The organism is Mucilaginibacter aquariorum, from assembly GCF_024498135.1.
Taxonomy (GTDB): Bacteria; Bacteroidota; Bacteroidia; order Sphingobacteriales; family Sphingobacteriaceae; genus Mucilaginibacter; species Mucilaginibacter aquariorum.
The window spans coordinates 57,502-113,904 of sequence record NZ_JANHOH010000013.1; the positions used below are offsets into that span (position 1 = coordinate 57,502).

General features: G+C 42.5%; 65 protein-coding genes (2 of these 65 cut by a window edge). 33 read left to right on the plus strand and 32 right to left on the minus strand.

Going from position 1 to position 56,403, the window contains the following annotated elements; all coding sequences use genetic code 11:
- The 5 genes from hpt to NPE20_RS25260 all read left to right on the plus strand — a co-directional run.
- A protein-coding gene (hpt, locus tag NPE20_RS25240) for a hypoxanthine phosphoribosyltransferase (RefSeq protein WP_256541489.1) crosses the window boundary here: on the plus strand, positions 1-245 show its 3' end. 295 nt of this gene lie to the left of the window's left edge; the window shows 245 of its 540 coding nt (coding positions 296-540); its start codon lies beyond the left edge, outside the window; the stop codon is at positions 243-245.
- A gap of 49 nt (positions 246-294) precedes the next feature.
- Positions 295-831 carry a hypothetical protein gene (locus tag NPE20_RS25245; protein ID WP_256541490.1) on the plus strand — a complete coding sequence of 179 codons (537 nt, stop codon included), beginning with the start codon at positions 295-297 and terminating at the stop codon, positions 829-831.
- A gap of 254 nt (positions 832-1,085) precedes the next feature.
- Entirely contained in the window at positions 1,086-2,828 is a 1,743-nt protein-coding gene (locus NPE20_RS25250) for a flavin monoamine oxidase family protein (protein ID WP_256541491.1), read from the plus strand.
- Between the two features lies 1 nt (position 2,829).
- Positions 2,830-4,593 (plus strand): alpha-keto acid decarboxylase family protein, encoded by a 1,764-nt coding sequence (locus NPE20_RS25255; protein ID WP_256541492.1) that lies wholly within the window; start codon positions 2,830-2,832, stop codon positions 4,591-4,593.
- Positions 4,594-4,964: 371 nt separating this feature from the next.
- On the plus strand, positions 4,965-5,861 hold the full coding sequence (locus tag NPE20_RS25260) for a toxin-antitoxin system YwqK family antitoxin (protein ID WP_256541493.1): 897 nt from the start codon (positions 4,965-4,967) through the stop codon (positions 5,859-5,861).
- 16 nt (positions 5,862-5,877) lie between these two features.
- Here NPE20_RS25260 and mfd read toward each other — a convergent pair whose 3' ends face one another.
- Entirely contained in the window at positions 5,878-9,228 is a 3,351-nt protein-coding gene (gene mfd / locus NPE20_RS25265) for a transcription-repair coupling factor (protein ID WP_256541494.1), read from the minus strand.
- A 137-nt stretch (positions 9,229-9,365) separates the two neighbouring features.
- Between mfd and NPE20_RS25270 the strand changes: the two genes are divergently transcribed.
- The 9 genes from NPE20_RS25270 to NPE20_RS25310 all read left to right on the plus strand — a co-directional run bounded on the left by NPE20_RS25270 (position 9,366) and on the right by NPE20_RS25310 (position 15,040).
- A complete protein-coding gene (locus NPE20_RS25270) occupies positions 9,366-9,782 on the plus strand; it encodes a DUF4199 domain-containing protein (RefSeq protein ID WP_256541495.1) in 417 nt (138 codons plus the stop codon).
- Between the two features lie 40 nt (positions 9,783-9,822).
- Entirely contained in the window at positions 9,823-10,077 is a 255-nt protein-coding gene (locus NPE20_RS25275; RefSeq protein WP_256541496.1) for a DUF2752 domain-containing protein, read from the plus strand.
- Positions 10,078-10,207: 130 nt separating this feature from the next.
- On the plus strand, positions 10,208-10,582 hold the full coding sequence (locus NPE20_RS25280; protein WP_256541497.1) for a TM2 domain-containing protein: 375 nt from the start codon (positions 10,208-10,210) through the stop codon (positions 10,580-10,582).
- Positions 10,583-10,945: 363 nt separating this feature from the next.
- Positions 10,946-11,305: a TM2 domain-containing protein gene (locus tag NPE20_RS25285; protein ID WP_256541498.1), complete on the plus strand. Its 360-nt coding sequence runs from the start codon at positions 10,946-10,948 to the stop codon at positions 11,303-11,305.
- 29 nt (positions 11,306-11,334) lie between these two features.
- Positions 11,335-11,460: a hypothetical protein gene (locus NPE20_RS25290; protein WP_256541499.1), complete on the plus strand. Its 126-nt coding sequence runs from the start codon at positions 11,335-11,337 to the stop codon at positions 11,458-11,460.
- Between the two features lie 296 nt (positions 11,461-11,756).
- Complete coding sequence (locus tag NPE20_RS25295) at positions 11,757-12,713, plus strand: nitrilase family protein (RefSeq protein ID WP_256541500.1); 957 nt, start codon at positions 11,757-11,759, stop codon at positions 12,711-12,713.
- 123 nt (positions 12,714-12,836) lie between these two features.
- Positions 12,837-13,934: a Nif3-like dinuclear metal center hexameric protein gene (locus NPE20_RS25300; protein ID WP_256541501.1), complete on the plus strand. Its 1,098-nt coding sequence runs from the start codon at positions 12,837-12,839 to the stop codon at positions 13,932-13,934.
- The gene (locus NPE20_RS25305; RefSeq protein WP_256541502.1) at positions 13,934-14,680 is read left to right on the plus strand and encodes a zinc ribbon domain-containing protein; all 747 of its coding nucleotides are present in this window, start codon (positions 13,934-13,936) and stop codon (positions 14,678-14,680) included. Before NPE20_RS25300 ends, NPE20_RS25305 begins: the two co-directional genes overlap by 1 nt.
- Positions 14,681-14,809: 129 nt before the next feature.
- Entirely contained in the window at positions 14,810-15,040 is a 231-nt protein-coding gene (locus NPE20_RS25310) for a hypothetical protein (protein WP_256541503.1), read from the plus strand.
- Positions 15,041-15,076: 36 nt separating this feature from the next.
- Here NPE20_RS25310 and NPE20_RS25315 read toward each other — a convergent pair whose 3' ends face one another.
- Positions 15,077-15,421, minus strand: a complete 345-nt coding sequence (locus NPE20_RS25315) for a carboxymuconolactone decarboxylase family protein (RefSeq protein WP_256541504.1) — start codon at positions 15,419-15,421, stop codon at positions 15,077-15,079.
- 117 nt (positions 15,422-15,538) lie between these two features.
- Here NPE20_RS25315 and NPE20_RS25320 point away from each other — a divergent pair, with 117 nt between their 5' ends.
- Positions 15,539-15,916, plus strand: a complete 378-nt coding sequence (locus NPE20_RS25320; protein WP_256541505.1) for a VOC family protein — start codon at positions 15,539-15,541, stop codon at positions 15,914-15,916.
- Between the two features lie 2 nt (positions 15,917-15,918).
- Positions 15,919-16,281 (plus strand): VOC family protein, encoded by a 363-nt coding sequence (locus NPE20_RS25325; RefSeq protein ID WP_256541506.1) that lies wholly within the window; start codon positions 15,919-15,921, stop codon positions 16,279-16,281.
- On the opposite strand, the gene NPE20_RS25330 is transcribed toward NPE20_RS25325, so the two are convergent.
- The 13 genes from NPE20_RS25330 to NPE20_RS25390 form a co-directional block, all read right to left on the minus strand.
- Positions 16,278-17,807 carry a TlpA family protein disulfide reductase gene (locus NPE20_RS25330; protein WP_256541507.1) on the minus strand — a complete coding sequence of 510 codons (1,530 nt, stop codon included), beginning with the start codon at positions 17,805-17,807 and terminating at the stop codon, positions 16,278-16,280. The two genes, NPE20_RS25325 and NPE20_RS25330, sit on opposite strands and share 4 nt — an antisense overlap.
- 86 nt (positions 17,808-17,893) lie before the next feature.
- Positions 17,894-18,226: an MGMT family protein gene (locus tag NPE20_RS25335; RefSeq protein WP_256541508.1), complete on the minus strand. Its 333-nt coding sequence runs from the start codon at positions 18,224-18,226 to the stop codon at positions 17,894-17,896.
- Positions 18,227-18,232: 6 nt separating this feature from the next.
- Positions 18,233-18,880: a tRNA (guanosine(46)-N7)-methyltransferase TrmB gene (trmB, locus tag NPE20_RS25340; protein ID WP_256541509.1), complete on the minus strand. Its 648-nt coding sequence runs from the start codon at positions 18,878-18,880 to the stop codon at positions 18,233-18,235.
- A 225-nt stretch (positions 18,881-19,105) separates the two neighbouring features.
- Positions 19,106-19,546, minus strand: coding sequence for a hypothetical protein (locus NPE20_RS25345; RefSeq protein ID WP_256541510.1), 441 nt, complete (start codon positions 19,544-19,546; stop codon positions 19,106-19,108).
- 4 nt (positions 19,547-19,550) lie between these two features.
- Positions 19,551-19,892, minus strand: coding sequence for a phage holin family protein (locus tag NPE20_RS25350; RefSeq protein ID WP_256541511.1), 342 nt, complete (start codon positions 19,890-19,892; stop codon positions 19,551-19,553).
- A gap of 40 nt (positions 19,893-19,932) precedes the next feature.
- A complete protein-coding gene (locus NPE20_RS25355) occupies positions 19,933-20,199 on the minus strand; it encodes a YtxH domain-containing protein (RefSeq protein WP_256541512.1) in 267 nt (88 codons plus the stop codon).
- A gap of 101 nt (positions 20,200-20,300) precedes the next feature.
- A complete protein-coding gene (locus tag NPE20_RS25360) occupies positions 20,301-21,347 on the minus strand; it encodes an AI-2E family transporter (protein ID WP_256541513.1) in 1,047 nt (348 codons plus the stop codon).
- 80 nt (positions 21,348-21,427) lie between these two features.
- Positions 21,428-21,637: a hypothetical protein gene (locus tag NPE20_RS25365; RefSeq protein ID WP_256541514.1), complete on the minus strand. Its 210-nt coding sequence runs from the start codon at positions 21,635-21,637 to the stop codon at positions 21,428-21,430.
- A gap of 1 nt (position 21,638) precedes the next feature.
- Positions 21,639-23,048 carry a sigma-54-dependent transcriptional regulator gene (locus NPE20_RS25370; RefSeq protein ID WP_256541515.1) on the minus strand — a complete coding sequence of 470 codons (1,410 nt, stop codon included), beginning with the start codon at positions 23,046-23,048 and terminating at the stop codon, positions 21,639-21,641.
- Between the two features lie 164 nt (positions 23,049-23,212).
- Positions 23,213-23,806: a hypothetical protein gene (locus NPE20_RS25375; RefSeq protein WP_256541516.1), complete on the minus strand. Its 594-nt coding sequence runs from the start codon at positions 23,804-23,806 to the stop codon at positions 23,213-23,215.
- A gap of 292 nt (positions 23,807-24,098) precedes the next feature.
- Positions 24,099-24,986, minus strand: coding sequence for an arginase family protein (locus NPE20_RS25380; RefSeq protein WP_256541517.1), 888 nt, complete (start codon positions 24,984-24,986; stop codon positions 24,099-24,101).
- Between the two features lie 51 nt (positions 24,987-25,037).
- Complete coding sequence (locus NPE20_RS25385; protein WP_256541518.1) at positions 25,038-25,820, minus strand: enoyl-CoA hydratase/isomerase family protein; 783 nt, start codon at positions 25,818-25,820, stop codon at positions 25,038-25,040.
- A 9-nt stretch (positions 25,821-25,829) separates the two neighbouring features.
- The gene (locus NPE20_RS25390; RefSeq protein WP_256541519.1) at positions 25,830-26,252 is read right to left on the minus strand and encodes a cobalamin B12-binding domain-containing protein; all 423 of its coding nucleotides are present in this window, start codon (positions 26,250-26,252) and stop codon (positions 25,830-25,832) included.
- Positions 26,253-26,984: 732 nt separating this feature from the next.
- Between NPE20_RS25390 and NPE20_RS25395 the strand changes: the two genes are divergently transcribed.
- Entirely contained in the window at positions 26,985-28,643 is a 1,659-nt protein-coding gene (locus NPE20_RS25395; protein WP_256541521.1) for a glutamine--tRNA ligase/YqeY domain fusion protein, read from the plus strand.
- Positions 28,644-28,732: 89 nt separating this feature from the next.
- Here NPE20_RS25395 and NPE20_RS25400 read toward each other — a convergent pair whose 3' ends face one another.
- Both NPE20_RS25400 and NPE20_RS25405 read right to left on the minus strand, forming a co-directional pair.
- Positions 28,733-29,560 (minus strand): N-acetylmuramoyl-L-alanine amidase, encoded by an 828-nt coding sequence (locus tag NPE20_RS25400; protein WP_256541522.1) that lies wholly within the window; start codon positions 29,558-29,560, stop codon positions 28,733-28,735.
- Positions 29,561-29,847: 287 nt separating this feature from the next.
- Complete coding sequence (locus NPE20_RS25405; RefSeq protein WP_256541523.1) at positions 29,848-30,144, minus strand: hypothetical protein; 297 nt, start codon at positions 30,142-30,144, stop codon at positions 29,848-29,850.
- Positions 30,145-30,223: 79 nt separating this feature from the next.
- Here NPE20_RS25405 and NPE20_RS25410 point away from each other — a divergent pair, with 79 nt between their 5' ends.
- Together NPE20_RS25410 and NPE20_RS25415 are read left to right on the plus strand one after the other, a co-directional pair.
- A complete protein-coding gene (locus NPE20_RS25410) occupies positions 30,224-30,445 on the plus strand; it encodes a helix-turn-helix domain-containing protein (protein WP_256541524.1) in 222 nt (73 codons plus the stop codon).
- Positions 30,445-32,439, plus strand: coding sequence for a DUF2075 domain-containing protein (locus NPE20_RS25415; RefSeq protein WP_256541525.1), 1,995 nt, complete (start codon positions 30,445-30,447; stop codon positions 32,437-32,439). Before NPE20_RS25410 ends, NPE20_RS25415 begins: the two co-directional genes overlap by 1 nt.
- 530 nt (positions 32,440-32,969) lie before the next feature.
- Here NPE20_RS25415 and NPE20_RS25420 read toward each other — a convergent pair.
- On the minus strand, positions 32,970-33,335 hold the full coding sequence (locus tag NPE20_RS25420) for a CoA-binding protein (RefSeq protein WP_256541526.1): 366 nt from the start codon (positions 33,333-33,335) through the stop codon (positions 32,970-32,972).
- 242 nt (positions 33,336-33,577) lie between these two features.
- On the opposite strand from NPE20_RS25420, the gene NPE20_RS25425 reads away from it, so the two are divergent.
- The 3 genes from NPE20_RS25425 (at position 33,578) to NPE20_RS25435 (ending at position 34,876) form a co-directional block, all read left to right on the plus strand.
- Positions 33,578-34,153: an RNA polymerase sigma factor gene (locus NPE20_RS25425; RefSeq protein WP_256541527.1), complete on the plus strand. Its 576-nt coding sequence runs from the start codon at positions 33,578-33,580 to the stop codon at positions 34,151-34,153.
- 11 nt (positions 34,154-34,164) lie between these two features.
- Entirely contained in the window at positions 34,165-34,551 is a 387-nt protein-coding gene (locus NPE20_RS25430) for a DUF3106 domain-containing protein (RefSeq protein ID WP_256541528.1), read from the plus strand.
- A gap of 109 nt (positions 34,552-34,660) precedes the next feature.
- Entirely contained in the window at positions 34,661-34,876 is a 216-nt protein-coding gene (locus NPE20_RS25435) for a hypothetical protein (RefSeq protein WP_256541529.1), read from the plus strand.
- 245 nt (positions 34,877-35,121) lie between these two features.
- On the opposite strand, the gene rplS is transcribed toward NPE20_RS25435, so the two are convergent.
- The 7 genes from rplS to NPE20_RS25470 all read right to left on the minus strand — a co-directional run bounded on the left by rplS (position 35,122) and on the right by NPE20_RS25470 (position 39,386).
- The gene (gene rplS / locus NPE20_RS25440) at positions 35,122-35,469 is read right to left on the minus strand and encodes a 50S ribosomal protein L19 (RefSeq protein ID WP_129877254.1); all 348 of its coding nucleotides are present in this window, start codon (positions 35,467-35,469) and stop codon (positions 35,122-35,124) included.
- A gap of 212 nt (positions 35,470-35,681) precedes the next feature.
- Positions 35,682-36,356, minus strand: coding sequence for a tRNA (guanosine(37)-N1)-methyltransferase TrmD (gene trmD / locus NPE20_RS25445; RefSeq protein ID WP_256541530.1), 675 nt, complete (start codon positions 36,354-36,356; stop codon positions 35,682-35,684).
- A gap of 87 nt (positions 36,357-36,443) precedes the next feature.
- Positions 36,444-36,830 (minus strand): VOC family protein, encoded by a 387-nt coding sequence (locus NPE20_RS25450; RefSeq protein ID WP_256541531.1) that lies wholly within the window; start codon positions 36,828-36,830, stop codon positions 36,444-36,446.
- Between the two features lie 27 nt (positions 36,831-36,857).
- Complete coding sequence (locus NPE20_RS25455; protein ID WP_256541532.1) at positions 36,858-37,058, minus strand: helix-turn-helix transcriptional regulator; 201 nt, start codon at positions 37,056-37,058, stop codon at positions 36,858-36,860.
- Between the two features lie 9 nt (positions 37,059-37,067).
- A complete protein-coding gene (locus NPE20_RS25460; protein ID WP_256541533.1) occupies positions 37,068-37,970 on the minus strand; it encodes a hypothetical protein in 903 nt (300 codons plus the stop codon).
- Between the two features lie 199 nt (positions 37,971-38,169).
- A complete protein-coding gene (gene rimM / locus NPE20_RS25465) occupies positions 38,170-38,697 on the minus strand; it encodes a ribosome maturation factor RimM (protein WP_256541534.1) in 528 nt (175 codons plus the stop codon).
- Positions 38,698-38,831: 134 nt separating this feature from the next.
- Positions 38,832-39,386 (minus strand): 30S ribosomal protein S16, encoded by a 555-nt coding sequence (locus NPE20_RS25470; RefSeq protein ID WP_256541535.1) that lies wholly within the window; start codon positions 39,384-39,386, stop codon positions 38,832-38,834.
- Positions 39,387-39,792: 406 nt separating this feature from the next.
- Here NPE20_RS25470 and NPE20_RS25475 point away from each other — a divergent pair, with 406 nt between their 5' ends.
- Entirely contained in the window at positions 39,793-41,685 is a 1,893-nt protein-coding gene (locus NPE20_RS25475) for an SPFH domain-containing protein (RefSeq protein WP_256541536.1), read from the plus strand.
- A 208-nt stretch (positions 41,686-41,893) separates the two neighbouring features.
- Here NPE20_RS25475 and pfkA read toward each other — a convergent pair whose 3' ends face one another.
- The 4 genes from pfkA to NPE20_RS25495 form a co-directional block, all read right to left on the minus strand.
- Positions 41,894-42,871, minus strand: coding sequence for a 6-phosphofructokinase (gene pfkA, locus NPE20_RS25480; protein WP_256541537.1), 978 nt, complete (start codon positions 42,869-42,871; stop codon positions 41,894-41,896).
- Between the two features lie 119 nt (positions 42,872-42,990).
- Entirely contained in the window at positions 42,991-44,688 is a 1,698-nt protein-coding gene (locus NPE20_RS25485) for a protein-disulfide reductase DsbD family protein (protein WP_256541538.1), read from the minus strand.
- Positions 44,689-44,704: 16 nt separating this feature from the next.
- On the minus strand, positions 44,705-45,157 hold the full coding sequence (locus NPE20_RS25490) for a protein-disulfide reductase DsbD N-terminal domain-containing protein (protein WP_256541539.1): 453 nt from the start codon (positions 45,155-45,157) through the stop codon (positions 44,705-44,707).
- A 2-nt stretch (positions 45,158-45,159) separates the two neighbouring features.
- A complete protein-coding gene (locus tag NPE20_RS25495) occupies positions 45,160-45,885 on the minus strand; it encodes a biotin--[acetyl-CoA-carboxylase] ligase (protein ID WP_256541540.1) in 726 nt (241 codons plus the stop codon).
- A gap of 92 nt (positions 45,886-45,977) precedes the next feature.
- On the opposite strand from NPE20_RS25495, the gene rsfS reads away from it, so the two are divergent.
- From rsfS to NPE20_RS25510, 3 genes are all read left to right on the plus strand, one after another.
- Positions 45,978-46,352 carry a ribosome silencing factor gene (gene rsfS, locus NPE20_RS25500; protein WP_129877236.1) on the plus strand — a complete coding sequence of 125 codons (375 nt, stop codon included), beginning with the start codon at positions 45,978-45,980 and terminating at the stop codon, positions 46,350-46,352.
- 69 nt (positions 46,353-46,421) lie between these two features.
- Positions 46,422-48,527, plus strand: coding sequence for an ATP-dependent zinc metalloprotease FtsH (gene ftsH / locus NPE20_RS25505; protein ID WP_435529219.1), 2,106 nt, complete (start codon positions 46,422-46,424; stop codon positions 48,525-48,527).
- A gap of 84 nt (positions 48,528-48,611) precedes the next feature.
- The gene (locus NPE20_RS25510; RefSeq protein WP_256541542.1) at positions 48,612-49,250 is read left to right on the plus strand and encodes a LutC/YkgG family protein; all 639 of its coding nucleotides are present in this window, start codon (positions 48,612-48,614) and stop codon (positions 49,248-49,250) included.
- A gap of 31 nt (positions 49,251-49,281) precedes the next feature.
- Here the strand turns inward: NPE20_RS25510 and NPE20_RS25515 are convergent, their stop codons facing one another.
- The 3 genes from NPE20_RS25515 to NPE20_RS25525 are packed head-to-tail and all read right to left on the minus strand — an operon-like array spanning position 49,282 to position 51,598.
- Positions 49,282-50,394: a metallophosphoesterase gene (locus NPE20_RS25515; RefSeq protein ID WP_256541543.1), complete on the minus strand. Its 1,113-nt coding sequence runs from the start codon at positions 50,392-50,394 to the stop codon at positions 49,282-49,284.
- Positions 50,395-50,439: 45 nt separating this feature from the next.
- Entirely contained in the window at positions 50,440-50,907 is a 468-nt protein-coding gene (locus NPE20_RS25520) for a hypothetical protein (protein WP_256541544.1), read from the minus strand.
- A 34-nt stretch (positions 50,908-50,941) separates the two neighbouring features.
- A complete protein-coding gene (locus NPE20_RS25525; RefSeq protein WP_256541545.1) occupies positions 50,942-51,598 on the minus strand; it encodes a hypothetical protein in 657 nt (218 codons plus the stop codon).
- A gap of 226 nt (positions 51,599-51,824) precedes the next feature.
- Between NPE20_RS25525 and NPE20_RS25530 the strand changes: the two genes are divergently transcribed.
- The 7 genes from NPE20_RS25530 to NPE20_RS25560 all read left to right on the plus strand — a co-directional run.
- Entirely contained in the window at positions 51,825-52,208 is a 384-nt protein-coding gene (locus NPE20_RS25530) for a lipocalin family protein (protein WP_256541546.1), read from the plus strand.
- Between the two features lie 113 nt (positions 52,209-52,321).
- Positions 52,322-52,777, plus strand: coding sequence for a hypothetical protein (locus NPE20_RS25535; protein ID WP_256541547.1), 456 nt, complete (start codon positions 52,322-52,324; stop codon positions 52,775-52,777).
- A 310-nt stretch (positions 52,778-53,087) separates the two neighbouring features.
- Positions 53,088-53,420: a hypothetical protein gene (locus tag NPE20_RS25540; protein ID WP_256541548.1), complete on the plus strand. Its 333-nt coding sequence runs from the start codon at positions 53,088-53,090 to the stop codon at positions 53,418-53,420.
- Entirely contained in the window at positions 53,399-54,220 is an 822-nt protein-coding gene (locus NPE20_RS25545; protein WP_256541549.1) for a sensor histidine kinase, read from the plus strand. Before NPE20_RS25540 ends, NPE20_RS25545 begins: the two co-directional genes overlap by 22 nt.
- A complete protein-coding gene (locus NPE20_RS25550) occupies positions 54,189-54,827 on the plus strand; it encodes a response regulator transcription factor (protein WP_256541550.1) in 639 nt (212 codons plus the stop codon). Before NPE20_RS25545 ends, NPE20_RS25550 begins: the two co-directional genes overlap by 32 nt.
- A gap of 29 nt (positions 54,828-54,856) precedes the next feature.
- Positions 54,857-55,927 (plus strand): PA0069 family radical SAM protein, encoded by a 1,071-nt coding sequence (locus NPE20_RS25555; protein WP_256541551.1) that lies wholly within the window; start codon positions 54,857-54,859, stop codon positions 55,925-55,927.
- A 48-nt stretch (positions 55,928-55,975) separates the two neighbouring features.
- Positions 55,976-56,403, plus strand: the 5' portion of a protein-coding gene (locus NPE20_RS25560; RefSeq protein WP_256541552.1) for a DNA-3-methyladenine glycosylase I. 127 nt of this gene lie beyond the right edge of the window; 428 of the gene's 555 nt are visible here — the first part of the coding sequence; the start codon lies at positions 55,976-55,978; the stop codon falls past the right edge of the window.

A 56,403-nucleotide genomic window follows, 5' to 3' on the forward strand; every position in this document is an offset into this window, starting at 1 on the left:
TTTTAGTGGAAGATATAATTGACACAGGTAATACCATTAAATACCTGATAGAAAAACTGCTTACACGCAACCCGGCCTCCATCACTGTTTGCACCCTGCTTTATAAACCAGATTCGGTTGAGCACAGCATTGAAGAATTAAAATATGTAGCCTTCCAGATACCGAACCAATTTGTGGTAGGTTATGGCTTGGATTATAAAGAACTGGGCAGGAATTTAAAGGGGATATATAAGAAGATAGGATAAGATGAGGAAATGTGTGTTGCTATTGGTTTTACTGCTGCCCCTATTTATAATGGCACAAAAGCCGGCTATAAACTACGGCCTTATTGATAGTAACGACCATTCTTTCGCATTTAAATCACTACACAATTCTTACGATAGTATTATTGCTTATACAACAGAAGGTTATTGGCAATCAAACAAAATAAACTACGCTGTAATAGTATTAAAAAAGGGAACATATTTTAAAGGCCTTCTGCATTTAGAACGAACAAAAAACAATAGATGGTCCGAGGCTGTGGTAAAGCTTAAAAAGGCAAACCCAACGGAAACTAAAGCAATAATTGAACAGTTGAGCGCGTCAGGTTTATGGAAGCTTAGTCCGGATTCCTTAAATGATCAAAACAAAAAGAATCCGGATGGCAGTGTTGTAGCACTCACATTGCATGATGGGGTCAATTTCCGGTTCGAACTAATTTCGGCCAATAAGTTTTTAGCCATTGAAAGTTATGCGCCGGAATATTTTGTTGAAGAAATACTATACAGTACACAGCGCAGAAAGTTTATTAAGATAAGAGATAAATTTATGAAGGACTTTAAAGCCCTTTAACTATATCCTATCCACTATTATGTTGCTTAACAATTGTAGCGCTCCATCAATGTAAGCCACAGCACCAACACTTAACCGCGGGGTGGTTGCCTTTTTTGATCGGTAACAACAGCTTACGGCATAGATACATCTTAAAAAGTATTGCTTACCCCTAAAAAGGGTGAAAAGCGGGTATTATTAGGGTGATATAAGGGAGAGAATAAGTAATGGATTTGCTTAGCTTTAGCTAATTAAAACCGCCTTATTCAATTCAAATGGAAAATTACCTGCACGGTCTTCTGGATGAAGACAATGACCCCATTATTCAACAGTATTTAAAATATATTGACGAGGGGATCCCCAAAACAACTAAACCCAAAAATGTATTGATCATTGGTGCCGGAATGGCCGGTATGGTTTCGGCCGCTATGCTTAAACAGGCCGGGCACAACGTAACTATTGTTGAGGCCAATACAAGGGTAGGCGGCCGGATCAAAACCTTCCGGAACACAAAAGAAAAGCAATATTTTGAGGACGACAGCTCCTACGGAGAGGCTGGTGCAATGCGGATCCCCACTATCCACCAAATGGTGTTTAAATACATCAGTCAGCTAAACCTTAAAACCGAGCCCTTTTATTATGTTTCGGTTGATAAGGCGCAGGCCATAGCTTATCATAATAACCCACAAACAGCACCCATCCCGGACCGTACCCGCAACTCTGTTTTTTATGTGAACTACAGGCATGTTGTACAAAGTGAATATTTTAAACCAGGTGCAAATATTAACGAACTGCTGGATTATAACCTGGAAACCAGCGAGCAAAACCTTTATGAAAACCAGCGGGCAGATGTTTTACTGGCCAATGTTTTAAACCCCTTAAAAGCCTTTATCGCGCAAGACCCATTAAAGAACTGGCCGCTGTTAATAGAACGTTACGGCGAATATTCGATGCGGCGTTTTTTGGTTGAGCAAACCCTTTATTCTGATAATGCCATTGAAATGATAGGTGTGCTGCAAAACCTGGAATCGCGTATGGCGTATGATTTTCTGCAAAGTTTCATCGAATCTAACATCATAAAAGATTCTACGCAGTTTGTACAAATTGTTGGCGGCACAGACCTGCTTACCACCGAGTTTTTTAAAGCCCACGACTTGAAGGACAATACTTACTTTGATTGCCGGGTAACCGATTTGTTTATAGATAAAACAACCAACAAGGTCAAAATAAAAACACATGTGGAGGTGGAGCGGAGCCACGAGTTTTATGAGAAGAAGGGTTACGAGAAGATGGAGACCCCTATTGAAGACAGGGAATTTGACGAAGTAATTGTTACCATTCCGTTTTCGGCCTTAAGGCATGTATATATAACGCCGGGTTTTGCCCAGCTAAAACGTAAAGCCATCCGGGAGCTTCATTATGATTCGGCTACAAAAATATTAATCGAATTTAGGGAAAGATGGTGGGAGCAGGCGCCTTACAATATTGTAGGCGGTGGTACCATTACCGATCTGTCTAACCGGTTTGTTTATTATCCAAGCATGGATATCGGCACAAAGTATGGCGTGATACTGGCCGCCTATTGCTGGAGCGATGAGGCAAGCCGCTGGGATTCTATGGATGATGACGAGCGCTATTTCTACGCCCTTAAAAACCTGGCCATAATGCATGCGCCAAACGACCCGGCCGAGCAGGAGAGGATAAAAAGCCTGGCCGTAATGACGATAGACAAAGAGAAGCGCGAAGTAGAGCTGACAAGCAAAAACAGGGTGATAGGTGCTGCTACCCAAAGCTGGATGCGCGACCCTTACGCCTTTGGCGAAGCCGCGATATTTAACCCGGGCCAACTGCATTTATTACAAAAGCATATCATATCAACCGAATGGGGTGGCCGGGCGCATTTTGCCGGCGAGCATACGTCGCTTAAACATGCCTGGATAGAGGGCGCCATTGAATCGGGCATCCGTACCGCGCTGGAGGTGAACGAAACAACAGGTAACCTTAATAACCCCAAATAAAATGGCCGAAACAGAAATAACAGTAGCAAAATACTTGCAGATAAGGCTGGAGCAAATGGGGCTTAACCATTTGTTTGGCATAGCAGGGAACTACACCGCGCCATTTTTAAACACCATTTTGGAAGATAAGAGGGCTAAAATTGAAGTAATAAACGACACCAACGAAATAAACGCGGGCCACTGCGCCGATGCTTACGCCCGGTTAAGGGGCTTTTCGGCAGTGGCGGTAACTTATGGGGTGGGGGCTTTTACCTTGCTTAACTCGGTAGCGGGTTCTTTTGTAGAACATTGCCCGGTACTGGTTATCAATGGCGCGCCTACCAGCAGCGATCAATTAAAGAATATAGCCCAGGGTATGCTGGCATCGCACATGACGGGCGATATGTACAGTAATATAAACGTTTACCGCAACGTAACGGTGGCCGCAGAGCAGGTAACCAGTTGTGTTGACGCGCCATATAAGATAGATGCCGTGCTGGATGCCTGTATCTTATACGGCAAGCCGGTTTACCTGGAAGTTTTTGAAGATGTATGGCGTATGAAATGCGCCCCACCAACCGCCCCATTAATTGTAAAAGTTTTAAAGGGCTGTAGAGAGAATGCCCGCAAGGCAGCAGAACATGTGGCGGCAATGGCGGTAAACAAAAAAATTATTTTTTGGGGTGGCGAAGAGATCCAGCGCTATGGTATTCAAAAAGAATTTTTAGAACTGATCGAAGAAACCGATACAGAATTTGTTACCTCCATATTGGGTAAATCCATCGTATCCGAAGATCACCCTAATTTTAAGGGGGTGTTTAATGGTAATGCTTCACCAAAAGATGTAAAGGAACGTTTTGAAAAAGCCGATCTTAAAATATGCCTTGGGGTATGGACAACCGGCAAAAACTTAGGCGGCTTTGATGTTTGGAAAGACGATACAGTATTGGCAAACCACAGCGGTGTTAGAATAGGCGCGGGGTACGAACCCAATGTATCGCTTAAAGATTTTATGATCTTTTTAAAAGAGGAACTGATCAAAGTGAAATTTAAGGCATTCCAGATGTATGGTTCCCGGGTGCTTAAATCCTCCTTTTTTGTGGCGGGGGGTATAGGCCAGGCTATTAAAGCAGAGGTGCCCGTTACTTTCGACCTGTTTTTTGGCCGCATGAACAGCTTTATAAACGGCAGCCATGTAGTGATATCAGACGCCGGCTTCCCCTTGCTGGGAGCGCAGGGTATCCACATTGCCGAGCCGAATGGTTTTGTCGCGCAGGCGTCGTGGCTGTCTATCGGTTACTCGGTACCGGCAGCAACGGGCGTAAAATGCGCCCGGCCAGATAAACGCGCGGTGGTATTTGTGGGCGATGGCGCGTTCCAAGAGACCTGCCAGGCAATATCCACCCAAAATAAGCTAAAGCATAATACCATTGTTTTTGTGCTGGATAACGGCATCTACGGCATTGAGCAAATGCTGGTTAACCCAAACCCTTTCCGCGGAAAAGATAAAGTAGACTACGACCTGCCCGACCTGAACACGGTTTATGCCTACAACGATATGCACCCCTGGAAATATGCCAAACTGGTAGATGTATTTGGCGGCAAGGGCTTTGAGGTAAACAATATGGACGAACTGGAGGATGTGTTAACCCAACTGGATACCATAACCGAAAACACCATTATCCATGTGCACTTGCCCAAAACGGATATCCCCGAAGCGATAGCCTACAAAAACGCCAAACCCGGCGAAGACGAGTTTTTGAATAAAAAGTGGAGTTTATGTTAGTAATATGTGATTAGTTGAAATGTCGGGTAATGGTTATTATCCGGCATTTTAATTTAATGCTGCACCGGGATCGGGGTAAGGATTTGATGGGGATATAAAGAAGGTTTGTATCTTTGCAATACTAATGACCATATCACATTCATGAATTACCTGAAATTTTTTAAGAAAGCGTTCTTAGCTGTCATATGCCTACTATTGACCAATTTGGCCAAGGCGCAAGTACAGGACACAACTATTTATTATTATAAACAAATAGGCGAAGGCTCTATACCTGTCGCTTCTGCAGATAGTGCAGATTACTTTAGAATAATCCCGCCGTTTACACCTAAAGATGACCTAATAGAGATAAAGATTATTATAAGGATGGCACAGTGAAATTTGTTGGGAACGGAAAAAGGATTTCATTTAATCAATATAACGGCAATTTTTCTTATAGCGGCCAATGCATCAGCTTTTATCCATCGGGAAAAAGAAAAAGTATTATAAACTATGGTGATTTTGGGAAAGAAGGCTTTGAATATTGGTACTATCCTAATGGGAAAATGTTCAAATTGATTAAGAACGAAGCAAACGAAAATAGAAAGTTTTTTCCAAATGGTGAACTGATAGATTTTTATGACACTAATGGCGCGCAAATTTGCAAAGACGGCTTTGGTAATAGTATTGAATACGACCAACTATCAAAGGAAACCGTTATGGAAGGCCCAATTGTTAATGGGAAAAAAGAAGGCGCATGGACGGGTAAAATACCGTTTATTGATTCAGGAAAATATGTTTTGGTTTATAAAAATGATGAGCCTATCTCAGGGCTGGGATACGATAGTTTGGGTAAATCGTATTCATTTAATGAAGTTTTTTCAACCACCGAGTATATCAATGGTCCGACGAATTTTATTTCGGAGATAAAAAAGAGTCTCAAAGCATATAACTTGCCGAAAGCGGATATTGATTCTGCAATTCTTTCGTTCATTGTAGATGAAAGCGGGCGGTTAATGCAATTGAGTACATTGAAGCCCACCACTCCTGAATTGTTAAAAGCACTAAAAGAATCATTAAGCAAACAGCCCAACTGGTCTCCTACAAAACTATATGGCGTACCGTTGAAAACAAAAGTTATCTTGGCTCTAAATATAAGCCATGGACACAAAGGTAATTCTTATTTTACTAAACTGATATATACCTTGAGGCCGCTATATAAGGAGAAAGAATTAAATATATCTCATTTGATGTCTACTTACATGAACAAGAATTCAATAATAAGGAGATAAACAAAAACACCATTACCTACACCCCAACCACCGTCATTTCGCTCAATATCTCGAGCGCTTCATCAATATTGGCAATGCGGTCTACGCTTAGGCGAAGGGTGTTTTTTACTTCCTTAAGATTGGTTCGGCGTGGGTTGCGTTGTACAAACTCCAGCACTTCTTTAAAGGCTTCTGTCTCAAAATAGGCCGATTGCTGATTGGCGATAAAATATCCGCGCAGCACATTCTTTTTCAGCGATACTTTCTCGAAGCCGATAGCTTTACCCAGCCATTGCAGGCGCATGGAGTTAAGCAGGTCGTGTACTTGCGCTGGGATAGGGCCAAACCTGTCATGCAGTTGCTGTTTAAAGGCCTGTAGTTCGGTTTCGTTTTCCAGCTTGCTTAGCTCGGTGTAGAGGTTATAGCGCTCGCCTATGTTGGTTACATATTCATCAGGGATCAGGATCTCCTGGTCGGTATCTATCTGGGTGAAACTGATAAACGGCCTTGGCTTATCATCCGGGAATACGCCTTTAAACTCATCTTCTTTCAGTTCCTGAATAGCTTCGTCCAATATCTTGTGGTACATCTCAAAGCCAATTTCGGCAATAAACCCACTTTGTTCGGCACCCAACAGGTTACCGCTCCCGCGAATGTCCAGATCGCGCATGGCTACGTTAAAACCGCTGCCCAGGTCACTGAATTCTTCAATAGCGCTCAGGCGTTTGCGGGCCTCATTGGTCAATGTTGATAATGGCGGACTCAGCAAATAACAATACGCTTTCTTATTACTTCGCCCAACACGGCCGCGCATCTGGTGCAGATCGCTCAGGCCAAACATGTGGGCGTGGTTAATAATAATGGTGTTGGCGTTGGGGATATCCAAACCAGCCTCTATAATGGTGGTAGCCACTAAAACATCATACTCGTGGTTCACAAATTTCAGCATCACATCTTCCAGCGCGTCGCCCTCCAATTGCCCGTGGGCAATGCCAACACGTGCTTTGGGCACCAGTTTGTGGATCATGCCCCCAAGCTGCGGCAGATCGGCCACGCGGTTATGGATAAAGAACACTTGCCCTTCACGCTCAATTTCGTGTTCAACGGCTTCTTTAATCAGTGTATCGTTAAACACATGCAGCTCGGTAACCACCGGCTGGCGGTTTGGCGGCGGGGTTGATATGATGGAAAGATCGCGCGCGCCCATCAGTGAAAAATGCAGGGTGCGTGGTATTGGTGTAGCCGTTAAGGTAAGGGTATCTACATTGGCGCGCATCTGTTTTAACTTCTCTTTGGTAGATACGCCAAACTTTTGCTCCTCGTCAATGATCATCAGCCCCAGGTCTTTAAACTTAACATCCTTGCTCACCAAACGGTGTGTGCCTATGATGATATCTACCTTGCCTTCTTTTAATCCCGTAAGGGTATCCTTTATCTGCTTGCTGCTTTTAAAGCGATTTACGTAATCAATATTTACCGGGAACCCTTTTAGCCTGTCGCTGAAAGTTTTGTAATGCTGGGCCGCTAAAATGGTTGTGGGGACAAGTATGGCTACCTGCTTACTGTCTGCTACGGCTTTAAACGCGGCGCGCACGGCTATCTCGGTTTTACCGAAGCCAACGTCGCCACAGATCAGCCTATCCATAGGGTGGGGCGATTCCATATCTTTCTTAAAGTCAACGGTGGCTTTTTCCTGGTCCGGGGTATCTTCGTAAAGGAATGATGCCTCCAGCTCGGTTTGCAAATAACTATCCGGCGAAAAAGCATTTCCGTCCTGTGCTTTACGCAGGGCGTATAACTTTATCAGGTCGCGGGCGATGTCTTTAACTTTTTTTTTTGTGGTTTTTTTGAGGCGCTCCCAGGTGTCTGTTCCCAGCTTGTTCATGCGAGGCTGGGTGCCTTCTTTACCGCTGTATTTGCTGATGCGGTTAAGCGAGTTAATGTTCACATAAAGCAGATCATTATCCGCATAAACCAAACGGATCATCTCCTGTGTTTTGCCGTTCACCTCAACCTTTTCCAGGCCGGCGTATTTGCCAATACCGTGGTCAATATGGGTAACAAAATCGCCGGGTTTCAGGTCGCGCAGCTCTTTAAGAGTAATAGCCTGCGATCGCTGGTAGCCCTTTTTTAATTTGTATTTATAATAACGGTCGAAGATCTGGTGATCGGTATAACAGGCCAGCTTTTGTTCGCGGTCAATAAAGCCTTCGCGGATGCTGATGCTTACCGGGGTAAACTTAACCGTTTTATCCAGGTCTTCCAGGATGGCGTAAAGTCGCTCTACCTGCCGTGCCGAATCCGTGAGGATATAGTTCTCAATCTTTTCGGTTTCGTTATTCTTAAAATTATGTATCAGCAGACTAAAATCTTTATTGAAAGATGGCTGCGGGCGCATGTCAAAGTTGATAGGGGTGCTATCGGTATAAAAGAATTGCTTGCCAAACTCTACCAATGCAAAATCGTGCAGCTGGTCGGCAATTAGTTTTTCATCGGTAAAGCTGAACTTTGGGTCAATCCAATCAGGGTTTTGGTTTTTATCTTCTGCAGATAAAGCCTTCCACAGCTGGTTAGCTTTTTTATGCCCGGTTTGGATGATATCCAGCGTAAACTGCACATCTTTTATCCACACTTGCGTATCGGGCTCCACATATTCCAGCAGGGAAATATTATTCTCTGTTAAAAACTTGGACTGTACGTTGGGTACAATGGTGATGTTTTTCACCTGCTCTACCGATAACTGGGTTTCTATTTCGAACGTGCGGATAGACTCTATCAGATCTCCAAAAAACTCTATCCGGTAAGGCAGATCGTGCGAGAAAGAGAAGATATCTACAATACCGCCGCGAACAGAGAACTGCCCCGGTTCGTAAACAAAATCAACCCGGTCAAAATCATACTCCACCAAAAACTCGGTGATAAAATCTATCCCCAGTTTATTGTTTACTGCAATTTCTAGCGTGTTTTTCTCCAGCGATGAGCGGTCTATTACCTTTTCGGCCAGGGCCTCGGGATAAGTTACTATCAGCTGGCCGTATTCGGCAGCATGGTTCAGCTCGTTCAAGACCTCGGCACGGGCAAGTACATTGGCACTGTCCGGCTGGGTAAATTCAAAAGCTTTGCGGTATGATGATGGGAAAAGCAGAACATCCTTGCCGGTAAGGTTTTCCAGGTCGGCTAAGAAGTAAGAGGCTTCTTCGCGTTCGGGCAGTACAAATATCATGTGCTTGTGCTGCAAAAAATACAATGCTGCCGCCATGGCCGCATCACCCGATCCGACTAAACCCCGAAGCTGTATCCTTGGATTTTTACGGGCATTTAAGGCTTGCGCCAATGCCTTTATCCGATCGTCAGCTTTGTATCGCTCTAATATATCACGGATGTTCAAAACGCTGCAAATATATGTAAAAAAGGCTTTTTTATTCGCCCGCAATATTTATCACGAAATTTAAGCAAACAATTTGCACTTATGTTTACTTTTAAATGATATTTCAGAACTACAACAAGTACCAAACTTTATACAACATGAAGAACTCAGTAACTTTCGGAATTTTGATAGGTGTTTTAAGCCTTATTTGGCTCTTTGTTATGCGGGCAACCGGATATAATTTAACAGACAGCCAGGCTTCGCCCATAGAGTATGTTTCGGTCTTAATTCCGCTTATAGGCCTTTATTTTGGCGTTAGAAACTTTCGCGATGGCGAGCTGAAGGGAGAGATGGGATTTTTAGAAGCATTGATACAAAGTTTTAAAATATTGCTGGTTGGCGGCATTTTAGCCGTATTTGCAGGCATAATATTTATAAACTGGGGCGGCGGCGATAGTAACGATACCACCTTTCAAAGTTTTAGCGGCCGTATTTTTGGGGCCTTGCTTGTTGGTGTGATAGAGGCATTTGCAGTATCTTTATTGCTCACCACCAAAAGTAACCGTGTCGATTAGGAGAATATTTAACCGGTATTTTGAATTAACCTTCTGGATTGTGGCTTTAACTTGCCTGGCGTTTACCAACCCGGCGGGTGAAAGCCATTTTAGTTTATGCCCCTTAAAAATGCTTGGCATAACCTGGTGCCCCGGCTGCGGCTTAGGGCATGCTATCTCTTATCTTTTTCGTGGCGATATAAAAAGTTCTTTTCACGCGCATTGGCTGGGTATCCCCGTGCTGGCCGTTCTGCTGTACCGCATCTGTACGCTTATCATCAATAAGAAATACAAGTTTGATACGCGTAATCCGTAAAGACCATCCCCCTGTATTTGCCGATAAAAAACCGCGCTTACCGATGGTTTATATCAGGCTGCCAATTAGTTATAGGTGAAAATTTATTCCGATATTAGCTTTAGGACCATCAAACCATACAATAACTAAAATGGAAGCTTATAACCCTTATTTGTCGCTGCCCGGCATCACAACCGAAGAGCTAACAATTTTGCACCAATCAACAAGCAGCCTTAGTGATGATCAAAAGCAAAGCTTTTACATGATCTATTCCGGTAAAAGAAAAAATCCGCAGGAAATTCTACTATTTGCGTTGCTTGGCCTTGTTGGTATCGCGGGCATACACCGCTTTGCCATTGGCGAGATAACAATGGGTGTGCTTTATTTTTTTACCGCCGGTTTTTTCTTTGTCTGCACTATTATCGACCTGATGAACTACAAGGAGATCGCAAACGATTATAATCAAAAAATGGCTTTCGAAAGCTTTCACGTAGTCAAAATGCAAGTTAATACGCTACAAGCCTAATCATACTAACACGCCAAAACCTTCACAGAAATTAATGCCCGCTTTCTTATAAAAGATTGACGGGCATTTTTTGTGCCCGTTAAAGTTGTCGTACTTTAATAGACGGCCTAACCCCGACCCTCTATTTGTATCCTATCGATATAAAGATCTTAGGTATATCCCATGCTGACCGTATTTGATCTGCCAATTCGTTATTGAAGTAAATACCGCTGCGATGAGCCTAATCGGTGAAAAATCTCCCTGTATTTCGCCGAATAAATAACCGCACTTACCGATGGTTTGTAACAGACCGCCTATTAGTTGTAGGTGAATATTTATTCCGATATTAGTTTTACATCATCAATCACAATAAAAAACAAAAAAATGAACACTTACAACCCTTATATGTCATTGCCCGGCATCACAACAGAGGAAATGGCAGTTTTGCACCAGGCTACAAGTAGTTTGAGCGACACACAAAAACAAAGCTTTTACATGATCTATTCAAGTAAAAGAAAAAGCCCCCAGGATATTTTATTATTCACACTGCTTGGCTTTATTGGTATAGCCGGTATACAAAGGTTTTTGGTAGGGCAGGTAGCATTGGGTATTTTTTACATACTTACAATTGGCTTTTGCTGGATAGGTACCATTGTAGATTTGATAAACCACCAGTCGATTGCAAACGAGTACAACCAAAAAATGGCTTACGAAAGCTTTAACATAGCCAAAATGGGTGTGTAATAAATTATAAACCTTAAACAATTTGAACCATGAAAACTTCCAAAAAATCGGTTACCAATAAATTAGTGTCACGTTTCGATAAAGAATTGATGAGCATTTTAATGAGCGACCTTAAAATAATGAAGGCCAGAAGCCTAAACCGCACACAGCTATAAGTAATACGCTTACTTATTTATAAAGATCAGAACGAGGTAAGAGTTGGAGGGTTAATGAAAATTAACCGGCACCAAAGAAAATATTACCGGTCGTTTTGATCTTTTCGCGTTTGGGGCTCACGCCAGCCCTCTCCAAAGGAGAGGGAGCAATAGAAAGAAAAAATTTCTTCATCCTCTTTGCGCAGCAGAGAGGGTCGACAAGCGCAGCGATGTCGGGGTGAGTAAACTCGCCATCCTGCAAAAATCCATATAGTAAAAAGCACGCTTTTACCGTTATATTTACACAACATGCTTTTATGATGGAAAACCTAAAAATCGCGACCGCACAATTCGAGAACAGGAGCGGCGACAAAGCCTACAATTTATCGGTGATAAAACAATTAGCTGCAAAAGCAGCCTTGCAGGGGGCGCAGGTAGTTGCCTTTCATGAATGTTCAATCACCGGCTACTCCTTTGCCCGAAGTTTGAATAAACAGCAAATGCTTGATGTGGCCGAGTTTATTCCTGATGGTCCGAGTATTATAAAACTTACAGAGATAGCCGCCGAATTAAACATCACTATACTGGCAGGCCTGTTTGAGAAGGATTACGAGGACAGGTTGTACAAAGCGTATGTATGTGTAGATAAAAACGGATTGGTTGCCAAATACCGCAAGCTGCACCCATTTATCAATCCGCACCTTACACCCGGGGATAGGTATGTGATATTTAATATCCACGGCTGGAAATGCAGCATCCTTATTTGTTACGATAACAACATTATAGAAAACGTAAGAGCGGTTAAGCTGCTTGGCGCCGATATTGTATTTATGCCGCATGTAACCATGTGCACCCCATCTACCCGTCCGGGCGCGGGTTTTGTCGACCCCGGGCTTTGGGATAACCGGGAAGCAGATCCAACAACCCTGCGCCAGGAATTTGACGGTTTAAAAGGCCGTAGCTGGTTAATGAAATGGCTGCCTGCCCGTGCTTATGATAATGCCATATATGCGGTTTTTGCCAACCCGATAGGCATGGATGACGACCAGCTAAAAAACGGCTGCTCTATGATACTTGACCCCTTTGGAGATATTATTGCCGAATGTCGCTCTTTTGATGATGAAATTGCCATTGCTACCGCTACGCCGGATAAACTTACGGATGCCGGCGGCTATCGATACATAAAAGCCCGGCGGCCAGATCTGTATGGCGATATCATTGCGCAGCCGCACCAGCCCGAACAAAAGGTTGTGTGGATGGATGAACAGGAGTAGGTGGTTGCAGTTTACCCATCGCCATGTAATTCACCGCTATGCGATTCATTGCCGTTGGCTTTAGCTAACGGATAATAAATATTACTTCCAAACTTCGCACACCCTTACTACCTTAGTACAATTATGAAATTAGCACAGCTAACCGCTTACCTGGAAAGCCTGGCCCCGCTGGCCTACCAGGAAGATTATGATAACAGCGGCCTTATTGTTGGCCGGCCCGATATGGAGGTGCAACAAGCCATGGTCTCTCTGGATTGTACCGAAGCCGTGGTAGACGAAGCTATTGCCACAGGCTGCCAGGTTATTATATCTCATCACCCCATCGTTTTTAAAGGGCTTAAAAGGTTTAACGGCAAAACCTATGTGGAGCGCGTGGTAGAGAAAGCCATTCGTAACAACATAGCCTTGTATGCCATCCATACCAATCTGGATAATATGATGACAGGTGTAAACGCCCGCATTTGCGAAACACTGGGCTTAACCAATACCCGCATACTGGCACCAAAGCAAAACCTGTTAAAAAAACTGGTTACTTATGTACCCGTAGCACAAGCTGAGCAGGTGCGCAAAGCGTTGTTCCACGCGGGGGCAGGGCACATTGGCGATTACAGCGAATGCAGCTTTAATGCCGAGGGTACAGGCACCTTTAAGGGCGGCGAAAACAGCGACCCATATGTGGGCGAGCCCGGCATCCGCCACCACGAGGAGGAGATGCGGATAGAAACCGTTTACCCCGCCAACCTGGAAAGTAAGATAATTATGGCGCTGGTTTTAGCACACCCGTACGAAGAAGTGGCCTACGATCTTTACAACCTAACCAACCAGCACCAGCAAATTGGCAGCGGGATGATTGGGGATCTGGAAGTGCCCATGGACGAGGCCGAGTTTTTAGCCGATGTAAAAACAAGTATGGATTGCGCAGTGATAAGGCATACCGCATTTACCGGTAAACAGGTGAAAAAAGTAGCGGTTTGCGGCGGTTCGGGAGGCTTTTTACTGAAGCATGCGGTAGCTGCCGGGGCAGATGTTTTTGTAACGGCAGATTATAAATATCATGAGTTTTTTGATGCCGAAGGAAAAATAGTGATCGCCGACATTGGACATTTTGAAAGTGAGCAATTTACGCAGCAATTATTGTGCGAAATTATTCAAGAAAAATTTAGTAACTTTGCCATCCGTTTAACAAAAGTGAATACAAACCCCGTCAAATATTTTATTTAATGGAACAAACCATAGAACAAAAGCTTAAAGCTTTATACGACCTGCAAACCATCCACACCAAAATTGACAAGATACGCCAGGTAAGAGGTGAACTGCCTATGGAAGTTGCCGATCTTGAAGATGATGTTGCCGGACTTGAAACCCGCATTCAAAAAATAAAAAATGAGCTTGATGATCTTGAAGATGAGATCGTGACACGTAAGAACCTTATTAAAGATTCTCAGGCTAACATAAAAAAATACGAAACTCAGCTTAACGAGGTTAAGAACAACCGTGAGTATGATGCTATATCAAAAGAAATTGAGATACAAGGCTTAGACATACAGGTAAGCGAGAAAAAAATTCGTGAGTTTGGTTTCGAGATCGCATCAAAAACCAGCATCTACGAAAAAGCATTGGCTGATCTGGAAGCTCGCCGCAGCGACCTTGATGCTAAAAAAGATGAGTTAGGCACTATTACCGCCGAAACTGAAAAAGAAGAAAATGAATTAACCGGTCAGGCCGAAAAAGCTACCGCTAATATTGATGAGCGGTTGCTTATCGCTTACAACCGTTTGCGCAAAAATGCTAAAAATGGTTTAGCAGTAGTAACTATTCAGCGCGATTCATGTTCTGGTTGCTTTAACCAGATCCCGCCTCAACGCCAGTCAGATATCCGTCAGCGTAAAAAGATCATCGTTTGCGAGCATTGCGGACGTATCCTTGTTGATGAGTTAATGGCTTTGGAAGAAGAGAACGCTCAATAAGAACCACGTTAATAAACTTATATTTAAAGGCTCCGTTTACGGGGCCTTTTTTGTTTCGACACAAATTTTTCAAATAAAATTCTATAACCCGCGTTAAGGCTTATCTTTACAACCGAGAAGATTTGAGATATGGGATTACCGCTAAGAATAACTTTTAATGACCAGGATTATGTTTACCAGATAGTAAACAGCAATCTTATCAATCAAAACACTGTAGAACTTGAACTACTGCTGAATGGCGAAAAGCTGCAGCTGATAAAAGAAAAAACCATCTGGATACAAAAAGAAGGCAACGAAACGCTGGATCCGCAATTTATACAAGCGCTGGGCAGGTCGGTATCGTTACGGTTGAGGATGTGATTATTTACACCACGTCGCAGTGTACGTGGTGTAAATTTATAAGCCATTCAATTCATCCCAGTACTCTACCGCGCGGCGGTAATGCGGGATAACAATGGAACCGCCTACCAGGTTGGCTATCATAAAAACCTCGTTCATTTCATCGTGTTTAACGCCGGCTTCGTGGCATTTGCCCAGGTGGTACTTTATGCAGTCATCGCAACGCAAAACCATTGAAGCAACAAGGCCCAGCATTTCTTTTGTTTTTACATCCAGCGCGCCATCGGCATAGCTGGTGGTATCTAAAGCAAAAAAACGTTTAATGTTGGTATTGGAGCTTTCCATTATCCTGTCGTTCATTTTTGTACGATAGGCTTCAAAGTCGTTTATTAATTGTCCCATAGGTGTTTATTTAGTGATTTAGCGATTTGAATCGGGATCATATTATTTTTAAAGGTATAACGTTTTATTTTTATACACCCCGATTAATCATAAATTTACTGCATAATTAGAAAACCTATGGAAAGTCTATCGCCCAATTTTTTTGTTAAAGACATTAATGCCACTATCAATTTTTATAAGCTTTTAGGCTTTACAACTATTGCTACCGTGCCCGAAACGGGCGATAACCTGGTGTGGGCCATGATGATGAAAGGTAACGTTACCGTTATGTTCCAGACCTTTGAAAGCCTGGCCGACGAACTGCCAAACATTAGCCGGACCGATGGCGGATCGCTTTTGCTTTATATAAAACTATCCGGTATCCGCGCATTTTTTGAGGAGGTAAAAGATAAAGTAACGATACTTAAAGGCCTGGAGAAAACCTTTTATGGCGCCACCGAATTCGCTATCCTGGATAATAATAACTACGTGCTTACTTTTGCCGAAGACGAGTAGGCATGATTATTTTTAAACGGATAGATCATTTCCACATTTGCGTGCCGCCGGAAAGGCTGGAGGAGGCAAAAGATTTTTATGCAAATGTGATTGGGCTGGAATTGATTGACCGGCCCGATCATCTTTTTTCATCAGCAGGTTATTGGTTTAACATTGGTAACGTGCAGCTGCATATAGGTGTTGAACCGGCATTGCCACGCACCATTCGCCATACTGCCCTGGAAGTAATTGATGTAGATGCCGCCCGCAGGCATTTAGAGGGTAATAATGTTGAGATCGTAGAGGAACCGGTTATACCGGGACGCCGCCGTTTTGCATTTATAGACCCCTTTGGTAACCGGATGGAGCTGCTGCAAATAGATTAATTCTTGATTGCCAGCGCCTCCTCCAATTGTTTAATCAGCACACCTCTATCCATCGGATAACCTGCTTTTGATAATTCATAGGAACCATCCTTTTTAATAATAATGTAGGTGGGGTAGCCCCTGCCTTTTGTTTTTTCCATAATGTCGTCACTTAGCTTTTCGTTTGCTAAAACATGTGTGCCGGTTAATTTAAAATAGGCTATCAATTTTTTCCAGGTTGTTTCATTCTTTAGGTCATAGTTGGCTATATAAAAATAATCAAGTCCTTTATTTTTAAAATGTTCTTTTAGGGCATCGCTGTTATTTTCCATCTCCTTACGGCATGGGCCGCACCAGGTTCCCCACATATCTAATAACACGGTTTTGCCTTTGGCAAGCTCCTGGATATCTTTAAGGGTATTTAGTTGGGTGCCATTATCTTTTGCAAACACCATCTGGTTACTGAGAGAGTTATTGCTTTTTTTAATTACATTTTCAACAGACGGACTAAACCAATTGATATAAATACTATTGGGATATTTTTGTTTTAACCTGTTAAATATTGCTACAATGTTTGTGGGGTTTGCCTCAGCAAGCGCATCGTCAAGAAGGTTCCCGTATAAATATTCGGCAACATCGCCTGTAAAATATCTATTGATGATCTTTTCCTGCAGCAGGTTTGAGCGATCGTCCATGAATGCTTTCCTACCTTCGGTAACATTGGCATTGTACCATTCCTTAAAAAAAGCCACAGAATCTGCGGTGCTTTCCCGCCAAAGGGCCTCCTTTTGTCTTAATAAAAAGTATCTTATTAATGAGCGATAATTTGGAGCGGGCAAAGCGTCCGCGTTATCCAGTTTTGTGCGGCTAAATAAACTATCGGTAACATGCCGCCATTTTGCTATGTTGCGGTAATAGGCATCTTCTATGGCAAATTTGTTGTTTTCTTTTAAATTGTAAAATTTTTGGGTGGCATAATAATCTATATTATTCTGCATGTATTTTATAAATGCTGCCGATGGTCTATACTGTTCAACATACGTTTTAAAAGTGTTCCCAATGCGTTTTGCAGTATCGTTTATTGCGGCGATCATCCGATTAGGCAAGGTGTCTTTATTAAATTGCTCAAAGCCGGCCGAAAAAAACGTTCTCCTTAATGGCTGGTTATTATTATTCCCTTTCCCGGCTACAGTAATGCCGAAGTCCTTACGGGCAAAATCGGCTTTAAAATCAAGATCATCCCCAGGCGAAATAAAAAACGAATAATGTAAATATTTTCCCTCTCTTGTCGATGAACTATCGCAGTAAAATGTTATGAATTCCGGTTTTGTAATTTGTATAGTATAGGTTGCTGTTTTATGATTATTTAAAGCAAGCTCTGTATCCCCTTTTTTTAGGAAGTCGCTCATAAAAGCCCGCTCCGTTCTTACAAAAAGGCATGTAGAAGAAGATGTGTTGGTAATTGTAACATGCACAGAAGCGGTTTGTGCCCAAAGTAATGGCGTCAGCACAAAAGTTAATAGCAAGCAGATAAAGGTTTTTTTCATGGTTATGCAATATAATATTTGTGATTGATATTATACCGGGCAAAACCATATGGTTTATGCAAAAGGCGATAAAGGTATTTGTTGAGTTAAAGCGCTAATTCTATAGCCGGGTCCCAAAACAATTCTTTAAAGTTTTGTACCTGGTTCTCTATAACTTCAACACCTTCGCTTTGCAGCATCTGTTCCATGGTGTCGCCTCCAAAATGAAATTTTCCGGTTAATAAGCCTTGCCTGTTTACTACCCGGTGTGCCGGTACAGGTGGTTGCGCGCTGCCACAGGCCATCATGGCGTAACCTACTATGCGTGACGATTGCTTTGAGCCTAAATAGGCTGCTATAGCCCCGTACGATGTAACCCTGCCCTTAGGTATTTGCCTCACTACATCATAAACATTATCGTAGAAGTTGTAATCGGGCATTGTGGTTTAAAATGAGAATTTAAGGTAGTTAATATTTTTATTATGCTGCAAATATTTTTTCTCGTAATAGGTTTTGATAGACAGCACTTCGTCGGCATGTTCGGAGTGATACAGGTTTTCGGTTTTTATAAACAGCTTAAGGTTAAGCTCGGCAATTTTATCAGCCGTGTAAGCATGCAGGCCGTCGTTATCGGTTTTCAGGTTCATGCAGCCGTCTGTTTTTAGCACTATGCGATACATATCTAAAAATCGGGACGATGTTAAGCGTTTCTTTTCGCGGCTTAGCTGTGGCTGGGGGTCGGGAAAGGTTATCCAGATCTCGTCTACCTCGCCGCCTCCGAAATAATCAACCAGGTTCTCTATCTGCATTCGTAAAAAGGCAACGTTATTTACGCCCTCTTCCAGCGCGGTTTTAGCGCCGCGCCAAATGCGGTTACCTTTATAATCTATACCTATAAAATTTTTATCCGGGAACATTTGGGCAAGGTTAACTGTGTATTCACCCTTGCCGCAGGCCAGTTCCAGTACTACAGGGTTGTTGTTCTTAAAAAAACCGGTAGCCCAGTTACCTTTAAATGGCTTACCCGCATCTAACTGCAAAACATTACTAAAAGTTTCTATCTCGGCGAAGCGCCTTATCTTGTCTTTTCCCACGTGCTATAATAAAGGCGCGAAAATACGGAAATTTTGCAAAAGGATTTACCACAGAGGACACAGAGAGAAATACAGAGCACACAGTAAATATTAATATACTTCCTGGAAAGAACTACCTCTGTGAAAAACGCTGTGTCCTCTGTGGTTGAAGCCACCAAACAAAAAAGGGATAAACTCTATGAGTCTATCCCTTTTAAGATCATGTCCCGCTACATGATTGGTATCTTACAATTGTGGCGGATTGTAGTCCGGCATAACTTCTTTTTCGGGGTGTTTAGCTTTCTTTTTAAGCAGATTATTGAACAACCCTTTGGCTTTGCTCCAAATGCCGCTTACTGCATCTTCACTAATATAATGCGATGCTTTTTGAGAAAGAATGCCCACCAATGTTTTAACTATAAAACCAGAGTGTTTAAATATTGTTTTATTTAAGGTTAACGGCAGTACAAACCTTGATACAAGCCCTAAAAGGTCCTGGTTAAAAAAGCCCGCGCCTTTAATACCATCAACAGTTGCCGATTTTGGGAACAATGAAAGCACGGTTGAAAATATAGCCGATGGCCCGCTAAAGCGCGCCTTTAAAGCAATGGCCTGCTCGGCCTCTAAATTTTTTAGCCTGCCAATTTCGCCCTGCAGTTCAAATATATTTCTTATAGGTGTTTCCATAATCTTATTTGAATAGCTTTCTGATCATCGCGTTAATGATCGGCCTTTCAAAGCTGCGCTTTCCAATCATTATTAATACAGCAATTAACAGGTATATAAGGGCTACGCATCCAAAACCTTTCCAATGCGAATGCAATACATCCGCCAGGAATAATGCCAGCGTAAAACTTGCGAATAAAAAAGTTAACAGTAAGCTTACTATAATAGCAATATCTGTTATTACATCAGCTACTACTGATGTGCTGCGCTCAATAACTTCATATTTAAAAAGTTTAAAGCGCGTTTCAGCATAATCCTTTAGCTGATCAACAATAGGGCGTGCTGCTGCTTCTTTTTCGGGTTCCATATTAATTTTTTAGTCGCGGTTTATATACCATAACAGTAAATTATGCATGTTCCAGGTCGTCCTGATATTCTTGTTCAGCACCCTTAACCTTACTTTTTATGTTTTCTACAACCTTATCTTTTAAGCCTACCAGTTTATCAATCTCGTTGGCGGCAGTTTCTTTAATAGAGTCGCCAAGGTTGCTTAATGATTCTGAAAGCTTATCGCGTGTTTCGGTACCTTTATCTGGTGCAAATAAAATTCCCAGAGCCGCTCCTGCCGCTAATCCTGCCAGTAGGGCGACAACTACTTTTGTGTTATCGTTCATATTGTATTAATTTTTAAGTTGAATATTTGTTTTGTTTTTGTTAAATATCTTTTCAAAAATAGGTTTTTAACCTGTTTTTAAGATCATCCCTGTATAATATCTTATTGCATCTCGGGCCCGGTCCGTATCCGCTCCAGCCTGTCGGCCGCCATACGGTTAGTTTCATAGATCTCCAGCAATAAAAGAAAATACGAAAGCAATACAGGCCCAAAAACCAGGCCAAGAATACCAAATAACGGCAAGCCAATAAACACTCCTATAACTGATATAATTGGGTGCGTATTGCCTATGCGTTTATTTATGATCATGCGCAGCACGTTATCAACGTTGCCAATAAACAGCAGGCCGTATGCCAAAAGCAAAATGCCCTTAACATTATGCCCGCCGGCAAACAGGATAATACTTGCAGGTATGCACATGGTAGGGGCGCCTACTACCGGCAAAAATGATAAAAATGCCCCAATTACACCCCAGAAAATAGCATCGGGGATGCCAAAAGCGTAAAAACCCATAGCCAGTAATGTACCCTGGGTAAGAGCGATTATGCCCTGCCCTAACACATTGGAGTAGGTTGAATTGCGTAATTCTGCAGCAAATTTTAGCGCGTGCTGTTCGCGAAAAGGGGCATATTTAAGCAAGCCAACCTCAAACTCGCGCATTTGCACAAACATAAAGTACAGTAAAAAATACATTACCAATAAGGTAAGTATAATACTTGCCGCGCTACCCAAAATGGATGGGAACAGATCTGCAGCGTAAGCCCCCAGCTTTTGTAAAGTGTTTTCGGCAAAGTGGGGCTGATTTAAATTAGCCGCGGTAAAGGCGTCGATCTTCTCTGTCCACTTATCAATATTTATAGTTTCGCGGTTAATACTGCTTATTTTCCCTATCACCATAATACTTAACGACAGGAATGGGATAACAATAACAATAAGCGATATTAATATGATAATTATAGCTGCCAATGCCTGGTTAAACTTACGCCGTTCAACCATGTACAAATAAAACGGCCTAAAAATGGTGAAGAGCACGATAGCGCCCAGTATAGAGCTAAACAGGTCACTTAAAGCATATAGCAAAAAGCAACCAAGCACAACAATGCTTACCAGTATAATATTATTGCGCTGCTTGTAATTAAAGATGGACATGCTTACCCCGAAAAGCTAATTGTGATACTAATATATAAACAAAAAAACGCTTAAAAGGTTTAGCGCCCTATGGAAAACTTCTATTCAAAGCTATTTAACAGCGTATCAATTTTTGCTGCAGATTGGGCCATGCTATCCAGATACAGGTCAAGGTCGCTATTCTGATCATCCACCTCATATTTTAAACCTTCTAAGGCAAGTTGAATATTAGATAGCTGGTTCTTAATATCATGTTTTAGAATTTCAAAAGCACCACTGCTTATCAGCTTGTTTTCGTCTCCGGCTTCCATATTATTTTAGGTTGATGGCCTTCATTTTATTGTAAAGCGTTTTGCGATCAATATTTAATATCTCGGCTGCTTTTGTTTTATTAAAGTTTACCTCTCTAAGCACTTTTAAAATAGTTTCATGCTCTGCCCCTAAAGCAGCGTTCTTCAGGTCGTGCCGGGGTTCTTTCGGCTCGTTTGCCGGCGATGAATTTACCGTTTCAAATGTTGCTACATTAAAATTGGAGATTTCCAGCGGCAGGGTTTTCATGGTTATCTCATTACCCTCGCTTAGTAATGTTGCCCGGCGCACCACGTTCTTTAATTCGCGGATGTTGCCCTGCCAGCGATAGTGCATAAAGCACTCTATTACCTCGGGCGAAAAAGTGGTTACGTCCCTATCAAGCTCGTGATTGGCTATTTTTAAAAAATGATCAGCCAGCATCATAATATCGTTGCCGCGCTCGCGCAATGGCGGCATATAAATGCTAAATTCATTAAATCTGTGGTAAAGGTCCTCGCGGAATTTTCCCTTCTGGATCCCTTCCTGCAGGCTTTCGTTTGTGGCAATGATTATGCGCACATCCAGATCGATCTCTTTGGTGCTGCCAATGCGTTTTACTTTACGTTCCTGCACGGTGCGTAGCAAGGCTGCCTGTATCTCGTAGGATAGGTTACCTACCTCGTCCAGGAAAAGGGTCCCGCCATTGGCCATTTCAAAATGACCTATTTTGGTGTACAATGCCCCGGTGAACGAGCCTTTTTCGTGACCAAAAAACTCGCTCGCGGCCAGGTCTTTGGTGAGCGACCCGCAGTCCATTGCCACAAAGGGCTGGTTATGCCGGGGGCTGTTCATATGAATGCTTTTTGCAACCGACTCTTTGCCGGTGCCGCTTTCGCCTAATATAATAACGCTGTAATTGGTTGGGGCAACCAACTCAATTTGTTTTAATAACTCTTTTGATGCCCGGCTGGTACCCACAACAAACTCGCCGGATAATACCTGCTTTTTGCTTTCCTTTTGGGGCTTATTGTTATGGCTATAATCATTGGAGGCCATTTCCTGCAGGGCATATTGGGTTTCAATAGCCTTGGTAATGGTGTTTAAGATCTCATCGGGATACAGGGGCTTGGTGATATAATCGTAAGCGCCCATTTTTATGAGCTCTACAGCCATTTTAATGTCCGAATAACCGGTAATTATAATTACACCTGTTTTGGGATAAAGAGCCTTAATGTTTTTGAGCATCTCGCGGCCATCGGTATCCTCCAGCCTAAAATCGCACAGTACCAGGTCAAAATCGGTCTTTTTCAGGTAATCCATACCAGCGCCGCCATTTGTAGCGGTGCTTACCTCAAAGCCATTGCGAACCAAAAATTTTGATAGCAACAGCCCAACATTAACTTCATCATCAATGATGAGGATTTTCTTCATAATTGTATTACGGTATACAGGTAAACGGATTTCGCAGGTTAAGGTACAAATATTTGCTAATTTATTAGAATTATTATTGTTTGCGGATAAAAAATGCCGTTTTCAGGCAAAAAAAAAGGAGGCAACAGGCCTCCTTTTTTAATTATGTGTTTAATAGTTTCTTATTAGAAACCGTATGCAACGCGCACACCTAAAAAGCTTACTTTACTGTTATCTACACCGCTTGTATATTTGGTTGTAGCTTCATAACGTACACCGGCATCAATAAAGTTACCATTTGCACTAACCGGGAACTGAACACCAATTTGCGGAGCGTAAACAAATGCGGTTGATTTATCGTAACCTGATTTGTCTTTGTTTAACAGGAATGCAGCACCTGCTTCACCCTGTACATAAAGGTTTGGTATAACAAAGTATTTTAAACCCGCTTTAACCGGTAATAACTGGATGTTTGGAACATCTGCGGTAACGCCAGCTACAGTTAAATCTTTTTTACCAAATACGTTGTTAAAACCTGCGTTAACAGTTACAAATAACTGGCTTGCTACAGGGATATCCGCTTGTACAGAACCACCTAAGTTCCATTTGTATGCGTCTTTAAAATCCCCAACCGGGATACCTGCATCAACACCGATGCTGTAGCGTATACCGCTTTTAGTAGTAGTGCTTGTAGAAGTAGTTGTTGTTTGGGCTTTAGCTGCGAATGATAATCCGGCAAATGCTAAAACCATTGTTGCGATTTTTAATGAACTTTTCATGATATAATAATATTTAGATAACGTGCTTTTTTGTATTGCACAAGGCAAAGTAAAGCATGAAAACAGATACGATTTTTCATCCAATTGTCACGATTATTCAATCGTTTGATTGACAGCGAATTAAATTTGACCAATTATTGAAAATAGTCAGCATAGTGTAAATTAAGTGTTAAAAAGTGCCCTGGCATATGAAATTTGCATGAAAATAGAATTTTGGGAGATTTAACCACAGAGGTAGCAGAGACAAAAAATTACAGAAAGGCACAAATATTTTTTTATTACGGGTTGCTTTTTACGCCGGAAACATTTGCGAAAAATTTTCGATAAAAGCTTTGGAATAATTGCCATCAGGGTCAAGGTCAGGATCAAGAATTGTTATGTTGATCCCCTTTATTTTTGACGATGATAATAATGCCCGGATGATAGATCTCAGCTCTTCATAAGATAAGCCGCCGGGCTGCGGTGAATCGACACATGGCATTACCTCATTATTCAGCACATCCACATCAAGGTGGATCCAGAAGCCATCAAGGTTATGTGATTCAACCTTCTTTAAAAACTTTTTGACGATGTGTTTCATACCGGCTGCGCGGAGATTGTGCAGATCGTAATAACTGATAGCGCTATCGGTTATCAGCTTTACATAATCGTTTTGCAGGTAACGGTTACCGATGGCAAAAATGTTTTTTTCGGCTATGTATGGTTTTAGGGAATTGATGTTAGCGAGTTTATCCGGTCCGTTACCGCTTATCAGAGCCAGGTCCATCCCTGCCGCTGCTTTGGTTTCCGAAAAATGGGGCAATACAAAATCGGTATGGCCGTCTATAAAGAACAAACCGAAATTACCCACAGATCTTAAACCAAGCGCGCAACCTATCAGGATACTGCAATCGCCGCCAATAACCAGCGGGAACTGCCCGGCATTTAACACGGTTTTTATTTCTTCGGATAAGGTTTTGGAGTAACTGACAATAGCATCCGCGTTTCGCACACCCGATTCCTTATCCAGGTGCATGCTGTAGGGTGGGGGCTCAACGTGTATTACTTTTTGTGGTTGCAGCACATCATGCAAACCACGCGCTTTTAACCATGCGGGTAATTTACGAACGCCCGGCTCAACGTTCCTGAGTTGTTTTAAGCCTAAATTGCTTGGTGCTTCAATGATGATGAGGTTTTTCATATATATTATTAACCTCTTGATTGGTTTTCTTTTGATTTGCTTGTGGTGAGGCTACTTCCCCTTAAACTCCGCTTTCCTCTTCTGCAAAAACGCGGATACACCTTCTTTAAAATCTTCGGTATCAAAGCAGCGGGCAAATTCTTCTATTTCCGTCTCGAAGCCGTTAACGCCATCTTTTGCAGCATCGTTCACCGCCTTAATGGCGGAGGCCAGCGCTAAAGGTGCACGGCTTAATATTTTGTTAAGGATCTCTTCGACCTTGGGCAGCAGATCGTCCTGGAAAACTACATGATTAACCAGGCCTATGGTAAAGGCATCGGCTGCGGTTATCATATCGGCAGTCATGATCATTTCAAGGGCCTTGCCGCGGCCTACCAGTTGGGTTAAACGTTGCGTACCACCATAACCGGGGATTAAACCCAAAGTAACTTCGGGCAGGCCCATTTTGGCGTTATCAGATGCCACGCGGATATGGCAGGCCATAGCCAGTTCTAAGCCACCACCCAGCGCAAAGCCATTTACTGCGGCTATTACCGGCTTATTGCCATTAGCTATCACATCAAAAACCGTCGACTGGCCCTCGCGGGCTATCTGTCGGCCGCCGTTTGCATCCTGGCCGTCAAACTCAGCAATATCTGCACCGGCTACAAATGCTTTTGTACCGGCACCGGTTATAATGATACCGCCAACACTATCGCTCTTAAACGCGTCGGTTAGGGCAATATGCAGCTCGGCAAGGGTGGCTTTGTTTAAAGCATTCAGTTTGCTTTCGCGGTTAATAACAATGTATTGTATGCGGCCCTTATTTTGAATTAATAAGTTTTGGAAATCCATAACGGTAAATTAAAAATTGCGGTTTGTATGCACCCAATTGGTTATGTAAGTAACAATATCTGCGGTGCTTGTCCCGGGTGGAAAAAGCTCGCCTACACCTATTTTTTTCAGTTCGGACATATCATCGGCCGGGATAATGCCACCGCCGGTTAGCAGCACATCGTCCATTTTCTTCTCTTTGATAAGCGCCATTACCTTGGGGAAAACAGTCATATGCGCTCCCGAAAGTATGCTGATGCCAATTGCGTCTACGTCTTCTTGCAGGGCAGTGTTCACCACCATTTCGGGTGTTTGGCGCAGACCGGTGTATATTACCTCCATACCGGCATCGCGCAGGGTGGTTGCAATAATACGTGCACCACGGTCGTGCCCGTCGAGCCCAACTTTGGCTACTAATACACGGATAGGGCGGTTAAATTGGTTTTCGCTCATAAATTAGATGGAGGTAAAAAGCTGATCAAAGTTAATAGAAAATATAATACCTGTAATACCCCTGTCATTTCGAACGAGGTACGAGGAGAAATCTTCTATGCCATGTTTCTCTCCACGCGTCATTGCGAGGTACGAAGCAATCTCTTTAGGACAAGTAGCAAACGTGCTTGACCATTTCGTCATCTCTCATACTCGGTGTATGCTAAGCATTGGCCCGCTCAATTGCCGCGGGAGGGCTGTTACTTTGTCTTGATACAAAGTAACCAAAAATCAAGTCGGCAAAAAGGCTTCTCTGCCGCACATGGCCTTTGCCCCGCAAATCGGCCAGAACCACGGGCTGGAATCTTTTGCCCCACTGGCGTTCGCTCTTAGGCCTCCGCTTCAGCAAAATTTCCTATGCCCCTGCCACGCACAAAGGCCACCATTGTTCTGCCCGCTTTCGCCCGAAGCTGTTTTGCCGACCGGGAGAGGAAAGGAAATCCTGTCATCCTTCAATCAAGAAAATCAAGGTTCAGAATCTGCGTTAGGGATAGGAGCGGATACCGGCCCTGCGCCTAATGCCCGTGCAGTATGAGCGCATAGCCCGGGCCGCAGGCAACGCCCTTATGCAGTTTGCAGTTTTTAGTTTGCAGTTTGCATGCATTTCAAAGAAGCTTTTACACCTATAGTTCAGTGAAAAAGTGTGCAAAATTGCCTAATTCTGCGTACTTTTGCACCCTGTTACAAACAACCATGAGCGAAGAAAGATCACTGAATTTTATAGAGGAAATTGTTGAGGGCGATATTGCCGCGGGTAAAAATGGGGGCAGGGTTTTAACCCGTTTCCCGCCGGAGCCTAACGGCTACCTGCACATTGGGCACGCGAAAGCCATATGCCTTAACTTTGGACTCGCACAAAAATATAACGGTAAAACCAACCTGCGTTTCGACGATACCAACCCGGTTAAGGAAGACGTAGAATATGTTGACAGCATAAAAGAGGATGTGAAATGGCTGGGCTTTGAATGGGCCAATGAGCTGTATGCATCTGATTATTTTGATAAACTTTACGACCTGGCCGTGGAGCTGATCAAGCAAGGCCTTGCTTATGTTGATGATAGCAGCGCCGAAGAAATTGCCATACAAAAAGGTACGCCTACAGAGCCCGGTGTAGCTAACCAATATCGCAGTCGCACGGTAGAAGAGAACCTGCAGCTGTTTGCCGAAATGAAGGATGGGAAATATCCTGACGCCGCTAAGGTTTTACGTGCCAAGGTGGATATGGCATCGACCAATATGCACCTGCGCGACCCGCTGATGTACCGCATTAAGCACACGCATCATCACCGTACCGGCGATACCTGGTGTATTTACCCGATGTACGATTTTGCGCACGGCCAAAGCGATGCCATTGAAAAAATTACCCACTCGATTTGTACGGTTGAGTTTATACCTCACCGCCCGCTTTACGATTGGTTTATTGAGAAACTATCGCTGTTCCCGAGCAAGCAATACGAGTTTGCCCGCCTTAACCTTAACTATACCGTAATGAGCAAGCGCAAGCTGCTGCAACTGGTAGAGGAAGGCCATGTAGACGGATGGGACGACCCGCGAATGCCAACCATAAGTGGTTTGCGCCGCCGTGGTTATACGCCTGCCAGTATCCGCGAGTTTTGCGAACGGATTGGTGTGGCCAAGCGCGAAAACATGATAGACGTTGGTTTGCTGGAGTTCTGCATCCGCGAAGACCTGAACAAAACCGCATGGCGCCGTATGGCTGTGCTTGATCCGGTTAAGCTGGTGATTGATAACTATCCGGAAGGAAAAACAGAGATCTTCCATGGCGAAAACAACCCCGAGGTTGAAGGTGGCGATGGCAGCCGCGAGTTTCCGTTTGGCCGCGAGCTTTGGATAGAGCGCGACGACTTTATGGAAGAGCCAACCAAGAAATATTTCCGTTTGGGTATTGGCCTGATGGTTCGCCTGAAAAGTGCTTATATTATAAAAGGCGAGAGCGTTGTTAAAGATGCTGAGGGCAACATTACCGAGATCCATTGCTCGTACATCCCCGAATCGCAAAGTGGCAACGATACCAGCGGTATCAACGTGAAGGGTACCATCCACTGGGTGAGTGCCGACCATGCCAAGAGTGTTGAGGTGCGCCTGTACGACCGCCTGTTCCAGGTGGAAGACCCAGGCAACGAGGATGGCGACTTTAAGGAATACATTAACCCAAACAGCCTGCACATATTACCAACCGTGCATGTTGAACCAGACCTGGTTAACGCCAAGGTTGGTACACCGGTTCAGTTTATGCGGAAGGGTTACTTTACGCTTGATAAAAACTCTACGCCAGATAAGTTAGTGTTTAACCGCACTGTTACTTTGAAGGATGGGTGGGTGAAGAAATAGTTTGCAGTTAAAAGTGGGCGGTTAGCAGTATTAATTTATTGCTAACCGCTTTTTTGTGCAAACTGCAAACAGGCAACTGCCAACTCTCTTTAATATTTCTGATAAACATTAAACAGCACATCCAGATCAAACTGTGTTAGCCGGGTGGAATCTTCCCGTTGTACAAAGTGGCGTTTAAAGGCACCGATGGCAGCGGGAAGGTTACGGGTATCATAACCGATTAGCCGTAGGGCGGTAGCGCTGTCGAAATTAACAGGGGCGGGTACTATGATGATATCTGAATAATAGCCAAATCCTTTTTTTGCCAGTAACTCCCAGGGGAACAAGATGCCCGGATCTGGTTTGCGGCCGGGGGCAATATCACCGTGGCCAATAAAGTTTGCTGTTGGGATGTTGTAGTCCTTTTTTAGCTTGGCCAGCAGTGTAAGCAAGCTGTTCATTTGCGCCGTGCTGAAGGGCTCGTTCCCTTTATTATCCAGCTCGATACCTATCGAGCAGCTATTCATATCGCTGATGCTGCCCCATTTGCTTATACCGGCATGCCAGGCGCGCATATAGTCGTTTAGCATATGCACCACCTTGCCATCTTTACCTATTACATAATGCGCGCTCACCTGTGGTTTTACTAAAGTGAAAGTCCGCAGGGTTTGCCCTGTCGAATCTTGCGCGGTGTAGTGGATAATAACATAGTTGGGCTTACGCAGGTTAAAGTTAACCGTGCCTACCCACTCGGACGGGATGGGCTTGCCAAGGCTATCTGAAAGCATGGCCGGGCTCTCGGCAAGCAAAGCCTGACTGAGCGAATCGGCATGCTCGCTGTAAATTTTATTTGTTGCCGCATAAGGGCTCAGCACTTTTTTTGAACAGGCAGAGAAGATGGTAACGGTAAGGAGTAGCAGTATCAGGCGGTTTTTCATAGTTGATGCTAAATTAGCAAATTTTGTGCCTTGAATGGTGGGGGAGCGAATTTGCAACCATCACCGCCACGTCTTTGCGAGGTACGAAGCAATCTCCCGATAGGCTAATCCCACTTGTCATTTCGAACGAGGTACGAGGAGAAATCTTGTTCGAGCAGTAGGCTTTAGTAGCTATTGGTTTTGCTTGCGCGATGGTGGCTGATAATAGTAGGATGGGAATTAGTAGTTTCATTGTTTAGGATTTGTTGGGTGAATGTAGGAAGAATTGAATAAACGGAAAAGGGACTTTAATCCCTAATAGCCATGAGGAAGTGCAATAAATCAACCGCCCCTGTTTTATCTGTAAATTCAATGCCATCAAACTCATGCCATGTGGGGGCGATCGCGTTATCCCATTTATCGAAGTGCAGTTCTGGTAAATTCCATTTATCTGCATAGAACCAAGTGTCATCAATTAGTTTTGAACGGGTTGCAGCTTCTATTTCTGCTAACGCGATACTTGTTGGATTATTGAGGATTATGAAGCTGTGATTTTTATAGTTGGCGCCATCGCGGTAGAGGTAGGAAAGTTTGATGTTTGGCATTGGGCTAAGATAATTAAATAAATATAAATGACACTTATAGTCCGTTGACTTATAGTCGACAATAACCCAACTTGCTTGCATGAGTATTAAGGTGAAAGTTGGGCAACGAATAAAAGAACTACGTAATGAAATTGGAATTTCTCAGGAGGCGTTAGCTAACAAAGCAGAAATAGACAGGACCTATGTTACGGATGTTGAGAATGGCCGTCGTAATATATCTATTGAGAATTTGGAGAAGCTTGTCAATGCTTTAGAAATCCCATTTAAAGACTTCTTCAACTCCCCTAATTTTAATAAATAATGGGAGCATTTTATTCAAATACCATTGTGGAATTTCTTAGGGAAGACACTTTGAAAATAAGTGGTTCTCTTTCACACGAAGCAGGATTGGCTGGGTTTTATGATCAGAAACATACACAAACACTTTCATGGAATGAGGAAATAACCTTATTAAAGTCTTCTTTACAACAGCTTTGTTTAACAGAAAATAACTCAGGCAATTGGGGTATATTACTTGAATATCCAATTGCGAGAAGACAAAAAAGGATTGATGTAGTAATCGTTGCAAATAATGTAGTTATAGTAATTGAATTTAAAATTGGCAAAGCCGATTATTTAAATGGCGATAAAGAACAAGTATTAGATTATTGCTTAGACTTAAGAGATTTTCATTTTGAATCGAGAGACAAAATTATTGTTCCATTTTTATTAGCTACAGATGGTAAAAGTATAGAAAATGACTTTTTTAATATTGACGATCTTGTTAAAGAACTTGTAATCGTTAATGCATTAAATTTAACCGAAAACATAATTCATGCTATAAACAAATGGAATGATATTGCTACTCTTTCGGACTATAAGAAGTGGAATAATAGCGATTACTTTCCTACACCAACAATCGTTGAAGCGGCACAAGCATTGTATTCTGGTAAATCCGTGATTGAAATATCTCAATCACATGCGCGAAAAAAAAATTTAACTAAAACCTCTAAGGCCGTTGTAGATGCTATTAAATCGGCAAGGCTTAAGAATGAAAAAATTATATGTTTTATAACAGGTGTTCCGGGTGCTGGTAAAACATTAGCAGGCTTAAATATTGCACACGATAAAGAACTTCAAGGTGAGGGCAAATCATTAGCTACTTTTTTATCGGGAAATGCACCACTAATCAAAGTATTAAAAAAAGCTCTTTCAAACGATGCTTTTAAAAAAATTAAAAAAGATGATAAGACCGCTAAACAAAAAAGTACTGATCGGATTATTTCATTTATTGAAAATGCACATGGATTTTTAGAAGAGTATTTTGAAGACAAGGAGAAAATACCCAATAATAAAATTGTAATTTTTGATGAGGCTCAAAGGGCCTGGGATGCCGAGCAATCAAAGAAAAAATTTAAGCGCAATTTCTCTGAGGCTGAGATGATACTTGAAATAATGAGCAGGCATCAAGATTGGTCTGTGATTGTTGCCTTGGTTGGTGGTGGTCAAGAAATCAACAAGGGAGAAGCTGGATTACCAGAATGGGGTAGGGCTATTGAACAAAAGTTTGGTAATTGGAAAATTTATATATCGCCACAATTAAAAATAGGAAATCATAGTACTGGGAATTTAAGCTTGTTTGAACACCCACCCCAAAACTTGTCTATTATTGAAAACGAGGCTTTACATCTGGATGTATCTATTCGCTCATTTAAGGCGGAAAAGTTATCCTTATGGGTAAGTTTAATTTTAAATAATAATCAGATTGAAGCAAGTAAAATATTCAATTCCGACCTTACTAAATACAAAATAGCATTAACAAGAGATTTAAGCACCGCAAAAAATTGGCTAAGATCAAATTGTAAGGGAACACGCAGAATGGGATTGGTAGCTACATCTGGTGCAAGAAGATTAATGCCATACGGGTTCGATATTAGAATGCCATTAGAAGAAGCCGAATGGTTTTTGAACGACAGGAATGATGTTCGCTCATCTTATTATTTAGAACTCGCCGCAACTGAATATAGAATTCAAGGATTAGAGTTAGATTGGGTTGGGTTATGTTGGGATTTAGACCTCAGAAGAAATAAAGATGTTTGGGATTTTAAAACCTTTAGTGGAACTAAATGGCAAAACGTTAAAGCTTTAGAAAAACAGCAATTTTTTATAAATAAGTATAGGGTGCTATTGACTCGCGCCAGAGAAGGCATGATTATTTTTGTTCCGCCCGGTGACGTCAAAGACCCAACAAGAAAGCCTTCTGACTATAATCAAATAGCGGATTATCTTATATCCTGTGGTGTTAAAGAAATATAGTAGCTTGGTATGTAATAATATCCAGAGTTGTGATGACCGGTTAACTCTGGATATTGATTCCGGAATTTTTTCAGAAAATTTCTTTTCAGTGGTTTTTGAAAGGAGCCTTCTCAAAAGAACATTTACAAAGAAAATGCAATTTAACCTTACTTAAATATACAGACTATTTAATTGCTCATTACAAATCAAATTATAGAGAAGCGTAAGTAAAATTAGGACTACCACTTAAGGTCGTTATTTGCGGTTTTACCTTGTTCCACTCCGGAACAAAATGGAATAAACCCTAAATTAACAATCGGCTATAAATCAAATGTACAAATAACTACTTCAGTTTGTGGTTACCCTCATATACCCAAAACAGGGCGAAATAAAGTCGAAAAAGAGCTAAAAAAGGCGTTTTTACAGGTGTTCAGTTTTGGTGATTTCCGGAAAAAGCGGAACAAAACCGGTTTTATATAAAGCGCTTATTATCAATGCATTTGAGCGTTCACGCGTGTTCACATGCGTGAACATGAACACCTACCCATATCCTAATACTGCCCGATAGACAATAGCACTAATGTGCAGGCGTAATCGGTTGCTATGCCGTTTTCGTGGGCAAGGCGGCGTAGATGGGAGTTTTCGGTACCGGGGTTAAATATGATGCGTTTGGGGTGGGTTTGTATAATATAATCGTACAGGCTCTCCTGTTTCTGGGGGCCCACATATAGGGTTATAGTATCAATATCGGTATGGATAGTTTCGGGTTTTTCAATAGGTACACCGGCAACTTCGCCGGTTTTAATGCCTACGTTAACAATGGTGTGCCCGCTGCGCACCAGTCGGTTGGCGGCAAGGTAAGCATATCGGCTTTGGTCGGGCGTGGCGCCCAGTATCAGTGTTTTTTTATCGGCCATATTGTTAAAACGTGTAAGATAGTTGTTTGGTTTGCAGTTAATAGCGAGTAATCAGCTTTTTACATGGTGGTGATTTAGTTACTTGTTTCCACTTGTGAAAGTCGCCGTATCGGGAGCGGGGAGCGGAAAAGCGATATGAGCAAACACGCCGCACCTCACTCCACACACCTCTCGCTCTAAATAAAAAATAATTTAAAATGTTTTCTGGCCTCGCTCGTCTTTATATTTAAACACGCAATAAATTGACAGCAGCCGCAATGCCCCAGGATAAAAACAGCCACATCATACAAACAATAGCTTCGTATGGTAAAAGCCTGTTGGGGTTTATTCGCAAGCGGGTTAAAAATGATGCCGATGCCGAAGACATTCTGCAGGATGTTTGGTACCAGTTTAGCAGCGTGGTAAATGCCGGGCCTATTGAGCAAACCAGCGCGTGGCTGTACAGGGTAGCCAAAAACAAAATTATCGACAAGCATAAAAAACATACCGAAACCTTGCTTGATGATATGCTACCTGCTACCGAGGGCGAAGACGATGATGCCCCCGACTTTAAAGCCATCCTGCTTGCCGAAGCCTCTACCCCCGAAACACAGTATTTGCGCAACTTGTTTTGGGAGCAGCTTTTTATAGCACTTGACGAGTTGCCCGAAAATCAGCGGCAGGTATTTATATGGCAGGAGCTGGACGATATGCCCTTCGAGGAAATTGCAAAACTAACGGGCGAGAACATTAACACCCTGGTATCGCGCAAGCGGTATGCGGTGCTGCACTTGCGCAAACGGCTTAAACAATTGTATAAAGAAATTACAGAATACTAAAAGGAAAGAAAATGAAAAAGTTATTTTATGAACGCAGGTTCATATTTATCCCCATAGGCGTAGCAGCCATATTAGCGCTGGTAAGCTTCGTAGTAATGCAGCTTTGGAATAACCTGCTGCCCGATGTATTACACGTTACTACCATTACCTACTGGCAGGCCATGGGCATATTTGTGCTCTGCAAGATCCTCTTCGGCTTCGGGCCTAAAGGCGGGGGAGGTGCCCCGTGGATGCGCCGTAAGCATATGATGGAAGAACGGTTAAGCAGTATGTCGCCCGAAGAGCGCGAGCGCTTTAAAGAGCAGATGAAAAATCGCTGCGGCTGGGGCAAACGAGGCGTAGATTGGAAAGAAGCCTGGAAAGACGAGCCCATAGCCGTGAAAGAAACGAAGGAATAAGGGCATTGGAGCGGGAAGCAACGAAAGAATTAGGCGCTCCCCGCTCAAATGCTCCCCACACTTTAAATAAACATTACATACATCACCTACAACAATAAAACAATACCCCATGGATGTGCTGATATTTAAAACAAGCGTTGCCAGCCCCCAGGAAGTAAGCCGGATACACCCGTTGCTCACCTCGCTGGCCGAGATAAGGCAATACAATTTTGACCTGGAAGATTGCGACAATATTTTGCGTGTGGTAAGCAGCGGCGTGGAGCCGCAAACCATCAACCACATGCTGCAAATAGCAGGGTTTACCTGTGAGGAGCTGCCGTATTAGCTGACCGCTCTGTCACACTGTTTCCCGCATCTCATCCCTGAAATACCCAAGGTAGTACTTTTTCCTGCCGTTTAATTTAGGGGGATTTTTCTCGTTACTTTATTGTAGTCGATCAATTTAAGCAGATCTTCGTGATTGAACTACGCCTATTTTAACTTATTCTCGCCTAAACAAAAAAAACCGCACTAAATAGTGCAGGTTCTTTGTATGCTTTATGTTGTATCCGCCGCGAGGCGAAAAGATAATTAAACCCTTTTTGATTTGATACGAGCTGCTTTACCGGTAAGGGCACGCAGATAGAACAATTTAGCGCGACGTACTTTACCAACGCTGTTTACTTCTATTTTATCAATATTTGGAGAGTTGATAGGGAAGATACGCTCAACACCTATACCGTTAGAAACTTTACGAACTGTAAAAGTTTCGCTGTTGCCAACGCTGTTACGTTGTAAACAAACACCCTGATAAAGTTGTATACGTTCTTTGTTACCTTCTCTGATTTTATAATGCACGCTAACAGTGTCACCAGCCTTAAACGACGGGAATGTATTCTTAACTACTGATTGCTCTTCTACAAATTTTACTAAATCCATGATTTTTAGCTCTTAAAGCGATTTTTAACCCGTAAAAATCGGAGTGCAATTATAAGGATATTATTTGGATTTTAAAAACCTATTTTAAAAATTTCCACAAATTGTTATTTGTCCACAAACAACGTGGGTTTTTGGTTGATAGAGTTGATTATGAGAGTAGTTTTAACATGCAACCATTCACCAATAAACTAACTCAACCAGTCTCCCATCGTTTACTCCAACAAATCGGGTCTTCTGGCTTTGGTGCGTTCCATGGCTTGTTCAAAACGCCATTTTTCCACCTCGGGCGTATTGCCGCTTAATAATATATCCGGCACCTTATATCCATTCCAGTCTGCCGGGCGGGTATAAACGGGGGCATCCAGCATATCATTCTGGAAAGAATCTGATAAGGCGGATGTTTCGTCAGACAGTACGCCCGGTATCAGCCTAACCACGGCATCAACCAGCACCGCAGCGGGCAGTTCACCGCCGGATAGTACATAGTCGCCTATCGAGATCTCGCGTGTAACGTAGATGTCCCTGATGCGTTGGTCTATCCCTTTATAATGGCCGCAAAGTATAATTACATTTTTTTTGATAGATAGCTGGTTAGCTATCTTTTGGTTCAGTGTTTCACCATCCGGCGACATAAAGATAATCTCGTCATACTCGCGTTCGCTTTTCAGCTTTTCGATACAGGCGGCGAAGGGTTGTATGGTCATTACCATGCCGCTGCCGCCACCATAGGGATAATCGTCGACGCTTTTTTGCTTGCCGGTAGAGTAATCGCGCAGGTTATGCACTACAATTTCGGATATGCCTTTTTTTTGCGCACGCTGTAAAATAGAGTGGGCGAAAGGGCTTTCCAGCAGGCCGGGCAAAACAGAGATGATATCGAAACGCATGCCGCAAAGATACTTTTATTAGATACACGAGTAAAGAGCCGGGAATCAAGACTTTTTCTTGTTCTTGATTCATGACCCTTGCTTCTCTCAAATCTCCTTCTGTATTTGCCAACAATGGCCAAAAGGATCTATGATATCGCCCTGGCGATAACCATAGTCAAAATCTTGTACGGGCGAGGTAATCTTAGCCCCCGCAGCCACGGCCTGTTCTACAACAGCATCTACATCTTCTACAAATATATTTACCGATACGGTACTCGCTCCTGCCCTCTGTGGGCTTACCAGCTTTGTTGCCCATTGCTCGTGCATATGGAATGTAGAACCGTTTATAGAAAATTCAACTACGTGGATGCTGCCATCATCGTTGCTAAAGCGTCGCGTCTCCTCGGCGCCAAAGGCTTTTGTGTAAAAACTTACATCGGTTATCCCGTTGGGGATAATGAGCATAGGTGCAAAGGTGGTTTTTGTTGCCATAGGTTAATCATTTAATATAAATCCTTCCTAATCGCCCTCTTCCAACGCGAAGATATCTTCAACTTTTTTACCAAACACACGGGCTATTTTAAGCGATAATACGGTTGATGGTACGTATTTATTACTTTCTATAGTATTTATGGTTTGGCGTGATACGCCTATAAGCATGGCCAGATCTGCTTGTGTAATATTCCTTATGGCGCGTTCTACACGCAATGTATTTTTCATGGTGCGTGGTTATAAAATATTTACGTTTAAATTGCTTTTCCCGGCCACGTTATCCTGTTGCCTGATCCTGTATAAACGGTAATGGAACACTATCAAAAATATGATAGGGATAGTAGCCAGGTTTAATACCATTATTAACAGAAAGTCTGTACCGTAAAAAACAAAGTTAACCAACAATAGGATAAAGTAATTCGCATAAACGGCAATTTGCATAGCATCAAGCCTGATAGCATTAATATATTCGTCCTCCTGTTTCTCTTTTGAGAATACCCAAACCAACATTGCCAAAGGCAGTATATAAAATATCCAGGTAATATCTTGCTCGTTATAGCCTTGTACTATTATAATTACCCCAAAAATCAGGGTTAGTATTTGTCCAATTATGCGATAAGGGTTATTTGATAAAAACCGGATTGGCTTTATTTCATACTCATCGTTATGCCTGTATAGCAGGTAGTAAAAACGCGCCGTAAAAATTAATAGTGGTGTAAACAGGTTGTACACCATAAAAGTGTAGCCTTCTGCAAAAGCATCGATTCCGCGTTCGAGCGCTTTTAGGTGAAAATCATTAACAACGGCTACTACAACTAAAAACACAGCATACCAGGCGTAATTAATTAATATAGCCCAATATAAAGCATTAAGCCGAATGCTGGCTGTTAACTCATCCTCGGTTTTTTGTTTGCTAAACGCGATGAAAACTAGCCCGGCAACGACCAAGATTAAAGCAAGCTCGTTTGTAAAGTTTTCATAAGCGGGTAAAAACAAGCTACTTGATTCCCGTAGTTTTAAACCGAAGCCCGGAATTTCGTAGGCTTTGTAAACAACCAGGTAGCCAAGCACAAAGCCCGGCAACGCTAAAAGCCATCCTAATAGCTTAAAGCCGTGTGGAAATAACAATTGCGATTTCATAATTGTAAAGTTTGATTTACCAAATGTAAAATAAAGCATTTTAAATGTCAAGTAATTTTGACAAATATTTTTTCAAATTCACATTTTTATCGCGGAAGCCCAAAGAAAGCTAAGAAAAAGCAGGTTTGTTTAAAATAAAAAGACACTAAACCACAAATTAATTGCGACTTAGCGTCTTTACGTGAATATATATTATAGACTATCCCTCTAAATAAACATCCAGCAAACCATCCGGCAGGGCAATATAGATCTCTCCGCCTTCCACGTCAATCCCTTTTATGATCTCCACATTAAGTGGGAACAATACTTCCTTATTTTTAAAATTTACCGATGCTATTAATTGTTGCGGATATTCTACCACATCCAGTATCTCACCCAGCTCGCCATGAGTTTCATCAACTGCGATAAAGCCTTTTACGTCTTTAAGGGTAAATTCTTCCTTTTTCTTTTTAGGCTTTACCTTGTTGGGCAGGTAAATATCTTTCTTAACCAGCATGGCTGCTTTTTCAATGGTATCTACGTCTTCCAGGTTAAGATAGGCCTGGTTCTTTTGTAAAAACTTTATCGAGCTTACAAAATAGGGTACCAGTTTACCGGCAATATCTACAAACAGCGATTTGATTTTTATGGCATCGGCATCCTCAAAGTCGATATACAATTGCATTTCGCCTTTTAAGCCCTTGGTTTTTAAAATGCTGCCTAACCTAAAACAATCCTCGGTTTTCATAATACAAATACGTTTAAATAACAATGGCGAAGAACCGTTGGGTTGCTTCGCCATTGTAGAATCAAGAGTTAAGAATCAAGAGCTAAGATTTTCGTCTTGTTTCTTGATTCTTATTTCTTGTCTCTGTAAAAAAATTACTCAGCGCCTTCTGCTTTGGTTTCAGTATCAGCAGCAGCTTCTTCTTCAGCAGGTGCTTCAGAAACAACTTCTTCTTCTACTTCTTCGGCAACAGGAGCGTTTTTAGCAGCGATAGCTGCAGCTTTATCTTCTTTCTTTTTCGCTTCAGCAATTAAAGCCAATTTACGGGCTTCATCTTTTGCAGCGTTAAGATTTGATTTTTTACCTGTTATTTTGCTGTCTTTTTGGTCTAACCACTCAGCAAATTTAGTTTCTGCCTGTTCTTCGGTTAAAGCACCTTTTTTAACACCGCCTTGTAAGTGTTTTTTGTATAATACGCCTTTGTAAGACAGTATTGCACGGCAAGTGTCTGTTGGCTGTGCGCCATTGTTAACCCACTCAAGAGTTTTTTCGAAATTGATGTCAATTGTAGCCGGATTGGTGTTAGGGTTGTATGAACCTACACGCTCAATAAAACGACCGTCTCTTGGAGCACGGGCATCTGCTACTACGATATAATAAAAAGGTTTTCCTTTTTTACCGTGTCTTTGCAGTCTGATCTTAGTTGCCATTCTTTTGTTTTTATGTATTCAACATTGTCCCCGGAGTTCTTTCTGCGGGGATGCAAAGGTAAATAAATTTATATTAAATTAAAAGCCTAATTATTAATAGTATATAAGCAGGCGGATAATAAAGAAGATAAAGTAAAGTTGTGAGGTGACTCACCCCGCGGCACTTCGTGCGCGACCCTCTTTGCGCAGCAGAGAGGGTGGAGAAATATTGAATAATTATTTCGTTGGCTCTTCCTCTCCAAAAAGAGAAGGCTGTGGTGAGGCTTAAAATATTTCCTTCCTTTTTTGTAACAACTATTATTCCTTATAATCATATGTAACGCTATATAGCCAAGGTCTCATAAAGCTATAAGTTATTGTGAGGAGCCCGCACCTTAAGGGCCCCGTTAAATAAATCAAAAAACAAATGTCTGAAACAATTATTCAACTCTGGTGGGTGTTCCTGCTGGTTGGCGCTTTGGTGCTTTACAAATTTGTATTGCGCGTTTTATGTGGTATGATCATCGTTCCTGATGATCGCATTGGTTTGGTTGTCAAAAAATTCACCCTTTACGGGAGCAAACGGCTGCCGGATGGCCGTATTATCGCTATTAATGGCGAAGCAGGTATGCAAGCCAAACCACTTGCCCCGGGCTTGTACTGGCGTATGTGGCCGTGGCAGTATGTAATTACTATGGAGCAGTTTACTATAATCCAGCAGGATAAGCTGGGGCTGGTAAAGGCAAAAGACGGCGCCCCAATGGATATAGGCCGTGTACTGGGCAAACCGGTTGATTGCGATAAGTTCCAGGACTCGCAAGCCTTCCTGGAAAACAACGGGCAAAAAGGCCCGCAGGCGGCTTTCTTAACCCCGGGTAGTTATCGTATCAACACCTTCCTGTTCGAGATTGTGATGGTGCCAACAACCAGCATTCACGAAAACAAAGTGGGTATTGTAACCACTTTAGACGGGGAACCATTGGATAAGGGCGAAATTGCAGGCGGCTCGGTTGCCGGCCACCGTAACTACCAGGACCCGATGGCTTTTATTATTGCCGGGGGTAAAAAGGGATTGCAGGAAGATGTTATCCTGGCAGGTACTTATTACCTAAACCCGTGGTTTGCTATTGTAGAGCAGGTAGAAATGGTGCACATACATATTGGTTATGTGGGTGTGGTCAACTCATTTGTTGGTCCCGAAGGTAAGGATACCAGCGGGGTGGGCTTTACACATGGTAACATTGTTAAAAAGTACGACAAGGGTGTTTGGGACGAACCTTTAGACCCGGGCAAACATCCCGTAAACATATATACCCACACGGTAGAAATTGTACCTACCACCAATATTGTACTCAACTGGGCCAATAGCCGCACCGAAAGCCACGAGCTGGATAAAAACCTGTGTACCATTAGTGTGCGTTCATCCGATGGTTTTACATTCAACTTGGATGTATCGCAGATCATCCACATACCACGTAACGATGCACCAAAGGTTATTGCCCGTTTTGGTAATACAAAAAACCTGGTATCGCAAGTGTTGGAACCCACTATCGCCAATTACTTCCGTAACTCGGCGCAAAAAAGTGGTGTTATCGAGTTTTTGACTAACAGATCGCAAAGGCAGGAAGATGCCCGTGCCCAGATTAGCAAGGTATTGGCCGATTATAACGTTGAAGGTGTGGATACCTTAATTGGTGATATTGTGCCGCCGGAAGCATTGATGAAAACCCTTACCGACCGTAAAATAGCCGAGCAGGAACGCGTTACCTACGAAATTCAGAAAAGCGCCCAAATAGAGCGTAAAGAATTTGAAAGTGCCAAAGCAGGTGCCGATATGCAGCCCGAGGTTGTGAAATCAACAAGGCAGGTTGAGATAAACACCCAAATGGCGGCATCAAAAGTTGCTGCTGCAAGGGGTGATGCGGAATCGAGAGTAATTAACGCTAAAGCGGATGCAGAGAACAAAACCATTATTGCCCGTGCCGATGCAGAAGCGAAAACTATTAATGCTAAAGCGGATGCCAATGCAACCGAAGTTAATGGTAGTGCCGATGCCGGTAAAATCAAAGCCATAGGTTTAGCCGAAGCCGAAGTTACCAAACAAAAAACCGAAGCCATGGGTACCGAGCAGTATGCTATAGTACGTGTTGCCGAAGCTTTAGCCAGCAATGGCATTAAACTGGTGCCAGAGATTTTGGTTAATGGTCAAAGCGGTGGCGGCAACGGTATGATAGATGCCCTAATAGGTACCGAAATGCTTAAAAAGATGCAAAGGGAAGGCGAAGCGAAAGTAGTTGACATTACACCGAAAGCGGAGTAATACTATCTCTGTAACCGCCGGTCATTTCGAATGAGCAGCGGGATGAATGAGCAATGGGGGCGAAGAGAAATCTTTTACACTATGCATGTCTGTTACTTGTTAATTGTAAAAGATTTCTCCTCGTACCTCGTTCGAAATGACAAGTAGCTTAAAACAAAAAGAGCCGCTCAACTTGAGCGGCTCTTTTTGCTATGTTCTCAATCCAACCTTATATCGCCAGTATCTCTACTATCTTTAAAAAGTTGGGATTAATTTCAACATTATGTTTGCAGGCATGCTCAAACGGGGTGTATGATATTTCGTTATGGATAACGCCTATCATTTCGTTACGGTGGCCATCTTTTAAGGCTTCGACAGCGGCAACACCAACACGGCTGGCTAATACCCTATCCATACATGACGGGCGGCCGCCCCTTTGAATATGGCCCAGGATAGAAACCCTGGTATCATAATGCGGGAAACGTTCTTTTACATGGCGGCCTATTTCAAAGGCGCCACCTGCATCGTCACCTTCGGCAACAATAACAATTTTCGATAGCTTATCTTTACGGCCATGCTCTAATCTCTCGCATAGTACGTTGATATTTGTTTCGGTTTCGGGAATAATAATAGCCTCTGCGCCCGAAGCAATACCGGTGCGTAAAGCAATCAGGCCCGAGTCGCGGCCCATCACTTCTACAATAAACACGCGATCGTGCGATTCTGCCGTGTCGCGGATCTTATCCACCGCGTCAATAACGGTATTAATGGCAGTATCGTAACCAATGGTAAAATCGGTGCCTAGCAGGTCGTTATCAATAGTACCGGGTAACCCAACAACAGGGATATCGTATTCTTCGCCAAAAATATGCGCGCCGGTAAATGTGCCGTCGCCACCAATAGCCACAAGGGCATCAACACCATGTTCTTTTAGTTGTTCGTAAGCCAGTTTACGGCCTTGCGGGGTTCTAAACTGCTCGCTGCGTGCTGTTTTAAGAATTGTACCACCACGTTGAATAATGTTGGAAACAGATTTCCTGTCCATGGCGAAAAATTCACCATTTATCATCCCCTCGTACCCCCGGCGGATACCGGTAACTTCAATACCATAATAGATAGCGGAGCGTACTACTGCTCGTATTGCGGCGTTCATACCCGGTGCATCTCCACCTGATGTAAAAACTCCTATGTTTTTGATCTGCGTCATTTTTAAAAGGGCGCTGTCGCGTTGTAAGTGTAAACAAAAAAGAACTTTATGAAAGCCATGCAGACCAGCTGCAGTGTATTCATAAAGTTCCGCGAATTTACATTAAATTTTTTAACCGCCTACTTTTTATACGCGGCTATCCCACTATCCAGGTAGGAAATAAAGGAATTAACGTCTGTAGCACCTATCGGTTTAACAAGCGTTTCGCCCTTTTCATTAATGATAACATAATAAGGCTGTGCGTTGGTTTGGAACTTGTCTATCTCAAAATCAAGCCATTTGCCACCAATCGTAGTAATTTTTTTACCCGTTGCGGTTGATTTATATTGTTCTGCAACAGGCAGGTCGGTTTTATCATCTATCACCAATTGTAATATCACAAAATCGTTTTGCAGGCGGCGCAATACTTCGGGTTTTGGCAACACCTCTTGTTCCATTTTACGGCAGTTAACACAGTTCCAGCCTGTAAAATCAATAAAGATAGGTTTATGCAGTTGTTTTGCAACTTCTACAGCCTGGTCATAATCGTACCACTCATCAAGTCCTTTTACCTTTGGCAGACGTTTAAAAAGCTCTTCGTATTTTTTAACTTTTATAGTTGATGTATTAGGTGGTGTTGCAATTGCACTACCACCGCCAGATATATCAAAATCCTGCGTGCTTAAAGGCGGCAGCAAAGCACTGATTGCGTTCAGCGGCGCGCCCCAAAGGCCGGGCACCATATAAATGGTAAAAGCGAACATAGCCATAGCAATAAACGTGCGGGTTACCGTTAAATGCGTTACATCGCTATCATGCGAGAATTTGATCTTACCGATCAGGTATAAACTCATTAATATGCCGATCGCTATCCACAGGGATAACACTACCTCGCGGTCAATTATATTCCAGTGGTAGGCCAGGTCGACATTTGATAAAAATTTAAGGGCAAAAGCTATCTCAATAAACCCTAAGATCACCTTAACGCTGTTTAACCAGCCGCCAGACTTTGGCAGGCTTTTAAGTGCCGAAGGGAACATAGCAAATATGGTAAACGGTAATGCAATAGCCAGCGAAAAACCGAACATAACTACTGCCGGGCCAAGCCTGTCGCCTTTTGTAAAGGCACTTGACAGTACACCGCCAATTGCAGGGCCGGTACACGAAAACGATACTACTACCAGCGTAGCAGCCATAAAAAAGATCCCCGCCAGGCCGCCTTTGTCAGAGTTTGCATCCAGTTTGTTGGCTAAAGAGCTGGGGAGTGTTATTTCAAATGCACCCAGGAACGAAGCGCCGAATACAACCAGCATCAGGAAGAAAAAGAAATTGAATATGCCATTAGTTGCCAGCCCGTTTAAAGCTGCGGGGCCAAAAATAATAGTGATCAACAGGCCAAAAACCACATAAATAAATATGATGGATAAGCCATACAGGCAAGATTGCCAGATGGCATTTGCCCGGCTTCCGCCTCGTTTGGTAAAAAAGCTAACCGTTAATGGCAGCATCGGATAAACACATGGCAATAAAAATGCAGCAAAACCGCCCACAAAACCAATTATGAACAACTGCCACAGGTTGGTAGGCGCATCGGGCGCAGTAGCGGCTGATTTATTTACTGCTGGTTTGGCAACAGAATCGGCAGCAGATGCCTTCTTTTTAGCCGCGGCAATACTATCTGCCGGGGTTTGAATATCGGTAAACTCCACATCGTTTGTTGAAACGGTATCGGGGGTTTGTGCCCTAACATGCTGCGGTGTTAAAACCGCAAGGGCGAAAAGGGTTACTAAAAATAAAAGAGCGTGCTTTAAAGGGCTGCGCAGGATGGCTGATGTCATTGTCTTTTATTAAAAATTATTTACCTAACGGGATAGAAAACTCTACTTCGTCTGGTGGAAGACATTTAACATCATTACAGGTCATAAACTCCAGCTTGCCTTTAACTGCTGCAGCTTTTGCCGACTTTAGTTTAATTTTTTGCTGAAATACAACCGAATTTTCAAAATAGCCAACATTCATGCTAAATACTTTTTCGTATTTGGTTATAGGGGCCGGTTCAACGGTTTTACCAACCAAGATATATTCTTTTGAAGGGGCAAAGGTAAAAGTGGTTTTTACAGGGCCACCTTCTTTAACGTTTTGCGAGTAAACATGCCACCCCTGATCTATTGTTGCTTTTATTAATACAACCGCCTCGGTAGCGCTGATTTTTTTTGCCGCGTATGACCATCTCACGTGCGATTCTACCTGTGCCTTGGCACCAAAGGTTATCATTAATGCGGTTATCGCTAAAAGTATTTTTTTCATTATTATTTATTTAAAAACTCTATTTCCTTTAAATTATATGCCTGTTCACCGCCATTTTGGTCAATTACCAATAAGCCGTTATCTTCAACATTTTTTATAACACCTTCAAAAACCTGCCCGTTCGACTTAAATTGTCGCTGTTCGTTTAACCAGTATAGTCGGCTTAAGTATATATTCCTTACATATTCAAACCTTCCGGCTTTAAGGTGAAGGTAGTATGCCTCAATATGATTGCAAATTTCTGCTAATATATTTTTTAATTCATAATCCCTTTGTAATATCTTCTTTATAGAAGTGGCATTGGCGGCGTTGTCAGGGAAATTTTCCTGGTTTACATTAAGGCCTATACCAATTATGGCATTTTTTATCTGGCTGCCCTGTAATATATTTTCTATGAGCATGCCACCAAGTTTTTTATCGCCATAATAAATATCATTTGGCCATTTTATTTTTAGGCTGTCACGTAATAGGGGGTATAGTGCGTCATATACACCTAAGCTAACGGCCCGGGTAAGGTCAAATTGTTGTTGTGCAGATAAAAAACCGGGTTTTAATAATAAACTGAAAGTTAAATTTTTCCCCGGTTCGGCATGCCATGTGTTATCACGCTGGCCACGGCCGGCATACTGTGTTTCTGCCATAATGACCGTTCCATCAGGTACTGGCTTGGAATTTGACAGGATATTTTTAAGGAATGTGTTTGTAGAGTCAACTTCTTTTAGTGACACTAAATTTTGTCCAACAAATAATCCTGAAAATATGTTATTTTGCAACGTATAATATTATTAAACCCAAAATCGTTCAAAACTAAATCTTTTTAATGGTAAAAAGTAAAGTGATAAATGAATCCACCTATATTTCTGAACTTGCCATACACGGCATGCAAGAAAAAAAGGGGAATGATCTGGTAAGGCTTGATCTTCGTAATATAAACAGTTCGGTAGCAGATTACTTTGTAATTTGCCACGCCGATTCGGCCACACAGGTAAAAGCAATAGCAAATAGTGTTGAGGAAGAAATTTACAAAGCTGTACAACAGGACCCTTGGCGCAAAGAAGGGCTTGAGTACGGCGAATGGATACTGCTGGATTATATAGATGTTGTCATACACATCTTCAGGACAGATAAACGCGAGTTTTATGGTGTTGAAGATCTATGGGGTGATGCTGAAATTAAAAGCTATAAAAGCGCTTAAACAAAGCTCGAAACACAATACCCTTTTTTTAATTATTTATTGATAAGTTGAGCTTGTAGAAACATGGAAATTAAAGATAAAAAGTCCGATTCCTCAAAACCTTTACGCAAGGTTCCGAATAAGAAAATTACGCCCAAACCGCCAAAATTTAATCTGATGTGGCTTTATGCCATTGCTATTATTGGTATACTGGTAGTGCCCACTTTAATGAGCGGCAGCATTGGTAAGCAGATAGATTTTCAAAGGTTTAGCACGCAGATGCTGCGCACACATGATGTTGAAAAAATTGTTGCCTATAAAAATGGCGACCTGGTAACTGCCGAGGTTTATATTAAAAAAGATAGCCTGGTAAAGCCCCAGTATAGCGATGCCAATAAAGGGCAGCGTGGTTTAGGTATCTCAAACGAACCGCAGTATAACTTTACCGATGCATCTTACGAAAGCTTAAAGCAATCTATTGCCAACGCCGAAAAAGATGTACCCGAATCGCAAAAAACGGCCATCGAGTATCAGCAGGGTAAAGAAAACCTGTTGAGCAACTGGCTGGTACAATGCGTTATAATGGCGGTATTGCTGGTTGGTGTATGGCTGTTTATTATGCGCCGTATGGGCGGTGGTGCCGGCGGCGGCGGCGGGGGCCAAATATTTAATATTGGTAAATCAAAAGCTACCCTGTTTGATAAAGAGGCCCAGGTATCGGTTACATTTAATGATGTTGCCGGGCTGGAGGAAGCCAAACAAGAGGTTATGGAAATTGTAGATTTCCTTAAAAACCCTAAAAAATACACCAATCTGGGGGGTAAAATACCTAAGGGTGCATTGTTGGTAGGTTCTCCGGGTACGGGTAAAACCTTATTGGCCAAAGCCGTTGCAGGCGAGGCACAGGTGCCTTTCTTCTCCCTGTCAGGGTCTGATTTTGTGGAGATGTTTGTGGGTGTGGGTGCATCACGTGTTCGTGATCTGTTCCGCCAGGCAAAAGATAAAGCGCCTTGTATCATATTTATTGATGAGATTGATGCCATTGGCCGTGCCCGTGGTAAAAACAATATTGTAGGTGGTAATGATGAACGCGAAAACACCTTGAACCAATTATTGGTTGAGATGGATGGTTTCGGTACCGATTCTGGTATTATCATTCTTGCAGCCACTAACCGCCCCGATGTTTTGGACAGCGCTTTAATGCGCCCGGGACGTTTTGACAGGCAGGTATCTATTGATAAACCCGATTTGATAGGCCGTGAGCAGATCTTTAAAGTACACTTAAAACCTATTAAGGTTGCCGAAGGTGTAGATGCCAAGAAACTATCGGCACAAACCCCTGGCTTTGCAGGTGCAGAAATTGCTAACGTTTGTAACGAGGCCGCTTTAATAGCCGCCCGTAAAAACAAAGAAGCTGTTGATATGCAGGATTTTCAGGATGCTATTGACCGTGTTATTGGTGGTTTAGAGAAAAAGAACAAGATCATCTCTCCCGAAGAAAAACGCATTGTGGCTTACCACGAGGCTGGCCACGCCATTGCAGGCTGGTTCCTGGAGCATGCCGATCCGTTGGTTAAGGTGTCTATTGTTCCGCGTGGTGTTGCCGCATTGGGTTACGCACAGTATCTGCCAAAAGAGCAATTCTTGTACACTACCGAGCAATTGCTTGACGGTATGAGCATGACCATGGGTGGCCGTGTTGCAGAGGATATTACTTTTGGTAAAATATCTACCGGTGCGCAAAATGACCTGGAACGCATTACCAAACTGGCTTATGCCATGGTTACCATTTATGGTATGAACGAAAAAGTGGGTAATGTATCTTTCAATGATACCCAGGGCGAATACCAGTTTAACAAACCGTACTCTGAAAAAACATCAGAATTGATCGACAACGAGGTACGCACCTTAATTGGCGATGTTTATCAAAGCACCAAAAAATTGCTTATTGATAAGCGCGAAGGGTTGATCGCGTTAGCTAATAAACTGTTAGAAAAAGAGATCCTTTTCCAATCAGATCTGGAAGAAATATTGGGTAAACGCCCGTTTGATAACCGTACCACTTATGATGAATTTGTGAATGGCCCGGAATCAAATCAGGAGCCGGTTGCACAAAACCTGATCCATGAAGGCGTTAGCGATCATTCAGGCACATTTGAAAGAAACCCTGAAGAAACCGATACAACTAAGGAGTAAATCTTAAGTTTAGAAAAGTAAAAGTCGTAAGCCTGAACAAGGCTTGCGACTTTTTAGTTTATACTTGTTATTTTTGGGCTAACCATGAGGGATATTACTACATCAAAAGAAAAGCTATTGAAAAAAGTGCGTAAAGCCCTTTTAGAGAAACGCGACAATCCCTATCCAAACCTGGAAGACTTGCCCATGTATCCGGCAAACGAAGAGATGCTGGAAGTGCTTTTTGCCGAGCAATTTACCGGGGTAAGCGGCCAGTTTGTTTTTTGTGAGGATGAGGTGCAGTTTATAGAGAACTTATTGGAGTTGGCCGAGGAGCGCAAGTGGCATAAAATATACTGTTGGGAGCCCGCCCTGCAGCAAATGCTTAAAACTTACGAATACCCCTTTTTTGAAACCGATAAAGATTTTGAACAAGCCGAAGTAGGGTTCACCCTTTGCGAGGCGTTGATAGCCCGTAACGGCACTATTTTACTCTCTAACGCCAATGCCGCGGGCAGGCGTTTAAGCATTTATCCGCCGGTGCATATTGTGCTGGCCTATGCTTCGCAACTGGTGCTTGACCTGAAGGATGGGTTTAAACTGCTAAAAGAAAAATATGGCAGCAGTATGCCATCAATGATAAGCCATGTTACCGGCCCAAGCCGTACTGCCGACATTGAAAAAACGCTTGTTTTAGGCGCCCATGGGCCTAAAGAGTTATTTGTGTTTTTATTGGATGGGTAATAGGTGCGTTGTGTCCGGATTGAAGTGCGCTCTACACACCGTCTACCCCCGCTCCTCCTAAAATATTCAAATCCTCCAATTTACTTTCTTCCAACACCATTCGCTCACCCACCTTTCTTTGATAGGTCCATTTTATCAAACGGATGCAGCCATCGGCTATTTCTATGCCGGTGATATCGCCATCATTAAAGCAACAGCAGCCGGTATTGAAATAGGTATCCAGGTAGCCGTTAAAATCGGGCTGAGTATTTCCCTGCAGGTGCAGGCGGGTTATTTTCCTTTCCAGTTTGGCCGTTTTTATAATATCACCCGCCTTTTTGGCCGTTTCCAGGTTAATATAAAGTATCTCTAATTGTGTTAACGATTTAAACACCGGCTGGTGCGTGTGCCCGGTTATAAGCAGCATGTTTTTCCGCAGACTGCTCCATTCATACATAATGCGGTTATGATCGGTTTTTAACAAGTTATTATAAGCAGGTGTATTAGGGTTTATACGCAGGTAACCTTGCAACGGGCCCCACATGTTAGATACGAACCACTTGCTAAACCAATTACCATCGCTCTGCAGATCGCCCTGATGGCCGTGGGTCATAAAAATTTCCAGGGGTTTATTGTTTATCGTAGTTTGTAATATAGCCCCCTCGTAAATGCGAATAGCGCGCCCATATATTTGCAGCAAGCTAACCGCGGCAAGCGGGTCGTTATCCCAATACAGATCGTGGTTGCCAAATATTTTTACAAACCTATCCTGTTCAATAAACAGTTTTTCTGCGTCGAAAGTAGATTTATTGTGCCGTTTCATGGTTATAAACAGGTTTTCCCAAAGCTCTTCGCTATCTCCCAGATTAATGTAAATAAAGTTTTCTTTATGATAATGGTCAAGAGCAGCCAAATAATTCCGGGCAGACCGGGCAAATATATCCGACCCATCTCTCGCACCCTTATGCTGGTCTGATAAGATGATAAATTTGTCCTTATAAATATCAAATGGTATTACTAATCCTTTTTTACCCGGTTTGGTAGTAATGCTTTTATAAAGGGCGTTTAAAGCCCTGTTAACTCTTGCTTTATCGGGGCGGGATGAGAACCTGTCGGCCAGGCGTGAAACGGGTTTATATAGTAAGCGTTGAAAAAAACGGCGCATGTGGGAATAACATGCGCCGTATGAAATTGTGTGATAAGGTTAAGATTAATATTTGCCCGAACCGGTTATAGTAATTTGCTCATCGGTGCTCAGGTCGATCATATTTATAGAGAATTTGTATGAGCTTGATCCCGTTTTGGTAATAGTTCCGCCGGTAGAAGAATAAAGCGTACTGCCGGTAACACTCAATGCATACAGCTCGGAAGAGAAGCCATTACTATCAGTGAATTCGACAACGTTACTTGTGCCGCTACCACCGGTTGGCATATTATAAACCGTAAACGATGCGCCACTTTCATCGGCTATAACAACATCTATATTGCCGCTTACACCGCTGGTTGCAGCAACAGATACACATGGGCCACTATGTGTAGTCCCCTTAACGGTAAATGAGCCTTTTCCAACTTCATTGCCGCCATCGTCACCGCCATCCTTTTTGCAACTGCCTAAAAATACTACCACTAATAAAAGGAGCAGGCTTTTAACGAATAAATTTCTTTTTAAAGTTTTCATAAAAATGTGTGTAAAGTTTGATTATAAGATTTTATTAAAATGTAAATAGATAGCTAAGACCGGCAAACGCGTATGAACCGCCGGTTACTTTTATGTAGTTGTAGCCAATACCCAGGTGAGATTTTTCGCCGATATTAAGCCCAACTTTAGCGGCTAACAGTAAATTGGTACTGGTTGAAGAATTGTCATCATCATCTGATGCACGCAGGCTGTAAAAACCTACTTGCGGCTCAACAAAAAACATATCGCCAAGCTTAGCCATGTAACCCACTTTTATAGGGATACCCGAGTATTTAAAACCGACATCTTCTTTTGATACAAAGTAGTTGTAACCTACTGTACCGGTTACAGCCCCGGCATCACTTAGATGATATAAACCTTTTAAGTTGATACCTACACCTACCGATGATGAATTTTTAAAATTGCCCAATGGTAACAGTACTTCCGGCTCTAATCCAATAGAGAATGTTGAAGCCGAACCATCTGCAAACGTGGCATTTTTAAGAGCGCTTTTCTGTTCAATGTTTTTCTCGCCTGTAAAGGTGCTTGTGTGGGACGGCATGGCTACCAATGCATTTGTAGTGTTAGCAGGCTTGTCATTAATGGTCAGGCTGTTATTCTGTGCATTAGCGGTAAGGCCGGCACATAATAGCGGGATCAATAAAAATTTTGAAAGGTTAAAGTTTTTCATTTTATACATTCATTTGCCTACTCTGTTCCGTTTTCGGCTTTCCCGGCCGCAATTAAACAATTGCTTAAAGACAAATTTCTATTTGTAAGCAACGCGTATCAACGCCCATAACACCTAAACTTTACTGTGTTTTAAACCATTAAATACCGTGAAAACACGGGCTTCTTACAGATGCGGTGTCTATACCTTAGCATTCACAAAACCACTAAAGATTCCCGTTACAATTATGAAAAAGCTACTATTTATTACCTTATTACTGATAACCAGTTTATTTGCCTTTACCGGGTGCAGCAAGAAAAACGGCGATGGGTCTGATCCCGCTTCAATATCAAAAAGCAAGCTTGTTGGCAAGTGGCTGTACGTAAAGTTTGTAGAAGATGGCGATACAGAAACCTTTAGCAACGGCGAGTATTTTCAGCTAAATGAAAATGGCACAGCCTATGACAGTATAGACGGCGATAACGCGAAATGGAGTTTATCCGGGAATAAAATAACCTTTATTGTTGATGGCGAACCCAATATTGCCACTGTAGAAAAGCTAACCAGCAGCGAATTAATAATATCTACAAATGATGAAGGAGAGACTTCTACTGCGTATTTTAAAAAATAAACCAAATGAAATAGGTAAAAAATAAGGGGTAGCAATTTTTTGCTTGCCAGTATCTTAGTTTAAACTTAATTTACATCCTAAATATAAATCACTTAAACCTTAATCTTAAAACGATGCTTACAAAAATTGCAGATGAACTTTCGCCGGATAAACAACTTAATGGCGACGAGGTAACAGTTGATCAAATCAAGGGGTTGTCTAAGAAATACTTTGACCAAACCTGGATAGAAGAAAAAGTGGGGCAGCTGAGAAGAATGAATTCTACTAATGGCAAGGACCCAGTAATGAATGACACCCGTACCATCACATTCAAAAAAAGCCGCATTGATCAATTTTTTGCGGCAAACCCAGGCTCAGACGATTTTGTAATTCATATTGGGTTGCACAATAAAGCTATTTATAATGCTAATCAGCCAAAAGAATACGAGGGCAAGGTAATGGTAGTGCTGGCACCTAAAGATGTTAACCTACTAACAAAGGGCGATGTAGTAATGATTGCAGGTATTAGCGGCGGTGGCCTTGATAATGGTAAACTTTGCCCTCCGGATTTAACCTGTGGCGTTTCTTAATATGCTTTTATCTGCCTATTTGTTTTTCGAGCTGCTGGCTTTTATAACATCGGTTATAAAATATAAGGCACTTAAGCATACCAGGTACATTTACTTTATACCATACTTGTTTTTTATCCTGATCTATGAATTTGGGTCAATAAAAAACTGGTTCATAATTAAACAGAGTAATCTTTGGATAACTAATATTACTCTGTTTATTTTCTTCTTGTTCTACAGTGTTTTTATACACGGCTTAATTAAAACAGAGAGATTTAAGGTATGGATAAAACGTTTTATTGTTATATCTATACTTTTCTCTGGTATAAATATGGCATTTATACAAGGCTTTTGGAACTTAGATACCATTACCATTTTGCTGCAATTTGCCGTTCTTATAGCTATTACCTGCCTTTACTTTTATGAGCTGATGAACTATACAGACAAAGAGTTAAGGATTCTACGGCTTCCGGGTTTTTGGCTAAATACGGGGCTGTTGTTTTTTTGCCTTGGGCAGTTTTTATTTTACTCGTCCTTTGCTTACATGGCGTACAAAAAAAATTACGACTATTACGTTTTACACCTGGTGCTATCTAATATCGCGAATGCCATTTTATATTCCTTTTTAACTATATCGTTTTTATGCATAAGGACGAAGAGCTAATAGTTTTAATAATTGCAGGCACAATTATGCTTTTATTATTAGGGATATTCATCATCAGTTTTTTGTTTTTTTATCAGAAAAAACATAATCAGAACGCGATAGATAAGGAGCATTTGCAAGTGCGGTTCCAGCAGGAGTTGCTGAAAACCCAGGTTGAAATGCAGGAGCAAACACTCAATCACATTAGTCGCGAGATCCACGACAACATTACCCAGGTGTTATCTTTTGTAAAACTAAACCTGGCCATACCGGCGAAAGCCACACGCGAGCAAGCCGAACAAAAGATAAGCGAAAGCCGTAACCTGGTTGCACAGGTAATAAATGACCTGCGCGATCTGTCTAAAAGCCTTAGCTATGAGCATATCGTTCAGCTTGGCCTTGTAAAAACTATTGAAATAGAGGCCGGGCGGATAAATAAAAGCGGCATCATTGCTATTGAATTGGCCATAGGCGGCGATGCCCATAACCTGGGCGAACAGCGCGAACTGGTACTGTTCCGCATTTTCCAGGAAGCGCTTAATAATGCCCTTAAACACTCGGGCGCAAAACAGTTAAAGATCAGTTTGGATTATTTTGATCATTTGTTTAATTTAACCATTCGTGACAACGGGGTGGGTTTCTTAGTTAATGCGCTGCCAGATGGTGGCTCGGGCTTAAGAAACATGGTGAACAGGGCTGCCTTAATTGGTGCCGTTGCTGTTATTGACAGCGCGCCAGGCAAGGGTTGTTGTATTAAAATTGCTATAGACCCCCTTACACAAAACATAAATGCCAACGGAAACCACAATAGCCCTGGTTGATGACCACCGCCTGTTTAGAAGCGGTATGGTATCATTAATACACAGTTTTACCGGCTATAAAATTCTTTTTGAAGCAGGCAACGGTGAAGAGCTTACGCGTAAAATATCCCCCAAGTTTAAACCCGATATTATTTTGCTGGATATAAATATGCCCGTTATGGACGGCATAAGCACAGCGCAATGGTTACGTAAAGCCTATCCAGAAATAAATATCATTATCCTATCGATGTTTGAAGATGCCGAGAAGGTACTTGCCATGGTTAAGATAGGGGTTAAAGGCTATCTGCTTAAAGACGCCGAACCACATGAATTTGAACAGGCACTAAAAAAAGTTACACAGGGCGAGATCTACTACCCCGAATTTGTTACTCGCCACCTGGTCCAAAATTTTAATAAACATGATGAACAGGTTAAACTGAATAGCCGCGAAATTGAGTTTTTAAAACTGGCCGGTACCGAACTTACCTACAAAGAAATTGCCGATCAAATGTGCATCAGCGCCCGTACTGTTGACGGCTACCGCGACCAGCTTTTCGAAAAATTGCAGATAAAAAGCCGCGTAGGGCTTGTGCTTTATGCCATAAAAAATAATATGATAGAGTTGTGATTTGCTAAAATAATTAGCAAATTTGTTCTATGTCACACGAAGAAAACCCCGAGTTTTTTAAGGGACGCGGCGCACAGGTAAACACCCACAACAAGTTCCTTAAAAATAAGTATGTATTAGAGCATATTGAAGGCTTAGATGAGCAATTGCTGGAAAACACGCATACGCAGCTTTTTGAAGAGAACCCCAAAAAGATAGTAAGCGAATCTAACAGCCCCGATCTAAGCCATATGTTCTCTATTAACCCCTACCAGGGATGCGAGCATGGTTGTATATATTGTTATGCGCGCAACAGCCACGAGTATTATGGCTTTAGCGCCGGGCTTGATTTTGAGCGCAAGATCATAGTGAAACGTAACGCGCCCGAACTGCTCGAAAAGTATTTTAACAAAAAAGGTTACGAGCCTGTCCCTATTGTGCTATCGGGCAATACGGATTGCTATCAGCCTATTGAGCGTAAACTGAAAATTACCCGTGGGCTTTTAGAAGTTTTTCTGAAATACCGCAACCCGGTAAGCATTATCACCAAAAATAATGTGGTGCTGCGCGATATAGATATTTTAAGCGAAATGGCCGGCATGAACCTGGCGCATGTAAACATATCTATCACCTCTTTAAATGAATCGCTTCGCCAAAAACTGGAGCCACGTACGGTAACGGGTATGGGCCGGTTGGCCGTTATTCAGAAACTTTCGGAGAAGGGCATACCCTGCAGGGTAATGGTAGCGCCTATCATCCCCGGCTTAAATAGTAGCGAGATCCCCGATATTATAAAAGCCGCGGCTGATAGGGGGGCGCTATCTGCAGGGTTCACCATTGTTAGGCTCAATGGCTCCATTGCCGATATCTTTACAGATTGGGTACACAAGGCTTTCCCTGAGCGTGCCGATAAAGTGCTGAACATGATCAAGGCTTGCCACAACGGGCAGTTAAACGACAGCGATTTTGGCCGCCGCATGAGCGGCGACGGGCATGTTGCGCAATCAATACATCAGTTATACCGCATGGCTTGTGTTCGTTTCCTGTCTGGCCGCGAAATGCCACCGTATGATCTCACTTTGTTTACACCAAAGGGCGGAAAGCAAACCAGTATGTTTTAGCGCCGTCTTTACTATTAACTGAATAACAGAAGTTTAATATATTTACCTATGCCAACAAAACAAATAACCCGCTGCGGCTGGTGTGGTACCGACCCGCTTTACATGAAATATCACGATGAAGAATGGGGGAAGGTAACACATGATGACCAAGTACTGTTCGAGTTTTTAACGCTTGAATCGGCACAAGCCGGCTTAAGCTGGATAACTATTTTGCGCAGGCGCGATAATTACCGCAAGGCATTCGCCAATTTTGATGTAGAGAAAGTGGCTAAGTTTACCGAAAAGGATCAGGAACGGTTACTACAGGACGAGGGCATTATCCGTAACCGCTTAAAAATAAACGCGGCTATAAACAATGCCAAACTGTTTATCGAAGTGCAGAAGGAGTTCGGCTCGTTCAATAATTACCTGTACAGCTTTATGCCCGATAATAAACCCATCATCACCTATACCGGGCCACACGTAAGCACACCGGA

Bases quoted from the DNA above. Each gene is read 5' to 3' on its own strand.
- NPE20_RS25245 (WP_256541490.1), top strand. From the start codon at position 295: ATGGCACAAAAGCCGGCTATAAACTACGGCCTTATTGATAGTAACGAC.
- NPE20_RS25250 (WP_256541491.1), top strand. From the start codon at position 1,086: ATGGAAAATTACCTGCACGGTCTTCTGGATGAAGACAATGACCCCATT.
- NPE20_RS25255 (WP_256541492.1), top strand. From the start codon at position 2,830: ATGGCCGAAACAGAAATAACAGTAGCAAAATACTTGCAGATAAGGCTG.
- NPE20_RS25270 (WP_256541495.1), top strand. From the start codon at position 9,366: ATGAAGAACTCAGTAACTTTCGGAATTTTGATAGGTGTTTTAAGCCTT.
- NPE20_RS25280 (WP_256541497.1), top strand. From the start codon at position 10,208: ATGGAAGCTTATAACCCTTATTTGTCGCTGCCCGGCATCACAACCGAA.
- NPE20_RS25285 (WP_256541498.1), top strand. From the start codon at position 10,946: ATGAACACTTACAACCCTTATATGTCATTGCCCGGCATCACAACAGAG.
- NPE20_RS25290 (WP_256541499.1), top strand. From the start codon at position 11,335: ATGAAAACTTCCAAAAAATCGGTTACCAATAAATTAGTGTCACGTTTC.
- NPE20_RS25295 (WP_256541500.1), top strand. From the start codon at position 11,757: ATGATGGAAAACCTAAAAATCGCGACCGCACAATTCGAGAACAGGAGC.
- NPE20_RS25300 (WP_256541501.1), top strand. From the start codon at position 12,837: ATGAAATTAGCACAGCTAACCGCTTACCTGGAAAGCCTGGCCCCGCTG.
- NPE20_RS25305 (WP_256541502.1), top strand. From the start codon at position 13,934: ATGGAACAAACCATAGAACAAAAGCTTAAAGCTTTATACGACCTGCAA.
- NPE20_RS25310 (WP_256541503.1), top strand. From the start codon at position 14,810: ATGGGATTACCGCTAAGAATAACTTTTAATGACCAGGATTATGTTTAC.
- NPE20_RS25315 (WP_256541504.1), bottom strand. From the start codon at position 15,421: ATGGGACAATTAATAAACGACTTTGAAGCCTATCGTACAAAAATGAAC.
- NPE20_RS25320 (WP_256541505.1), top strand. From the start codon at position 15,539: ATGGAAAGTCTATCGCCCAATTTTTTTGTTAAAGACATTAATGCCACT.
- NPE20_RS25325 (WP_256541506.1), top strand. From the start codon at position 15,919: ATGATTATTTTTAAACGGATAGATCATTTCCACATTTGCGTGCCGCCG.
- NPE20_RS25330 (WP_256541507.1), bottom strand. From the start codon at position 17,807: ATGAAAAAAACCTTTATCTGCTTGCTATTAACTTTTGTGCTGACGCCA.
- NPE20_RS25335 (WP_256541508.1), bottom strand. From the start codon at position 18,226: ATGCCCGATTACAACTTCTACGATAATGTTTATGATGTAGTGAGGCAA.
- NPE20_RS25345 (WP_256541510.1), bottom strand. From the start codon at position 19,546: ATGGAAACACCTATAAGAAATATATTTGAACTGCAGGGCGAAATTGGC.
- NPE20_RS25350 (WP_256541511.1), bottom strand. From the start codon at position 19,892: ATGGAACCCGAAAAAGAAGCAGCAGCACGCCCTATTGTTGATCAGCTA.
- NPE20_RS25355 (WP_256541512.1), bottom strand. From the start codon at position 20,199: ATGAACGATAACACAAAAGTAGTTGTCGCCCTACTGGCAGGATTAGCG.
- NPE20_RS25360 (WP_256541513.1), bottom strand. From the start codon at position 21,347: ATGTCCATCTTTAATTACAAGCAGCGCAATAATATTATACTGGTAAGC.
- NPE20_RS25365 (WP_256541514.1), bottom strand. From the start codon at position 21,637: ATGGAAGCCGGAGACGAAAACAAGCTGATAAGCAGTGGTGCTTTTGAA.
- NPE20_RS25370 (WP_256541515.1), bottom strand. From the start codon at position 23,048: ATGAAGAAAATCCTCATCATTGATGATGAAGTTAATGTTGGGCTGTTG.
- NPE20_RS25375 (WP_256541516.1), bottom strand. From the start codon at position 23,806: ATGAAAAGTTCATTAAAAATCGCAACAATGGTTTTAGCATTTGCCGGA.
- NPE20_RS25380 (WP_256541517.1), bottom strand. From the start codon at position 24,986: ATGAAAAACCTCATCATCATTGAAGCACCAAGCAATTTAGGCTTAAAA.
- NPE20_RS25385 (WP_256541518.1), bottom strand. From the start codon at position 25,820: ATGGATTTCCAAAACTTATTAATTCAAAATAAGGGCCGCATACAATAC.
- NPE20_RS25390 (WP_256541519.1), bottom strand. From the start codon at position 26,252: ATGAGCGAAAACCAATTTAACCGCCCTATCCGTGTATTAGTAGCCAAA.
- NPE20_RS25395 (WP_256541521.1), top strand. From the start codon at position 26,985: ATGAGCGAAGAAAGATCACTGAATTTTATAGAGGAAATTGTTGAGGGC.
- NPE20_RS25400 (WP_256541522.1), bottom strand. From the start codon at position 29,560: ATGAAAAACCGCCTGATACTGCTACTCCTTACCGTTACCATCTTCTCT.
- NPE20_RS25405 (WP_256541523.1), bottom strand. From the start codon at position 30,144: ATGCCAAACATCAAACTTTCCTACCTCTACCGCGATGGCGCCAACTAT.
- NPE20_RS25410 (WP_256541524.1), top strand. From the start codon at position 30,224: ATGAGTATTAAGGTGAAAGTTGGGCAACGAATAAAAGAACTACGTAAT.
- NPE20_RS25415 (WP_256541525.1), top strand. From the start codon at position 30,445: ATGGGAGCATTTTATTCAAATACCATTGTGGAATTTCTTAGGGAAGAC.
- NPE20_RS25420 (WP_256541526.1), bottom strand. From the start codon at position 33,335: ATGGCCGATAAAAAAACACTGATACTGGGCGCCACGCCCGACCAAAGC.
- NPE20_RS25430 (WP_256541528.1), top strand. From the start codon at position 34,165: ATGAAAAAGTTATTTTATGAACGCAGGTTCATATTTATCCCCATAGGC.
- NPE20_RS25435 (WP_256541529.1), top strand. From the start codon at position 34,661: ATGGATGTGCTGATATTTAAAACAAGCGTTGCCAGCCCCCAGGAAGTA.
- rplS (WP_129877254.1), bottom strand. From the start codon at position 35,469: ATGGATTTAGTAAAATTTGTAGAAGAGCAATCAGTAGTTAAGAATACA.
- trmD (WP_256541530.1), bottom strand. From the start codon at position 36,356: ATGCGTTTCGATATCATCTCTGTTTTGCCCGGCCTGCTGGAAAGCCCT.
- NPE20_RS25450 (WP_256541531.1), bottom strand. From the start codon at position 36,830: ATGGCAACAAAAACCACCTTTGCACCTATGCTCATTATCCCCAACGGG.
- NPE20_RS25455 (WP_256541532.1), bottom strand. From the start codon at position 37,058: ATGAAAAATACATTGCGTGTAGAACGCGCCATAAGGAATATTACACAA.
- NPE20_RS25460 (WP_256541533.1), bottom strand. From the start codon at position 37,970: ATGAAATCGCAATTGTTATTTCCACACGGCTTTAAGCTATTAGGATGG.
- rimM (WP_256541534.1), bottom strand. From the start codon at position 38,697: ATGAAAACCGAGGATTGTTTTAGGTTAGGCAGCATTTTAAAAACCAAG.
- NPE20_RS25470 (WP_256541535.1), bottom strand. From the start codon at position 39,386: ATGGCAACTAAGATCAGACTGCAAAGACACGGTAAAAAAGGAAAACCT.
- NPE20_RS25475 (WP_256541536.1), top strand. From the start codon at position 39,793: ATGTCTGAAACAATTATTCAACTCTGGTGGGTGTTCCTGCTGGTTGGC.
- pfkA (WP_256541537.1), bottom strand. From the start codon at position 42,871: ATGACGCAGATCAAAAACATAGGAGTTTTTACATCAGGTGGAGATGCA.
- NPE20_RS25485 (WP_256541538.1), bottom strand. From the start codon at position 44,688: ATGACATCAGCCATCCTGCGCAGCCCTTTAAAGCACGCTCTTTTATTT.
- NPE20_RS25490 (WP_256541539.1), bottom strand. From the start codon at position 45,157: ATGAAAAAAATACTTTTAGCGATAACCGCATTAATGATAACCTTTGGT.
- rsfS (WP_129877236.1), top strand. From the start codon at position 45,978: ATGGTAAAAAGTAAAGTGATAAATGAATCCACCTATATTTCTGAACTT.
- NPE20_RS25510 (WP_256541542.1), top strand. From the start codon at position 48,612: ATGAGGGATATTACTACATCAAAAGAAAAGCTATTGAAAAAAGTGCGT.
- NPE20_RS25515 (WP_256541543.1), bottom strand. From the start codon at position 50,394: ATGCGCCGTTTTTTTCAACGCTTACTATATAAACCCGTTTCACGCCTG.
- NPE20_RS25520 (WP_256541544.1), bottom strand. From the start codon at position 50,907: ATGAAAACTTTAAAAAGAAATTTATTCGTTAAAAGCCTGCTCCTTTTA.
- NPE20_RS25525 (WP_256541545.1), bottom strand. From the start codon at position 51,598: ATGAAAAACTTTAACCTTTCAAAATTTTTATTGATCCCGCTATTATGT.
- NPE20_RS25530 (WP_256541546.1), top strand. From the start codon at position 51,825: ATGAAAAAGCTACTATTTATTACCTTATTACTGATAACCAGTTTATTT.
- NPE20_RS25535 (WP_256541547.1), top strand. From the start codon at position 52,322: ATGCTTACAAAAATTGCAGATGAACTTTCGCCGGATAAACAACTTAAT.
- NPE20_RS25540 (WP_256541548.1), top strand. From the start codon at position 53,088: ATGGCATTTATACAAGGCTTTTGGAACTTAGATACCATTACCATTTTG.
- NPE20_RS25545 (WP_256541549.1), top strand. From the start codon at position 53,399: ATGCATAAGGACGAAGAGCTAATAGTTTTAATAATTGCAGGCACAATT.
- NPE20_RS25550 (WP_256541550.1), top strand. From the start codon at position 54,189: ATGCCAACGGAAACCACAATAGCCCTGGTTGATGACCACCGCCTGTTT.
- NPE20_RS25555 (WP_256541551.1), top strand. From the start codon at position 54,857: ATGTCACACGAAGAAAACCCCGAGTTTTTTAAGGGACGCGGCGCACAG.